We start from the raw sequence: 55,041 nt of genomic DNA, 5'->3' as shown, positions 1-55,041 counted from the left end.
GGCGTCACCTACGCCATCGGCACGGCCATGACCCCGCGCGACTTCGGCCCGCCCACGATCACGCCGCGCGAAGGCTTGACCGCGCTGGCGCGCACCCATGCCGCGGCCGGACACAAGGTTGGTTTCGTGTTCGGCAGCGAACGCCACGGCATGGCCAACGAAGACGTGTACCGCTGCCACGCCGTCATCAGCATCCCCACCGACCCGAACTACGGCTCGCTGAACCTCTCGCAGGCCGTGCAGGTGCTGGCCTACGAGTGGCGCATGGCCCTCGGTGGCTTCCCCGTCACAGCGCGCACGCCCGATGCCGACCTGGCCAGTGGCGAGGCCGTGCAAGGCATGCTGACGCACCTGGAGCAGGCCCTGGTGCAACTGGGCTTCCTTGACCCGGCCGCGCCCAAGAAGCTCATGCCGCGCCTCAACCAGCTCTTCAACCGGGCCGAGTTGCGCCAGGAAGACATCCACATCCTGCGCGGCATCGCGAAAGCCATCCTGGAGCGCACCCCGCGCTGACCGTCGGGCTGCCACCCGGGCGCGCACGCCAAGCCTGGCGCCATCCCGGGTCTTTGCCCCAGGGCTACACTTCCTAGCCTCATTCGAAAAACGCACAAGCTCATTCATGCTGTTTGCCCGCCTGCGCGAAGACATCGCCTGCATCCTGGAGCGTGACCCCGCCGCCCGCACGGCCTGGGAGGTCCTGACCTGCTACCCCGGTCTCCACGCCCTGGCCATGCACCGCTGCGCGCACTGGTGCTGGACGCACGGCCTGAAGTGGCTGGGCCGCTGGGTGTCGCACTGGGCGCGCTTTTTCACGGGCATCGAAATCCACCCCGGCGCCCAAGTGGGCCACCGCGTCTTCATCGACCACGGCATGGGCGTGGTGGTGGGCGAAACCGCCGAGATCGGCGACGACTGCACCATCTACCAGGGCGTGACCCTGGGCGGCACCTCGCTGTCCAAAGGCGCCAAGCGCCACCCCACGCTCGGCAGGGGCGTGATCGTGGGCGCCAACGCGCAGGTGCTGGGCGGCTTCACCGTGGGCGATGGCGCGCGCGTGGGCTCCAACGCCGTCGTCACCAAACCCGTGCCGGCCAATGCCACGGCCGTGGGCAACCCGGCACGCATCATCGTGGCCAAGGCCCAGGTGCTGGACCCCAAGCAGGCCGAGCGCGAGGCCCTGGCTGCGCGCATGGGCTTCTCCGCATACGGTGTGACCGAGGGCGACGACCCGCTGTCGCAAGCGCTCAAAGGCCTGATCGACCACGCCTCGGGCCACGAACACCAGATCGCGCTGCTGTGGCAAGCGGTTGAAAAGCTCGCGGCCTGCGCGCAAAGCGAGCTGGGCCGCGACTGCATGCCCACCGACGCCCAGATCACCGAAGCCTTCAACGCCGACGAGCTCAACCGGCTGGTGAAGTGAGCCGCTGACCAAGCCCTTGGGTCCTCAGGCCAGCAGGTAGCCGCCGTCCACGTTCAGGCAGGTGCCCGTGGTGTAGCTGGCCGCGTCCGACGCCAGGTACAGCGCCGCGCCCGCCATCTCCGACGGATCGGCCACGCGGTTCATGGGCACGTGGGCCAGCACCGACTTCAGGATCATCTCGTTGCTGGTCAGCGCCGAGGCGAATTTCGTGTCGGTGGCACCCGGCAAGATGGCATTGACGCGCACCTTCTGCGTGGCGCACTCCTTGGCGAAGGCGTGCGTCATCGAGATCACGGCCGCCTTGGTGATGGAGTAGATGCCCTGGGCCATGCCCGGGATCACGCCATTGACCGAAGCGATGTTGACGATCGAGCCGCCGCCTTGCTTGGCCATCATCTTGGCGCCGCGGGCGCACATGAAAAAGTAGCCGCGGATGTTGACGTCCACCGTCTTCTGGAAGGCGCTCAGGTCGGTGTCGGTGATGTGGCCGAAGTAGGGGTTGGTGGCGGCGTTGTTGACCAGGATGTCGAGGCGGCCGAACTGCTGCGCGATGGCGGCAAACGTCGCGTCGATCTGATCGATCTCGCCGATGTGGCAAGCCAGCACCGAGGCCTTGCCACCGGCTGCGCGGATGGAGGCGGCCACGGCCTCGCAGGGCTCGGCCTTGCGGCTGGAGACGATGACGTGGGCGCCATGGGCGGCCAGCAGGCGGGCAATGGCCTCGCCGATGCCACGGCTGGAGCCGGTGACCAGGGCGACCTTGCCGGTCAGGTCGAAGGTGGCGGCGAGCGGGTTGGGGTTCGTCATGGCGATCAAAGGTGCAGAGGGTTCAAGGTGAGCGTCCAGGTCACAAGCTGGATTGCGCGATGATGCCCAGGCAGCGCTGCTCCAGGTAGCAGGCAAACGGGCCGAACTGCGCGAAGGCCGGGTTGCGTGCGTTGCCTTCCTTGAAGCGCTTGTAGATCTGCTGCGCGATGCCGGCCAGGCGGAACAGGCCATACACCGTGTAGAAGTCGAAATTGGCCACGCTGAAGCCGGTCTTCTCGGCGTAGTAGCGCACCACCTCGTCGCGGGTCAGCATGCCCGGCGCGTTGGTGGGCTGCCGGCGCGAGCCCTTCATGAACGGGTCGTCGTCGGCCTGGACCCAATAAGCCAGGGCGCTGCCCAGGTCCATCAAGGGGTCGCCCAGCGTGGCCATTTCCCAATCCAGCACGCCGATGATCTTCAGCGGGTCGTTCACGTCCAGCACGACATTGTCGAAGCGGAAGTCGTTGTGGATGAGGCGGATGGCCACTTCCTGCTGCGGCTGCTTTTCGGCCAGCCAGGCCATGACGGCCTCGAAATCCCCCACATCCTCGGTGCGGGCGGCGCGGTAGCGTTTGGTCCAGCCCTCCACCTGTCGGGCCACATAGCCTTCGCCCTTGCCCAGGGTGTCCAGCCCCGCCTTCGCCGGGTCGAGCTTGTGCAACTCGATGAGGGCGTCGAGCACGTTCAGGCACAGCTGGCGCGTCTTGGCCGCGTCCAGGCCCAGTTCCGGCGAGAGGTTCTGGCGCGGGATGTTGCCCACCAGACGCTCCATCACGTAGAAAGGCGCGCCGATGACGTCGGCGTCTTCGCAGATGGCGTGGATGACCGGCACCTGCGGGTACACCGGCTTGAGCTTTTGCATGATGACCGCCTCGCGCACCACGTCATGGGCCGATTTGGCGATGTGGCCGAACGGTGGGCGGCGCAGGATCAGGTCCACGTTGGCGTAACGCAGCAGGTAGGTCAGGTTGGACGCACCGCCGGGGAACTGTTGCAGCTCGGGCGTGCCTTCCACGTTCAAGCCCTTCGATTGCAGGTAGGCCGTGACCTGGGCCACGTCCACCTCTTCACCGGCTCGGACCTGGCCAGCCTGGTCCACCAGGGCATTGTTGCTGCTGTCGCTCATTCGCTGCGTCTCCTCGGCGACCGCCGCCACCGGGCACGCGGGTGCGCCGACACGACACGGTCAATGTGTGAATCGGAGCAGTGTAGGAAGCTGGCAGTGATGAATCAAATGAATTGTTTGAATCCGCACCCATTCGTTGCGCGGATGACCTGACGACAGCCGCCGGGCGCGTCGGGCGTCGTCAACCCTGGGGCGGGCGTTGCGCCGACTTCGGCCGGAAGGCCGCGCACACCTCGGGCACCGCCTCGATGTAGGGCCCGCCGATGAGGTCGATGCAGTAGGGCACCGCGGCAAAAATGCCCGGCACCACCGATTTGCCTTCGGCGTCGCGCAGGCCTTCCAGCGTCTCGGCGATGGACTTGGGCTGGCCCGGCAGGTTGAGGATGAGCGCCTTGCCCCGGATCACGGCCGTCTGCCGCGACAAAATGGCCGTGGGCACGAAGCGCAGGCTGATCTGGCGCATCTGCTCGCCAAAACCCGGCATTTCCTTGTCGGCGACGTCCAGCGTGGCTTCGGGCGTGACGTCGCGCGGCGAAGGGCCGGTGCCGCCGGTGGTCAGCACCAGATCACAGGCCTCGGCATCGACCAGCTCGCGCAGGGTCTGGGCGATCAGGGCGCGTTCGTCGGCGATCAGGCGCGGCACCCAGGTGATGGGGTTGCGCACCGCGCGGCCCAGCCAGTCCTGCAGCGCCGGCAGGCCCTTGTCCTCATAGACGCCCGTGCTGGCGCGGTCGCTGATGGACACCACGCCGATGCGGACGGGCTCCAACCCGGGGTTTGCGCCCATGGGTGTGCTCACGCGCCGTCCTCACGCTGCCCGTCGTCGGAGCCCGGGACATCGTCATCGCCAGGCTGAACCTCGTGGGCTTCCATGGCCTGCTTGATGTACTGGAACAGCTCGCGGTAGGCCCGGCCGCTGCGCTTTTCAGGCACCTCGGCCGCGTCCTTGCGGGCGCTGCGCACCAAGGCACGCAGCTGCTGCAGGTCGGCGCCCGGGAACGCCTCGGCCCAGCGGGTCAGCACATCCTTGTCGTCAGAGAGCAACTCCACGCGCCAGCGCTCGGCCTGGTGCAGCGCCAGCGCATTGCGGGCATGGCCCATCTGGAACTGTGCCGCGGCCTCGCGCAGGGGCTCGGCGTCCACCTCGCGCATCACCTTGCCGATGAATTGCAGCTGGCGGCGCTTGCCTTCGAAAGACTTGGTCTTCTTGTAGGCGTCCAGGGCGTCGCGCAGGCGCTCGGGCATGCCGATGTCGTCGAGGCGGTTGTCGGGCATCTCCAGCAGCTGTTTGCCCAGGGCTTGCAGCTCGTGGCTCTCGCGCTTGAGCGCACTTTTGCTGGGGCGGCTGTAGCCGCCTGCGGAGCCGCCGAAGTCTTCGTCGGCGTCGTCGGTGTCAAATTGGTTCGGATTCATGTCATCGCTATGATACGGGTGGCCCGCGCTTGCGGGTCGATGTCCGCCATCCTGACGCTCTTCCAGAAGCTCTTCCAGACGCACACATGCCCAAGACCAAAGCAGCCAACAAAGCAGCCCAAGCCGCGAACGCCACCCCTGCAGCGCCCTCGACCGGCTTTGCCTACAGCCGCGAACAGTTCCAGCAGATCATCGAGGACACGCTGGGCATGGCCCGAAAGCTGGGCGCGTCCGATGCCTCGGCCGAAGTGTCCGAGGGCGCGGGCTTGTCGGTGTCGGTGCGCAAGGGCAAGCTCGAAAACGTCGAGCGCAACCGCGACAAAACGGTGGGCATCACCGTGTACCTGGGCCAGCGCCGCGGCAACGCGACCACCTCGGACTTCTCCCGCGAGGCGCTGCAGCGCACCGTGCAGGCCGCCTACGACATCGCCCGCCACACGGCCGAGGACCCTGCCGCCGGCCTGCCCGATGCAGACGACCTCGCCCTGGGCAAGGCCGCCCGCCGCGACCTCGACCTCTTCCACCCCTGGGCCATCGATGCCGCAGGTGCGGCCGAGATCGCCCGCCGCTGCGAAGACGCGGCCATGGGCGTCGATGCGCGCATCACCAACTCCGAAGGCGCGGGCGTGTCGGCGCAGCAATCGCACTTCTGGGCGGCCAACAGCCGCGGCTTCCAGGGCGGCTATGCCAGTTCGCGCCACTCGCTGTCGGTCTCGCCGATCGCCGGCCGCGGTCGCGACATGCAGCGCGACTTCTGGTACACCTCCGAGCGCGATGCCCGCGACATGGCCAAGGCAGAAGTCGTGGGTCGCTACGCGGCCGAGCGGGCGCTGGCCCGCCTGAAGGCACGCCGCATCCCCACCTGCGAAGCGCCGGTGCTGTTCGAAAACACCCTGGCCGCCGGCCTGCTGGGCGCCTACGTGCAAGCCACCAGTGGCGGTGCGCTGTACAGGCGTGCCACCTTCCTGCTCGACAGCCTGGGCCAGCCCATCTTCCCCAAGCACATCGACATCGCCGAAGACCCGCACATCCTCAAGGGCAAGGGCAGCGCCCCCTTCGACGACGAAGGCGTGCTGACGCGCAAGCGCAAGATCGTCAAGAACGGCGTGGTGCAGACCTATTTCCTGTCGAGCTACTCGGCACGCAAGCTGGGCCTGAAGACGACCGGTCACGCGGGCGGCTCGCAAAACCTGGTGCTGACGCACAAGAAAACCGACAAGAAAGACAACCTCAAGGCCATGCTCAAGAAGCTGGGCACGGGCTTGTTCGTGACCGAACTCATGGGCCAGGGCGTCAACTACGTCACGGGCGACTACTCCCGCGGCGCGGCGGGTTACTGGGTCGAGAACGGCGTCATCCAGTACCCGGTGCAGGAAATCACCATCGCTGGTCACCTCGGCGAGATGTTCCAGCAGATCGTGGCTGTCGGCGCCGACGCCTACACCTACGGCAGCAAGACCATCGGCTCGGTGCTCATCGAGAAGATGAAGATCGCCGGCCAGGGCAGCTGATCTGCCAAGCCCGCACGGCATCGGTGCCTCACCCGCACCACACCTGCGGGTAAGCCCTGCTCAGATGGGGCTCTGACGGACGCACGGCGCTCCTAGAATTTTCGGGAGTCACAACCCGAGGAGACCCACCGCCATGCAACGTCGTGCCTTCATCAACCATGCCGGTCTTGCCGGCGTGCTGGCCGCAGGAGCCGCCCCCGCCATCGTCCATGCGCAGACGCAACTGCGCTGGCGCCTGGCCTCCAGTTTTCCCAAGTCGCTGGACACCATCTTCGGCGCGGCCGATGTCTTTGCCAAGAAGATCGGCGAGATGTCGGGCGGCAAGTTCCAGATCTCGGTGCATGCCGGCGGCGAACTGATGCCGCCCTTCGGCGTGGTGGACGGCGTGCAGAGCGGCACCGTCGAGATGGCCCACACGGCGCCCTACTACTTCGTCGGCAAGGACGAAACCTTCGCCATCGGTTGCACCATCCCCTTCGGCCTGAACTCCCGCCAGATGACGGCCTGGATGTACGAAGGCAATGGCCTCAAGCTGATGCGCGAGTTCTACGCCAGGTACAACATCATCAACTTCCCCGGCGGCAACACGGGCGCACAGATGGGCGGCTGGTACCGCAAGCCCATCAAGTCCCTGGCCGACATGAAGGGCCTGAAGATGCGCGTGGCGGGCTTTGCCGGCCGCGTCATGGAGCGCATGGGCGTGGTGCCGCAAAACCTGCCCGGTGGCGAGATTTACCAGGCGCTGGAGAAAGGCATCATCGACGCGGCCGAGTGGGTCGGCCCCTACGACGACCAGAAGCTGGGCTTTTACAAGGTCGCGCCCCACTACCATTTCCCCGGCTGGTGGGAAGGTGGCCCGCAGCTGGACTTCTTCATCAACCAGAAGGCTTACGACAGCCTGCCGGCCGAGTACAAGTCCATGGTGGAAGCTGCCGCGTCGCACGCCCACGCCGAGATGCAGGCACGCTACGACGCGCGCAACCCGTTGGCGCTCAAGCAGCTGGTGGCTGCCAAGACCGAGCTGGTGCAGTTCCCCAAGCCCGTGCTGGACGCCGCCTTCAAGCACGCCATGGACATCTACAGCGAGCTCAACGAGAAGAACCCGGCGTGGCGCAAGGTGTACGCAGACTACGCCAAGTTCCGTGCCGACCAGAACCTGTGGTTCCGCTTCACCGAGGCCACGTTCGACCGCTACATGCAGTCGGCCAAGCTCTGAGCGACGGCCGAGCCGCCTGATCCGCCCCGGGCGGGTGCGCATTCCGTGTTGGAAGTGCCACCCGCACGGGCCTCAGGGAATGCCCGCTCTCAAGTCGCAGCGTGGTCGGCCGAAGCAAGGTCATGGCGCGGGATGCCCCCGAGCCGCAACCGGCCGCTCACATGCCCCAACCTCATGCCACTTCGCGCACCCTGAGCCAGCACCAGGACTGGAGCCAGCCCGCCCTGACGCGCACCTGGCGCACCCTCAGCCTGATGGCCTGGTCAGGCGGGGCGCTCTGCGCTTTCTGGCACTGGCCTTTGCCCGCGGTCGGTCTGTGTTTGCTGGGCCTGTGGGCCCATGCCAAGCGCCAGGCTTGCCAGGGCTGAGGTTCAGCGTGCCTTCAGCGCGTCCTTGACGGCCTGGGCCGGGTCGCTGTCGCCCTGTGCCTCGGGTGCTGACGGCACCTCGACAGGCACCTCGGCAGGCACATCCTCCGGCGCACCGGTGTCATCGATCTTCATCTCGATGTGCACCTCGTCGGTGTTCACCACCGCCTCCTTGTCGAGCCAGTAGGTCACCGACTCCGGCCAGAAGATCACCATCGCCACCAGGCTCAGCTGCATCAGCACCCAGGGAATGGCCCCCAGGTAGATGTCCTTGGACTGGATGGGCTTGGCGATGGCCCCGCTCTTGTGGATCTGATCGGCCACGCCACGCAGGTAGAACAGCGCGAAGCCAAAGGGCGGGTGCATGAAGCTGGTCTGCATGTTCACGCACAGCAGCACGCCGAACCACACCAGGTCGATGCCCAGCTTCTGCGCCACCGGTGCCAGCAGCGGCACCACGATGAAAGCGATCTCGAAGAAATCGAGGAAGAAGGCCAGGAAAAAGACGAACAGGTTGACGACGATGAGGAAGCCCAAGGCGCCGCCCGGCAAATTGGTGAGCAGGTGCTCGATCCAGAGGTTGCCATCGACACCCTGGAAGACCAGCGAAAACACACTGGAGCCCAGCAGGATGAAGATCACCATGGCCGTGACGCGCATGGTCGAATCCATGGCCTGCCACACCAGCGACCAGCTCAGGCGCTTGTGCAAGGCGGCCAGCACCATGCCGCCGATGGCGCCCAGCGCGCCCGCTTCGGTCGGCGTGGCCAGCCCCATGAACAGCGTGCCCAGCACCAGGAAAATCAGCACGATGGAGGGCAGCATGCCCCACAGCACGCGCTTGAGCAGCGGCCAGCCGCGCACCGTGCGGGCCTCCTCCGGCAGCGGCGGCACCCATTGCGGGCGCAACAGCGCCACACCCAGCGTGAACAGCAGGAAGATGGCGGTCTGCAACAGAGAAGGGCCGATGGCGCCCAGGTACATGTCGCCCACCGAGCGCCCGAGCTGGTCGGCCAGCACCACCAGCACCAGCGAAGGCGGGATGAGCTGGGTGATCGTGCCCGAGGCAGCGATCACGCCGGTGGCGTAGCGCATGTCGTAGCCATAGCGCACCATGATGGGCAGCGAGATCACGCCCATGGCGATGACGCTGGCCGCCACCGTGCCCGTGATGGCGCCCAGGATGGCCCCCACAATGATGACGGCGAAACCCAGGCCGCCCGGCTTGCCACCGAACAGCTGGCCCGTGCCTTCCAGCAGGTCTTCGGCCAGGCCACAGCGCTCCAGGATGGCGCCCATGAAGGTGAAGAAGGGGATGGACAGCAACAGCTCGTTGGAGACGATGCCGAACAGGCGCAGGGGCAAATTGCCCATGAAGGCTTCGTTGAACAGCCCCTGCGACATGGCGTAGTAGCCAAAGCCCAGGCCCAGCCCACCCAGCGTGAAGGCCACCGGGAAGCCCAGCAACATGGCCAGCACCAGCGAGCCGAACATGATCGGCGCGAGGTTGGAGATCTCGGTCACTGCAGCGGCCTTTCGTAATGGATGTCCAGCTCGGTGCGGCCGCGCAGGAAGTCGATGCGACGCAAGAGCTCGGCCAGGCCTTGCAGGCCCAGCAGGGCGAACCCGATCGGCATGGCCGCCTTGATCGGCCAACGGATGAGGCCACCCGCGCTTGGCGAGTGCTCTTGCTGCAGGAAAGACTCGACCACGAAGGGCCAGGACAGCCAGGCGACGATGCCGCACAGCGGCAGCAGCACCACCAGGAGGCCGATCACGTCGATCCAGGCCTTGGTGCGCGGCGAGCGACCGCCATAAATCACGTCCACCCGCACGTGCTCATTGAGTTTGAGCAGCATGGGCGCACCGGCGAACACCGCGATGCCGAACAGGTACCACTGCACTTCCAGCCAGGCGTTGGAGCCGATGCCGAGGGTGTAGCGCAGCAGGGCATTGCCAGCGCTGATCATGCAGGCGGCGAACAAGGCGCAAGCAGCCAGCACGCCGAACCAGCGCGAGAGGGTGTCCACCCAGCGGATGAAGGTCTGCATGAGCTGCAGCGCCTCAGTCGGCGTCGCCCAGCGCGATCGCCTGGCGGTACAGGTTGGCCGAGCGCGCACCGCTGCGGCAGAACATCAGCAGCGGACGAGGCAGGGTCTGGAGCAACTCGGCGCAGCGCGAGATCTCCTCGGGCGTCTGCCCCCCGCCCTGCACCGGCAGGTGGGCGTACTGCAAGCCCGCAGCCTTGGCGGCGGCTTCCACCGCAGCACTGGTGGGCTGGTCGGGGCCGCCTTCCATGTCGGGGCGGTTGTTCAGCACGGCCTTGAAGCCTGCTTCGGCCGCCGCGGCCATGGCCTCCGGGGTCAACTGGGGGGCGACGTACACGTCTTCGGCAATGGCCTGGATCTGCACGGATTGGCTCATGGTGCGGTGCTTCGGTTCAAAAACGCCATCGTACGACGGCGAACTCAAGGTGCCAGTGCGGTTTTCACTGCCGCAGACACCAGGCCCATGTCGGCCTGGCCTGCCAGTCGCTGTTTGACCACACCCATGACCTTGCCCATGTCGCCGGGGCCCGAAGCGCCCAGCTCGACCACGATGGCCTTCACGGCCGCGTTCACCTCATCGGCGCTCAGGCGCTGCGGCAGGTAGGCCTCCAGCACGACGATTTCGGATTTTTCCTTGTCGGCCAGGTCCTGGCGCTGACCAGCTTCGTACTGCTGGGCGGCATCCTTGCGCTGCTTGATCAGCTTGTCCACGATGCCCACGATCATGGCGTCGTCCAGCGTGACGCGCTCATCGACTTCCTTTTGCTTCATCGCGGCCATCAGCATGCGGATGGTGCCCAGGCGCTCGGCGTCCTTGGCGCGCATGGCGGTCTTCATGTCGTCGGAGATGCGTTGTTGCAGGCTCATGGTGGGGTCCTTGTGCGGTGAAGGTGAAAAAGGCTCGCCAGAATGACAAAAACCCGCATGGGCGTCCCCGCGCGGGTCTGAGTGAGCAGGTCGTGCAGCAAAGGCTGCATCGACACCGTCAAGAAGCGTTCAGATCAAAAGATCAGTACAGCTTCTTGGGCAGCTGCATGCTGCGCACACGCTTGTAGTGGCGCTTGACGGCGGCAGCCTTTTTGCGCTTGCGCTCAGCGGTGGGCTTTTCGTAGAACTCGCGGGCGCGCAGGTCGGTCAGCAAGCCCAGCTTTTCGATGGTGCGCTTGAAACGGCGCAGAGCGACGTCGAAGGGTTCGTTTTCCTTGACACGGATGGTCGTCATCAGAGATTCGCTTTCAATGTGAATGCATTCATCGGGCTGGCGGCATGGCCTCTCGGCGCGCTGTGATTTACCGAACTCAAGCTGAATTCGACCATCCGGTGGGCCCACCGGACGAATTCGAGCCCTTCTACAGGCACCAACTCGATAGTGAATCCAACGCGCATCTCAAGAGGACTTCTTTGCAAACATGCAGCGAGCCCACCAATTAAGCCCGCGATTATATCCCGAAATTCACCGGGAAGCCACATTGCCGTGCGATGCCTTGTGCACGGGCCATTTTCGCTTGTTCGGCCTCCGCCGGCAAGGTCGGCAGGCAGACCCCAGCGGCAGCCGGGGATGTCGGCAAGTTGGCCAAGGCCTCGCGCAGGGGCAGCAGCACGAAGGCACGTTCGGCCATGCGCGGGTGCGGCAGGGTCAGCGTCGGGGTGGTCAGCAGCGCGTCACCGTGGCACAGCAGGTCGAGGTCCAGGGTGCGGGGGGCATTGCGGTAGGGGCGCTCGCGGCCTTGCGCCAGTTCCAGCGATTGCAGGGCGCGCAGCAATTCGTGCGGCCCCAGCGATGTGGCGACCACGGCGACCGCGTTGAGGTAGTTCGGGCCGCTGGCATCGACCGGTGCCGTGTTGTACACCGAGGACACGCTCACCACCCGGGTGCCGGGCAGCGTGTGCACCGCGCTCAGCGCAGCGACCATGCTGGCCAGCACGTCGCCCAGGTTGCCACCCAGTCCGATGCAGGCATGCCAGCGGGGCAGCGACCGCAGCGCATGGGCCTCGGTGGCCCATGGCGCCAGGGCTTGGGCGGCTTGGGTCAATCGGCCGTCCCGCCGGAGCCACCGCCAGCGGCAGCCCCCGAGCCTTCGCGGGCAGCGCCCTCGCCTGCCGGTTTGCGGCGGCGACGGCGGCGTTTGCGGGCGGGGGCGTCACCGCCGATGCCAGCTTCTCCGGCGGCGCCACCCGCGTCGTCTGCCGCGAAGTCGGCATCGCCGTCGTCGCTCGATGCGGTCGGGTTCGCGGCGTTGCCGCGGCTGCCTGCGGACGCCGAACGCCCACCGCCCCTGCGGCCGCCGCCCGCCGCGCCTTGCTGGCGGACTTCGTCGAGCATCTGGCGGCGCTCGGTGGCATCGGCCAGGGAGAAGCTCTCCCACCAGATCGCCAGGGAAGGCTCCACCTCGCCCACCTGGCCGCGCAGGCGCAGGAAGTCGAAGCCGGCACGGAAACGCGGTTGCTCGACCAGCGTGGCCGGGCCGTTGCCGGTGCGCCGCTCGAAGCGGGGCTGCATGGTCCAGATTTCGCGCATGTCGGTGGCCAGCTTGCCGCGCCCGGAGATGTCGCCGATGCGCGCGTCGAACACCGCGTCGGTGGCCGATTGCAGTGCCGGGAAGTTCGGCTCGCCCTGAGCCACGTTGCGCTCCCAGTGGGCCAGCACGTCGTGCCACAGCAGGCAGGCCAGCAGGAAGCTGGGCGCCACGGGCTTGCCTTCGGAGACGCGGCGGTCGGTGTCGGCCAGGGCCAGTTGCACGAACTGCTCGCGGCCCGGGTGGCGGCGCGCCTCGTCGAACACGGCGTCCAGGATGGGGAAGACGCCGCGGTCCAGGCCCTGCTTGCGCAACTGCTCGATGGACGCACGCGCGTGGCCCGTCTGCAGCAGCTTGATCATTTCGTCGAACAGGCGCGACTGCGGCACATTGCTCAGCAGCTCGGACATCTCCTGCACGGGCTCGCGCGTTTTCGGCTCGATCTCGAAACCCAGCTTGGCCGCGAAACGCACGACACGCACGATGCGCACCGGGTCCTCGCGGTAGCGCGTTTCGGGGTGGCCGATCATGCGCAGCAAGCGCTTTTTCGCATCGCCAATGCCGCCGTGGTAGTCCACGACGACCTCCGTGCGGGGGTCGTAGTACATCGCGTTGATGGTGAAGTCGCGGCGCGCGGCGTCCTGGTCCTGCGGGCCCCAGACGTTGTCGCGCAGCACGCGGCCGCTGGCGTCCACCACGTGGGACTTGTCGGCCAGCTCCTTGCGCGAGGTTTTCTCGTTGCCCGCGACCTGCTCGGCCGCATCGGCGTCGAGGTAGGCGCGGAAGGTCGAGACCTCGATCACCTCGTGCTCGCGGCCACGGCCATACACCACGTGGACGATGCGGAAGCGCCGACCGATGATGAAGGCGCGGCGGAACAGGCCCTTGACCTGCTCAGGGGTGGCGTTGGTGGCCACGTCGAAATCCTTGGGGCGGTGCCCGAGGATGAGGTCGCGCACAGCGCCGCCGACGATGTAGGCCTCGTAGCCGGCGTCCTGCAGCGTCTCGACGACCTTGCGGGCGCGCTCATCGACCAGCTTGGGGTCGATGCCGTGCTCGGAGGCCGGCACGTCCACGCGCTTGCCCACGGGGATGCGCGGCGGCTTGCCAGATTTGGGCGCGGCGGGCGCGTGGCCGGGCGCATGCGCGGCGTGGGGGGCGTGGGGGGCGTGGGCCGTGCGCTTGGCAGCGGCCGGCTTGCCGAGGATCTTGTGAATCAGGCTTTTGATCATGCAAACAGTCGAAGGATGCGCCAGCCCCGTTCCTGGGCCACGGCTTCCAGCTCGGCGCTGGGGTTGGTGGCCACCGGGTGGGTGGCTTTCTCCAGCAAAGGCAGGTCGTTGGGGGAGTCGCTGTAAAAGCTCACGCGCTCGAACTGGCCCAGGTGGCGACCCTGGTCAGCCAGCCATTGTTCCACACGTGTGATCTTGCCGTCGCGGAAAGATGGCACCCCGTCGATGCGGCCCGTCACGCGGCCTTGCGCGTCGCGCACCAGGCGCACGGCGATGAGGTCGTCCACGTTGAAGGCCTGCGCGATGGGGCGGGTCACGAATTCGTTGGTGGCCGTGACGATGGCGAGCAGGTCGCCCTGGGCGCGGTGCTGCTCGACCAGCTCGATGGCCTGGGGCTGCATGGCCGGCAGGATCACCGCCTCCATGAAGGCCTGTTGCAGCGCCTTCTGGGCCTGCTCGTCCATTTGTCGCCACACGCTGGTGGAGAAGGCGATGTAGTCGTCCAGCACCAGCGTGCCTTCGCGGTACTGCTGGTAAAAGTTGTCGTTGCGGCGGCGGTAGTCCTCACCATCGACCAGGCCCTGGCGGATGATGAACTCGCCGAACTCATGGTCGGAGTCCAGCGGCAGCAGGGTGTGATCGAGGTCGAAGAGCGCGAGGTTCTGGGGTGCGGTCATGGCGGGAGGTTTCAAGCCGGCTCTGCAGCCAGCATTTCCTTGATCAAGGGCACGGTGACGACCCGGTGGGCCGACAGGGCGTAGCGGTCCAGGCGGTCGAGCATGCCCATCAGGGAGCCCAAATCGCGCTGGTGGCGGGTCAGCAGGTGCGCCAGCACATCTTCGCTCAAGGCCATGCCGCGGCGCTCGGCCTCCTGTTGCAGGGCGTGGCGCAAGCCGGCTTCGTCCAGCGGCTGCAGCGCGAAACTCAGGCCCCAGCCCAGCCGGGTGCGCAGGTCGTCGCGCACGGGCAGGTCCACCGAGGGCACCTGAGCGGCGGCGAAAATGAACAGCGGCGGCGCCTCGGCAGAGGCCGCAGCGGCCGACTCGATGAAGAGCTTGAAGGCCAGGTGCTGGGCCTCGGCGTCAAGGCGCTCGCAGTCGTCGATGAGCGCGAGGGTGGGCGACTCGGGCTGGGCGCCATCCCACATCTGGCAGGTTTGGGCATTGAGCCAGACCACGCCAAAGCCCAGGGCCAGCGCGCGCTCGATCATGGCCCTGAGCAAATGGGTTTTGCCCACGCCGGACGGCCCCCACAGGTAGAGCGGCGACAAGGGCCCGTCGTGGGCCGGCCACGCCCGCAGCCAGGACAGCGCCTCGGCGTTCGCGCCGGGCAGGAAGGCATCGAGGTCGGGCACAGCTTCGTGGCCGAGGTCCAGCAGGAGCTGGCGCATGGCCGGGGTGCGCGACGTCATGGGCACACCCTCACACCGAGGTGAAAAACGTGCTGTCGCGGTAGTGCTTCAGCAGATGGCGACCCAGCACGGTCACGCAGGCGGCGCAAGGCAACGCGATCAGGATGCCCCAGAAGCCCAGCCACTGCCCGAACAGCATCAGGGCCAGGATGACGCCCAGCGGATGCAGGCCGATGCGCTCGCCCACCAGGCGCGGCGTGAGCACAAAGCTCTCGATGACCTGTCCGATGCCATAGACCAGGGCCACGGACACCAAGGGGTAGGACACACCCGCCGCGCCGAACTGCAGCAGCCCGGCGAGCAAGGCCAACAACAGGCCGATGCCAAAACCGAGGTAAGGGATGCACACGGCCAGCCCGGTGAACACGCCGATCGGCAAGGCCAGGCGGAAGCCCGCCAGGCTCAAACCCACGCTGTAATAGACCGCCAGGATCAGCATCACCAGCAACTGCCCGCGCAGGTACTGACCCATCAAGGCGTCCATCTCGTCGCGCAGGGCATGCACATGGACGCGCCAGCGCGGCGGCAGCAGCGCATCGGCCTGGCCCATCAGCCGCGCCCAATCCAGCAGCCAGTAAAACGCCAGCATGGGCACCAGCAGGGCCAGGCCGGCCAACGCCATCAGGCCGCTGCCCCCCGCCAGGACGGATTTCCACAGCGCACCACCCCAGTCTGCGGCATGGCTTTGCAAAAGGTCGGCCAGTTCGGCCTTGATTTCATCGACGCTGGTCGGCGGCTCCAGGCCGTACTGCTGCAAGGTGGGCACCACGCCCTTCCACAGCGACACCAGCAGGTCGGGCAACTGCGCACGCACCATGGGCACCAGCTGCGAGACGATGGGCACGAGCAGCACCAGCAACACCGACACCAGCAGGAGCAACACGGTCAGGCACAGGCCGACGGCCAGTGGGAGCGGCACGCGGGCACGCACCAGGCGCGCCACGGCCGGCTCCAGCACGTAGGCCAGTACCAGGCTGATCACGAAGGGCAAGAGCACAGCCGCATGCCACCAGACCGCAGCGGTGGCCAGGGCGGCCAGGAGCCAGGGCAGGAGGGAACGCGGAGCGCGGGGGGGTGTCGCTGTCATGTCAGCCGCATTTTACGGGCCTTGGGCCGCCCGCCGTCGGCACGTCGGCCCAGCCAGGGTCCGGACAGGATGCGTCAGTTGGCGCCGTACACCGCCCGGCGCGCCGTGTCCAGCTGCCCCTCCAGCCAGACCTGGTCCCGCTGGGACTCGGGCCGCGACTGGTACTCCAGCACGATGGCGGCCTCGCGGCGCTTGTACTCGGCCTGCTGGGCGGCCTCGCGGGATTGCTGCGCGGCATCGGGCTGCGGGGCGGCACTGGCCAGCACGGCCTGGACTTCCTCCAGGCGCACCTTGCGCTTGTCCTCGTTGGGCTCCAGGTCGGTCCACAGGGCCGAGGCCAGCATCAAGGCCTCGCCCATGGTCACCTCGCCCTGGCGCAAGCGCTCCGGCAGTTGGTCCACCAGGGAGGCGGCCAGTTGCTGGCGGCGCGCCATGTCGCTGGACTCGCGCAGGCTCTGCCACTGCTCAAAGCCCTTCTGGAAGCGCAGGTAGGCCACCACGCGCTTGAGCTCGGCCTCGGGCTTGGCCGTCTGGGCCATGGCGCTTTTGAGCGCCGCCCAGTCTTGCGGCGAGAAATCAGACGGGCGGCCATCGGGCAAGACCGTCGGTGCGACCAGGGCGGCCACCGAAGCACCGGGCCCGAACTGCACGCCCGAGGCAGCGCCCTCACCCGCCCCCACCCGCAAGCCCTGCCCGGAGGCTGCGCCCTGCTCGCGCGCATCGGCATCAGGGCGAGGCGACCACCACAGCCCGGCCAGCAGCAAGGCGATCAGGCCCAGGCCAGCCGCCCACCAGGCGCGGCGCCCGGAGGATGAGGAACGATCGGTGGTGATCATGCGGGCGAAATCATGTTGAACATTCATCAGGATGCGGCGATTGTCATCGCGAGCCAGCCCGGCCACCGTGGGGCAAACCCCGCTTCCCCCGCCCACATCCCCCACCCGAGGAACAGCCTGCGCCACGCTGCCACCGCGAGCCACTACACTGCGCGCACTTCCCAGCCATGTCTGTGACCGCATGAACCTGTCTGAATTCGACCCCCGCGCCGTGCTCGCCCTGGGCACGCTGGCCGCCTACCTCATCGGCTCCTTGTCGTTTGCCGTGATCGTCAGCCGCTTGTTCGGCCTGGCCGATCCGCGCAGCTATGGTTCGGGCAACCCCGGCGCCACCAATGTGCTGCGCTCCGGCAACAAGGGTGCGGCCGTGCTGACGCTGCTGTTCGATGCGCTCAAGGGCTATGTGCCCGTGGCCATCGCGCAAAGCTGGGGGCTGGACGCCCTCACGGTGACGGCCATCGGCCTGGGAGCGTTCATCGGTCACCTCTGGCCGGTGTTCTTCAAGTTCGAAGGCGGCAAGGGGGTGGCCACGGCCGCTGGCGTGCTGTTCGGTTTTGCGCCAGCCCTGGGTGGCCTGGTGCTGCTGGTGTGGCTGGGCATGGCGGTGGTGTTCCGCTATTCCTCGCTGGCCGCGCTGTCGGCTGCGCTGTCGGCACCGCTGATCCAGTGCCTCGGGTGGGGCTGGGGCCCTGCCACGGTGGGTTGTGGGGTGATGAGCGCCCTGCTCATCTGGCGCCACGCGGCCAACATCCGCAAGCTCCTGGCCGGCCAGGAAAGCAAGCTCGGGCAGAAGGCCTGAGGCCCCCATGACGAACTGGGCCTCCCTGCGCAGTCTGGCCATCGTTGTGCTGCTGGTGTGGGGCGGCAGTCAGGCCTTGTCATGGTGGCAGGACCGCCGCTTCGCCGAGGCCGTGCGCCTGGGCAGCCAGCAACACGAACTCGTCGTCTTCAGCACGGACACCTGCCCTTACTGCGCCCGTGCCCGCACCTGGCTGAACGCACAGGACGTGCGCTGGCGCGAATGCCATGTCGAGCACGATGCCGCTTGCCAGGAGGCCTACCAGGCCCAGGGTGCGCCGGGCGTGCCGCTGGTGCGGGTGGGGTCGGCAGAGTCAGGCGCTGGCGTGCTGTGGAACCTGGGCTTCAGCCCGGCCTGGGTGGCGTCGGCCATGGCCAAGCTCGATGCCCAGCAGCCTGCTACTCAAGGACCGGCTCAACGACCTGCTCACAGGCCCAGCGCAGACACCTCGCCGCGTCCCTGACGCAGCACTTGTGCACCGCCACCGCTGAGGTCGATCACGGTGGTGGGCTCCAGCGAGCAGGGGCCTGCATCGACCACCGCCTGGACGCGCTTTTGCAGCACCTCGCGGATGGTGTGGGCGTCGTTCAGCGCCTCGTCGTGGTCCGGCAAGATCAGTGTGGTGGCCAGCAGCGGCTGCCCCATCACCTCCAGCAGCGCCTGGGTGACGCGGTGGTCCGGCACACGCAGGCCGATGGTGCGGCGCGAGGGGTGCGAGACGCGGCGCGGCACTTCCTTGGTCGCTTCCAGGATGAAGGTGTACGGCCCCGGCGTGCCCAGCTTGAGCAGGCGGTACTGCTGGTTGTCAACCCGGGCGTAGCTGGCCAGCTCGGAGAGGTCGCGGCACAGCAGCGTGAGGTGGTGGCGCTCATCGACACCGCGGATGCGGCGCAGGGCATCGACCGCGGCCTTGTCGTCCAGGTGGCAGACCAGGGCGTAGCTGGAATCGGTCGGCACGGCCACCACACCGCCCTTGTGGAGGAGGTCGGCGGCTTGTTTGAGCAGCCTCACCTGGGGCTGCTCGGGGTGCACTTCGAAATACTGGGCCATGGGTGGGAAGCAGGAAGGCTTGAGGGCGGACTCAAGCCCTCAGCACCCGCTCGGTCAGGGCCTCCCACACGGGCGTCAGGCGCGCGGGCAGCTCGGGCAAGGTGCCCAGGTCGGTGTGGCTCTCGGTGGGATCGTGGAAATCGGAGCCGCGCGAGGCCAGCAAGTCGAACTCGCGGGCCATGTCGGCGTATTCCTGGTACTCGGGCACGGTGTGGCTGCCCGTGACCACCTCGACACCCCGCCCACCGTGGTTCTTGAACTCGGAGAACAGCGCGTACTCCTCGTTCGGCGTGAAGTCGTAGCGGCCCGGGTGGGCGATGACGGCGATGCCGCCGGCTTCGGTGATCCAGTGCACAGCGTCTTTCAGGCTGGCCCAGCGGTGCGGCACGAAGCCCGGCTTGCCTTCGGCCAGGTAGCGGCGGAACACCTCGTGCGGGTCGGCGCAGCGGCCGGTTTCGACGATGTAGCGCGCGAAGTGCGTGCGCGAGATCAGGTCGGGGTTGCCGACGTACTTCAAAGCGCCTTCGAAGGCATTCGGGATGCCCGCCTTGGCCAGTTCGTCGGCCATGTCGCGCGCACGGCGCTCGCGGCCACCGCGGGTGTCGGCCAGGCCTTGCTGCAACTGGGCGTCGTCGGCATCGAAGCCCAGGCCGACGATGTGCACAGTTTTGTGCAGGAAGGTCACCGAGATCTCGGTGCCGGTGAGGTAGTCCATGCCCAGGGCCGCAGCGGCCGCACGGGCGCGGTGCTGTCCGCCGATTTCGTCGTGGTCGGTCAGCGACCAGAGCGTCACGCCATTGCGGTGCGCACGCGCGGCCACATCCTCGGGCGACAGGGTGCCGTCAGAGATGTTGGAGTGGCAGTGGAGGTCTGCGTTGGGTGCGACGTTGGACATGGGCATGGGCATGGGCAGATGCTAACAAGTCCCGTGCCATGCGGGACAACGACCTGGCTTAACCCCAGCGGGCAGCATGGCGGGCTTGCTGCACGGCGTGGGCCTGCAGGCTGGCCAGGGCCAGTTCGCGCACGAGTTGTTCGTTGACGGGCTGGCGGTAACGCGACTTGATGTGGCGCATGCCCTTGCCCGAGCCTTCGAGCTCCGGGAACTCGCCAACCAGCATGATGCCGTTGAAGACCTGCAAGTGGGCGTTGGCCTTGAAGAGCACGATGGCCATCAGGTTGTCGTTCTCGTTCATGAAGCACAGATTGCCCCATTTGACCTCCGGACGGAGGTGGGGCACCGCGGCCAGGATGGCACGGTGCATGGCCTGGGCGGTTTCGCGCTGCTCGGGACGCAGGCTGTCGTAGAACGCGTTGACCAACGCGGGAGATTGAAGCGGACGGCGCATGGGGTGGCCCAAAGGTGGAGGTACAACAACGACACCATCGCCACCACACCCCCTCCCTGAAACCTGCGCTTCTGTGTGATGGCTCTGCCTGGGCGGCCTGGGCTGCACGCACGCCAACGGTGGCCGTGTGGTCTCTTCCCGTTTGAATGGTGTGCAGCACCGGCTTTTGCCCGATGTCAGCCGGTATTGTAACGGTCCGTGACGGCCTGCGCAGATACCCCGGGGCGGTATCCGTGCAGGATGCCCCGCCCAGCTCAGGTCTTGGGCAAGGTCACGCCGGTCTGGCCCTGGTATTTGCCCCCACGGTCGGCGTAGCTGGTCTCGCAGACGTCGTCGGCATCGCTCTCGAAGAACAGCACCTGCGCGCAGCCTTCGCCCGCGTAGATCTTGGCCGGCAGCGGCGTGGTGTTGGAGAACTCCAGCGTGACGTAGCCTTCCCACTCGGGCTCGAAGGGCGTGACGTTGACGATGATGCCGCAGCGCGCGTAGGTGCTCTTGCCCAGGCAGATGGTCAGCACATTGCGAGGGATGCGGAAGTACTCGACGGTGCGGGCCAGTGCGAAGCTGTTGGGCGGGATGATGCAGACATCGCTTTCGATGTCCACGAAGCTTTTCTCGTCGAAGTTCTTCGGGTCCACCACCGTCGAGTAGATGTTGGTGAAGACCTTGAACTCGGGGGCGCAGCGGATGTCGTAGCCGTAGCTGCTGGTGCCGTAGCTGACGATTTTCTGGCCGTCTGCGGCGTGGCGGACCTGGCCGGGCTCGAAGGGTTCGATCATGCCGTGCTCTTCGGCCATGCGGCGGATCCAGCGGTCGGACTTGATGCTCATGCGTGCTCCTGTGACAAGGACGTGATTGTGCTTGATCGCGCAGGACCATGGCGACCCGCGCGACGCCGATAATCTCCCCGACACACAGCGCAGCAAGGAAGCAGCACATGGCGATCGCGGCATACATCAAGGAGATCGGCCGGGGCAAGGACGGCGCACGCGCCCTGAGCACCGAGCAGGCCCACGACCTGATGTCGCAGGTGCTGGACGGCCAGGTCAGCGACCTGGAGCTTGGCGCCTTCTGCCTGGCCATGCGCATCAAGGGCGAAACCGCCGAAGAGCTGGCTGGCTTCGTGCAGGCCACCCACGAACGTTGCCTGGACCTGCGCCCGGCCCTGGCGCAAGCGCAGGCTGCGGCGACCGCACCGCTGCTGGGCCCGGTGCTGCTGCCCTCTTACAACGGCTCGCGCAAGCTGCCCAACCTCACACCCCTGCTGGCCTGGGCCCTCGCACAGCGCGGCGTGGCCGTGCTGGTGCATGGCCCGCGCCAGGACCCGACCCGCATCACCAGCGCCCAGGTCTTTGCGGCCGGCGGCTGGCCCGTGGCCGAGGGAGCTGCCGACGTGGCCAGCGCCTGGGCCGCCCGCCAGCCCGTTTTCATGCCCACCGAGGTGCTCTGCCCTGCCCTGGCGCGGCTGCTGGCCGTGCGCTGGGTCATCGGCCTGCGCAACCCCGGCCACACCGTGGCCAAGCTGCTCAACCCGCTGGGCCTGGGCATGCAGGTCGTCAACCACACGCACCCGGAGTACGCGGCGTCGCTGTCGAACTACCTGGCCCTGGTCCAGGCCAACGCCTTGCTGATGCGCGGCACCGAAGGCGAGCCCGTGGCCGACGCCCGCCGCCAGCCGCGCTTTGACGTCTTCCTGCAAGGCCAGCGGGAAGAAGCCCTGTGCCGCGCGCCCGTGGAAGGCGTGCTGGTGAGCTTGCCCGAACTGCCCGAGGGCCGCGAGGCCGACGTCACCGCAGCGTGGATCCAGTCGGTGGTCGAGGGCCAAGCGCCCTTGCCCGCGGCCATCGCGGCCCAGGCGGATTGCCTCGGATCGGCGCTGGCCGCACTGAACACACCGAGTGCACTGGGCGCGCACGCGCCCCAGGCTGAGCCCGACGCCTCCCGGCCCTGACCTTCGTTCAGCGACCGCCCACGGTCGGGCCCGCCGGCTGCGACGCCTGTGCGGCCTGTGAAGCAGGCTGTGCCTTCGAAGCCCGCGACAGCACCACGATGCCCGCCAGCACCGCCGCCGTGCCCAGCATCAGGCGCCAGGTCACGGGCTCGTCCAGCCACCAGGCGGCCATCCAGATCGTGGACAGCGGCCCGACCATGCCCACCTGCGAGGCCAGCGAAGCGCCCAGCAACTGCACGCCGCGCATGACCAGCCACACCGGCAGCACCGTGCAGGCCGTGGCGTTCAGCGCCGACAAGGCCCAGGCCTGCCAGGGCAGCTGCGCCACGCCGCCCAGGCGCCCCTCGGTGAAGGCGTGCACCAGCACCCACTGCAGCACGCACATCACGCAAGCCGCGCAAGAGGCCCAGCCCACCAGCCGCAGCGAGCCCAAGGACTGCACCAGCTGACCGCTGCCCATCAGGTAAATCGCATACGACAGCGCGCTCAGGAACACCAACACGCTGCCGGTCACCACCGCGGCCACCGGGTCCTGTCCTTGCGCCGCGCCCGACACCACCGTGGCCACATCCCAGTCGTGCAGGAACACGACCAGCACGCCGCCATACGACAGCGCCATCGCCCCCAACTGCGCCAGCCGCAGGCGCTGGCCCAGCAGCAGCACCGACAGCAGCAGCACGATGCTGGGGTTGAGGTAGAGGATGGCCCGCTCCAGGCTGGCGCTGATGTACTGCAGGCCCAGGAAGTCCAGCGTGCTGGCCAGGTAGTAGCCACAAAAACCCAGACCGAGGACCTGCCACGCCAGCTTGCCGCTCATGGGGGCGCGCGCGCCCGCCTCGGTGGGCCGCTCGCGGCTCGACCACCAGGCCATCAGCAGGAACAAAGGGAAGGCCATGGCCATGCGCAGGCCCACCACGGCGAAGGCGTCGGCACCCTGGCGGTACAGCAGCTTGGCCACGATGGCCTTGCCCGAAAAGGCCACGGCGCCAGCGAGGGCGCACATCAGGCCTTGCCAGCGGCGTTGTTCGGGGGAAGAAGAGGCGGCAGACGTCGACATGGCACAGACCTTACCCGAAGAGGCGCCTCAACCTCAGCCGCAAATTGCCGCACACTCTGATGTGGTTGTGGCCAACGGTCACGCCGCCATCCTCGCCTCCAGCCACATCACCGCCCAGCTGCCCATGCGCCTCTCTCACACGCTCGCTGCCACCCTGGCCCTGTTCGTCGCCCCGTCCGTCACGGTGTGGGCACCCCTCGCCCATGCCGCCGACGCGGTCGGCACCCCTGCGCAGGCCCCTGCCGCCAAGGCCGCCGCGCCGCAGGCCTCCGGTCCCAACGCGGCCGCCACCAACGCCGCCATGCAGATCCTCGCCGAGCGCCAGAAGAAGGCCCGCGAAGAGGCGGCCAAGCGCCAGGAAGCGGTGGTCGAGATCGACGAGCGCGACCCGGCCATGCGCGCGGCTTTCAAGCAGGCGCAAGACACCCTGGACGACTTCCTCAAAATCGCCGCCAGTGGCGACCCGAAACTCACCACCGTGTCGATGCGGGTGGCCATCCGCGAAGGCAAGCGCAAGGAGTTCATCTGGATCACGCCCTTCGAGGCCGCTGGCAAGGGGGCCTTCAAGGGCCGCGTTGACAACGCCCCGACGCTGCTCAAGGGCGTCAAGGAAGGCCAGGAATGGCGCTTCCAGCGCAGAGACGTGGTGGACTGGATGTACGTCGATGCGTCCAAGCGCACCATGCACGGCAACCGCACGACCTGCGTGCAGCTGTCCAAGGCGCCGCCCGCCGAGGTCGAACAGATCAAGCGCTCCTACGGTCTGGACTGCCAGGCGCGCTGAACCCGGCAAGGTCACCGAAGCCGCTGAAAGCCTGCCAGCGCGCCAGCACCGGCGCGGCATGCGCCTGTCGCACCACGCCGAATCCCTTGATGGCCTCGGCCGATTCGGCCAGTTCGCAGGCTTCGTTCAGCGTGTCGGCGCGCAAGCCGGCCAGCAGGCGTGTCAGCAAGGCCTCGTAGGCCGCCAGCGTGGCCAACTCCTCGCGGCGGGTGTGGCTCAAGCGCAGCGGGTCCAGCCAAGTGTTGCGCAGGCGCCGGGCCCAGGCCAGGCCGTGCAGCAGCGGCGCCCACGCGGGGCCGAAGGCGCGCTTGGCCGGCCGGGCGCCGGGTTGACCCTTCCCTGCGCCTTCGCCCAGCGCAGGAGGCGCCAGGTGCCAGACCATGCGCCAATCCCCCTCGAACTGCGTCGCCACCTGTTGGCGGAAGGCGTCAGAGCTCAGCAGGCGCGCCACCTCGTACTCGTCCTTGATGGCCATGAGGCGGAACAGCTGCAGTGCCACCGCGCGGGTCAGGCGCTGGCCGCCCAGCATGGCCTCGGCCTCGCCCACCCGCGTCACCCAGGCCTCGTAGCGCGCCGCGTAGGCCGCGCTTTGGTAGTCGGTGAGGTGGGCCATGCGGCGTTGCACGATGGCGTCGAGGCTGTCTGGTGCGCCGCCGTCCGGCACACCCTGGCCGCCCGCCCGCGGGAACCACTGCACCGGCTGCGCCGGCAGCAAGAGCCTGGCCATGCGGGCCGGGTCGTGGGCGGCATGGCGCCCCCAGGCGAAGGCCTGCAGGTTGCGCTCCACCTGCACGGCGTTGAGCTCGATGGCGCGCGTCAGCGCTTGCAGGCTCAGCGGCACCCAGCCCTTTTGCCAGGCAAAGCCCAGCATCATCGGGTTGGCGTAAATCGCATCGCCCAGCAGTTTCTCCGCCAGGGCCACGGTGTCCAGGCGGGCGATGGCGTCGGCGCCGTGCCCCACGGCATCGGCGAGCACGTGGTCGCACTGCGCGCCGGGGTAGTGCCAGTCGGGCTGGGTCATGGCCGCGGCGGTGGGCGTGTGGTGGGTGTTGAGGGCGATGTGCGTGCGCCCGGCCCGCATCACCGCCAGCGTCGCCGGCAAGGCCGTGACGATGGGGTCGCAGCCCATCACCAGGTCGGCCTCGGCCGTGCCCACCTTGGTGGTGAAGATGGCCTCGGGCCGGTCGGCGATCTGCACATGGCTCCAGGTGGCGCCGCCCTTTTGAGCGAGGCCAGCCGCTTCCTGCGTGACCACGCCCCGGCCTTCCAGGTGGGCCGCCATGCCCAGCAGCTGCCCGATGGTGATGACGCCCGTGCCGCCAATGCCAGCCACCACGATGCCCCAGGCGCGGCTGGCATCGGGCAAGCGGGGCTCGGGCAACGGCGGCAGGTGGGCCAGTTCGGGCAAGCCGGTGGCGGCTTTGGGCTGGCGCAGGCGCCCGCCTTCGATGCTCACCAGGCTGGGGCACATGCCCTTGACGCAGGACAGGTCCTGGTTGCAGCTGCTCTGGTTGATGCGGCGCTTGCGGCCCAGAGGGGTATTCACCGGCTCGACGCTCAGGCAATTGGACTGCACGGTGCAGTCGCCGCAGCCCTCGCACACCAGCTCGTTGATGACGACGCGCGCCGGGGCCGCGGCCAGCGTGCCGCGCTTGCGGCGGCGGCGCTTCTCGGTGGCGCAGGTCTGGTCGTAGATCAGCACGGTGCAGCCAGGCGTCTGGCGCAGTTCGCGTTGCACGTCGTCGAGGTCGTCGCGGTGGCGCAGCTCGACGCCGGCGGCCAGGTCATGCACCTGGGCATAGCGGCCGCGGTCGTCGGTCACCACCACGATGCGGCGCACGCCTTCCGCGTCCAACTCGCGCGTCATCGCCGCCACGCTGAGGTTGCCGTCGATGGGCTGGCCGCCCGTCATGGCCACCGCGTCGTTGTAAAGGACCTTGTAGGTGATGTTGACCTTGGCCGCGATGGCCTGGCGGATGGCCAGGAGGCCGGAGTGGAAGTAGGTGCCATCGCCCAGGTTGACGAAAACGTGCGGCTCGTCGGTGAAGGGCGCCTGGCCGACCCAAGCCACGCCCTCGCCGCCCATCTGCGTGACCATGCCGGTGTTGCGGTCCATCCACTGCGCCATGTAGTGGCAGCCGATGCCGGCCATGGCCCGCGAGCCTTCCGGCACGCGGGTGGAGGTGTTGTGCGGGCAGCCGCTGCAGAACCAGGGCGCGCGCTCAGGGCTGGCGCCGGCTGCGTTGCCCTGGGCCAGCGCAGCCTCCTTGGCGTCGATCACGCGCAGGCGTTCGGCGATGCGTTCGCGCAGGTGCGAGGGCGCGTCGCGCAGCAGGCCCAGGCGCTCCAGGCGCTGGGCCAGGGCCTTGGCGATCAGCGCCGGGTTCAGGTCGGCCTGGGCGCGCAGGAGCCAGCGGCTGGCCGGGTGCGGGTGCGACCACTCGCCACCCGTCAGGTCGCCCTCGCCTTCGCTGAACTTGCCCAGCACATTGGGACGCACATCCTCGCGCCAGTTGTAGAGCTCCTCCTTGAGCTGGTACTCGATCATCTGGCGCTTTTCTTCCACCACCAGGATCTCTTGCAGGCCTTGGGCGAACTCGCGCGTCAGGCTGGCCTCCAGCGGCCAGACCACCGCCACCTTGTGCAGGCGCAGCTTGAGCGCACGGCAAGCGTCGTCATCCAGCCCCAGGTCGTGCAGGGCCTGGCGCAGGTCATTCCAGGCCTTGCCGCTGGCCATCACGCCCAGCCGCGCGCCTTCGCTGTCCAGCACCGTGTGGTTGAGGCGGTTGGCGCGCACATAGGCCAGGGCCGCGTACCACTTGTGGTCCATCAGGCGGGCTTCCTGGGCCAGCGGCGCGTCCGGCCAGCGGATGTGCACGCCGCCTTCGGGCATGTCGAAATCACCGGGCAGGACGATGCGCACGCGGTCCGGATCCACCGACACCGTCGTGGCCGACTCCACCACCTCCTGGATGGTCTTGAGCGCCGTCCACACGCCGGCAAAGCGGCTCATGGCGAAGGCGTGCAGGCCGAGGTCGAGGATTTCCTGCACGTTGCTGGGGAAGAACACCGGAAAGCCACAGGCCTTGAAGATGTGGTCGCTCTGGTGGGCGATGGACGAGCTCTTGGCCGTGTGGTCGTCGCCGGCCACGGCCACCACGCCCCCATGCCGAGAGGTGCCCGCCATGTTGGCGTGCTTGAAGACATCGCCGCAGCGGTCCACGCCCGGCCCCTTGCCGTACCACAGGCCGAAAACACCGTCGAAGCGCTGCGGCCCCGGTGTCAGCGCCAGTTGCTGCGTGCCCCACACGGCAGTGGCGCCGAGCTCTTCGTTGACGCCCGGCTGGAAAACAATGTGGTGCTTGCCCAGGTGCTCGCGGGCCTTCCACAAGGCCTGGTCGTAGCCGCCCAGGGGCGAGCCACGGTAGCCGCTGATGAAGCCGGCGGTGTTCAAGCCGTCCAGCGCATCGCGGGTGTGCTGCAGGATGGGCAGACGCACCAGCGCCTGGATCCCGCTCATGAAGGCCTGGCCGCGCTCCAGCGTGTATTTGTCTTCCAGTGACAGCGAAGACAAGGCGCGGAGCACCTCGGCGGGGAGTGGCGCGTTCATGACGACCTCCTGAGTCGGTCGCACGACGGCATCCCGCAAAACAGGACGGGCCATCGTGCAGCCGGAACCCTGTGACGGACCCAGTGTAGGCCGCCCAGATCAAACCTGCTTGCGAGGTTTCACGGGGTGAACATGCCCTTGTTCATGGCCTTGTTCACGCCTTGTTCACGCCTTGTTCACGTTTCGCGCGCGAACACCTGGCGCCCGGCCACCCAGGCCCCCACCAGGTTGCGCTCGTCGCCCAGGGTCATCCAGGCGAAGGCGCGCGGGTGCAGGGTGGCCACAGAGCCATCCCCAGCCTCGCAGGCGATGGCATCGCGGTGCCGGGCCACTTCGCCCACGGCCCAGTCCCACACAGCGATGTCGGCCATGCAGCCGGGCTCGATGCGGCCGATTTCGCTGCCCAGGCCCAGCGCCTCGGCCGCGCCCAAGGTGGCCGCGTGCAAGGCCTTCCAGGCGCTCAGGCGGGTGCCCTGCAGCGCCTGGATTTTGTAGGCGTCGCCCATGTTGCGCAGCAGGCACAGGCTGGTGCCGCCGCCCACGTCGCTGGCGAGGCTGACGCGCAGGCCCTCGCGCTGCGCCTGCGCCCAGTCGAACAGGCCGCTGCCCAGGAAGAGGTTGGAGCTGGGGCAGTGGGCGATCTGGGCACCGTGCGCGCGCAGCACCGCGCGGTCTTCGGCGTCCAGCCAGATGCCATGGGCCAGCACGGCGCGAGGCCCCAGCAGGCCAGCGCGCTCGTACACACCGAGGTAGCTGCGCGCCTCGGGGAACAGCGACATCACCCAATCGACCTCGGCGCGGTTCTCGGCCACGTGGGTCTGCATGAAGACACCCGGCGCTCCTGGCTGCCCCGCATGCCTATGGCACAGCCGCCCGGCCATGGCCAGTTGCGCCGGCGTGCTGGTGGCCGCGAAGCGCACCGTCACGGCGTACGCCAGCCGCCCCCGGCCATGCCAGCGGGCGATGAGGTCGGCGCAATCGCGTTCGGCCACGGTCACATCGGCCGCATCGTCCAGCAGGCCCTCGGGCGCGAAGCGGTCCATCAGCACCTTGCCCGTGACCAGGCGCATGTGCTGGGCGTCGGCCGCCTCGAACAGGGCCTCGGCGCTGACCTTGTGCACCGTGGGGAACACCACCGCGCTGGTCGTGCCGTGCGCCCACAAGGCCTTCAGGAAGCGCTCGGCACCGTCGCACGAAACGGCAGGGTCGGCGTAACGGCGCTCGGCCGGGAAGGTGCAGGTGTTGAGCCAGTCCAGCAACTCGGCACCGTGGCTGGCGATGACGTCGAGCTGCGGGCAGTGCACATGGGTGTCGATGAAACCCGGCAGCAGCAGGCGGCCGCGGTGGTCCTGCTCGGGCACGCTGGCCCACCCCTCGGGCAGGGCCTGTGCGGCGGGCAGCACGGCGACGATGCGCCCGGCCTCGACGCACACGCGGTGGTCGGGCCGCCAGCGCACGCCGGGGGCTTCGGCAGGCGGGGCAAAACCCGGGTCGGCGGTGAAGTCCAGCACATCGGCGCGCAGCACCAGGCGCTCGGGGGCGGCGTGGCCGCTCTGGCTTTGGCTGGGGCTTTGGCTGGCGTTGGGGGCCTGGCTGGCTGGATGGGCGGTTGTGGCAAGGGGCATGGGGGTGACGCGGTCGGGTGGGCCGCTCTGGGGTTGACAGGCACCGGGCGGGGTGAGCGCCTCCGTATGATGAGGCCGTGCCGATGCCCACTTCGCCGCCCGCCCCTTGCCGCCTTGACGCCCTTGACGCCTTTTCACCACCCCTTGACAGCCCTCATCCCGCACGACACCGACGAAGACCGGCCCGCCCCGCGCTTCCACCTGGAACTGCATGGCGCCGGACCGGTCGGCCGGGCCATCGTGAGGCTGCTGGTCGATGTCGATTGCACCGTGCGCTGGATCGATGCGCGCTGCGACAACACCGAGCTCTCGTTCAACGCACCGGAGTCTGCCCCCCCAGGCCTGCCCGTGCGCATACAGCACCTGCTCACCGACGACGCGGTGGCCGAAGTGGCCAAGGCGCCGCCAGGTGCCTGTCACCTGGTGCTGACCCACCGCCACGCGGTGGACTTGCCCATCGTGCAGGCCATCCTGGCGCGCGGTGATTTCGCCTTCCTGGGCATGCTGGGCTCCCAGACCAAGCGCGCGCGTTTCATCGAACAAATCGGTGGGCAGCTCAGAGGACTGGGCACCCACGACGCCGCCGTTCAGGCCACGCTGGAGCGCCTGGTCTGCCCCATCGGCCTGCCCGGCATCGTGGGCAAGGCGCCCGCGGTCATCGCCATCGCGGCTGTGGCCCAACTGCTGCAGGGCAGACGCTGAGGCCCTGGCTCAGTTCCAGGCTCAGGCTCAGGCTCAGAAGGTTTCCCAGTGGTCGTCGTCGGCGACAGCGGTCTGCAGGGCAGGCTTGGCCTTGGCGGCCGCGTGTGACGATTGCTGGTGTGGTTGCTGGTGCGGTTGCACGGGTTTCGGCGCGGCCTTGTCCTGCGCAGGCTGGCTGAGCGCTGGCGCTTGACGCTGCATCCGGGCGGACACGGGGGCCAAGGCAGGCGCAGGGGCTGAGTGTGCCTGTGGGCTGCGGGCAAGTGCATGCCCCGCCACCGCCGCACCATGCTGCGACAGCTGGAACACCGCCACCGCCGCCACCAGTTGCTGCGCCTGGGTCTTCAGGCTCTCGGCCGCGGCGGCGCTTTCCTCGACCAGGGCTGCGTTTTGCTGCGTGGCGCGGTCCATCTGATTGACGGCCTCGCCGACCTGCTGCACGCCCGAGCTTTGCTCCACGCTGGCCGCGGAGATCTCGCCCACGATGTCGCTGACCCGCTGGATGGACGCGACGATCTCGGCCATGGTCTTGCCCGCCTCGTCCACCAGGGCGCCGCCTTGCTCGACCTGATCGACGCTGCGGCCGATCAGCGCCTTGATCTCCCGCGCGGCGTCGGCACTGCGCTGAGCCAGGGTGCGCACCTCACCGGCCACCACCGCGAAGCCGCGGCCCTGTTCACCGGCACGGGCCGCTTCCACGGCGGCGTTCAGCGCCAGGATGTTGGTCTGGAAGGCAATGCCGTCGATCACGCCGATGATGTCGCCGATCTTGCGGCTGCTGTCGCTGATGCCCTGCATGGTCGTGACCACCCGCCCGAACACCTCACCGCCTTGCGCCGCCACAGACGAAGCCCCTTGGGCCATCTGGTTGGCCTGGCGGGCGCTGTCGGCGTTGGTGCGCACGGTCGCGCCGAGCTGCTCCATGGTGGCCGCGGTTTCTTCGAGCGCGCTGGCCTGCTCCTCGGTGCGCTGGCTCAGGTCGGTGTTGCCCTGGGAGATCTGCGAGCTGGCCGTGGCCACGCTCTCGGCGTTCTCGCGCACATGGGACACCACCCGGATCAGGCTGGACTGCATGCGCGCCACATTGGCCAGCACGCTGCTGGTGTCGCCCGCCGCCACAGGCAGGGGGTGGGCGAGGTCACCGTCGGCCACATGGGCCACGGCGTCGCACAACCCGGCCGGCTCCGCCCCCAGCGACTTCGACAGGTTGCGGGTTGTCAGCCAGGCCACCGCCGCTCCGACCATGGCCATCAGCACCGCCAGGCCGCTCATCAGCCCGATGGCGAAGACCGTCTCTTCCTTGCTGACGCGCACGAGGTCGTCGGCGATGGTCTGCTGCATGTTGCGCGAGGCGTCCACCGCCTCGAAAACGCCGTCCTGCAACTGGCGCACGTCGCTGAAGAGGAACTTGCCCGCTCCTGCCGTGTCACCGGCCAGGGCCATCTCGACGGCGCGGTCCAGCGCGGCGTTGTAAGCAGCGTGGGTGTCGGTGATGACCTTGAAATAGGCGCGCCCCTGGGGCAACACGATCTGCTTGTCCAAGGTGGCCAGCAACGCGCTGTTGCGCGCCCGCAGCTTGGCGATGCGGTCCTTCTCAGACGCCACGAAGCTCGGCTCCGGGTTGAGCATGACGTTGCGGGACAGGCGCCCAATGGTCTGCATGTTGTCGCGCACCTCGCAGAACTCCGCCACTTTCACCATGCGGTCGTGCGCCAATTCGTCAACGTTGCGGTCAAGGTCGTGCAGCGCCACCGCTGCGAAGGCCACGATGCCCGCCGCCAGGGCCACCACGGCGCCAAAGCCGAGCGCGAGGCGGGTGGAGATCTTCAAGGGCGCGGTGGCAGCGGGCATGGCGGTCTCACTCTCTGGCGATGCAAAGGGGCGCCCGCCGTGCACACGGGCACGCCGCGCGTCACTCCTCCGGCGGAAGCGAAGGTCCAACCCAGGGGCTTTCGACGGTCCACGCCACAACTTGAGCCAAGTCATGGACAAAACCCGCGTCGCAGTGACGACATCGGCGCTTCGGTCGCGGACCGCCGACCGCGTCGCCCCAAGTGCGGCGCTCGCCCCAAAAAGGGGCGGCCTTGTCGTGACAAGCGCGGACGCCGCCGCAAAAAGCGGCCGGCAGGCTGAGGGCGCAGGACGTGTCGGGGCGTCCGGGGTGGCGCCGATCAGGCCGCGCGGCGCGCCCGCCCGACGCCGCTGCACAGCGCGCGCAGCGAGGCCGTGACGATGTTGGCGTCCACGCCGGCCCCGAACGTGGCGCGGCCGCCGCAACCCACCTCGACGATGGCGCAGGCCCGGGCGCTGCCGCTGCTGTCGTCCTGACCCTGCGGGGACGCCATCGAGCGCTCCTCGTAGTGGTGCACCTCCACCGCGATGCCCGCGGAGGCGAAGGCCTGCACCGCCGCGTGGATGGGGCCGTTGCCGTGGCCGGTCAGCACGCGCTCCTGCCCATCGATGGCCACCGTCAGCGCGAGCGTCTGCCCGCCGTCCTGCTCGGCCAGGTGGTGGCCGCGGTAGGCGATGTCGGGGCCGCCGGCCTCGGCCGGGTTCACGTAGGTGGCGCTGAAGATGCGCCAGATGTCGGCCGAACTGAGCTCACCGCCCTGCGTGTCGGTGACCTGCTGCACCACCGCGGAAAACTCGATCTGCATGCGCCGCGGCATCACCACGCCGAAGTCCGTCTCCAGCAGGTAGGCCACCCCGCCCTTGCCCGACTGGCTGTTGACCCGGATCACGGAGTCGTAGCTGCGGCCGAGGTCGGCCGGGTCGATGGGCAAGTACGGCACGTTCCACAGCTGCTCGCTCGCCTCGGAGCATCGTGAGTTCCGTGCGGCGAAGCCCTTCTTGATGGCGTCCTGGTGGGAGCCCGAGAAGGCGGTGAAAACCAAATCGCCCGCGTAAGGGTGACGGGGGTGAACGGGCAGTTGCGTGCAATGCTCGGCCGTGCGCACCACGGCGTTGATGTCTGAGAAGTCCAGGCCCGGGTGCACGCCCTGGGTGTACATGTTCATGGCCAGGGTCACGATGTCCACGTTGCCCGTGCGCTCGCCATTGCCGAAGAGGCAGCCTTCCACGCGGTCGGCGCCGGCCATCAGGCCCTGCTCGGCGGCGGCGACTGCCGTGCCACGGTCGTTGTGCGGGTGCAGGCTCAGGATCACGCTGTCGCGGCGGGCCAGGTGGCGGTGCATCCACTCGATCTGGTCGGCATAGACGTTGGGCGTGGTCAGCTCCACCGTGGTCGGCAGGTTCAAGATGACCTTGCGCTCAGGCGTGGCACCCCAGGCGGCGGTCACGGCGTCGCACACCTCCAAGGCGAAGTCGAGCTCGGTGCCGGTGAAGGTCTCGGGGCTGTACTCCAAGGTGACCTCGGTTTCCGGCATCGTGGCCGCGATCTCGCGCACCAGCTTCACCCCGGCCACGGCCATCTCGCGCACCTCTTCGCGGCTCATGTTGAACACGATGTCGCGGAAGGGCTTGGAGGTCGCGTTGTACACGTGGACGATGGCCGTCTTCGCGCCGCGCACCGACGCCATCGTGCGGCGGATCAGGTGCTCGCGCGCCTGGGTCAGCACCTCGATGGTCACGTCCTCAGGGATGAGGTTTTCCTCGATGAGCTTGCGCACGAAGTTGAAGTCGGTGTCCGAGGCCGAGGGGAAGGCCACCTCGATTTCCTTGAAGCCGATGGCGCACAGCGTCTGGAACATGCGCAGCTTCTTCTCGCCGTTCATGGGCTCGAAGAGCGACTGGTTGCCGTCGCGCAGGTCGGTGCTCATCCACACGGGGGGCTGGCTGATGACCTGGTCGGGCCAGGTGCGGTCTTTCAAGCCAACGGGCGGGAAGGCGGTGTATTTCTGAGCGGGGTTGGCGAGCATGGGGTGGCCTCTGCGGTGAACGGGGGCTTCGTGAGCCGATGGAGAGAGTGTGCCCTCGCAAGCCCGGCAGATGCTGCCAAACTCATGCCTGATTGGGCCCCATTTTGGCAGAACATTGCGCCCAGGTGCAAAATCAAGCCATGACACACGAAATCGACCGCCACGACAGGCAGATCCTCGCCGTGCTGCAGGCAGACGGCCGCATCAGCAACCAGGACCTGGCCGACCGCATCGGCCTGTCGCCCTCGCCCTGCCTGAGGCGCGTGCGCACGCTGGAGGAGGCCGGCGTCATCGCCGGCTACCGCGCCCTGCTGGACGCGCGCAAGCTGGGCCTGTCGCTGATGGCGCTGATCGGCATCTCCATGGACAAGCACACGCCCGACCGCTTCGCCGCGCTAGAGGCCGTCATCCGCGACATCCCCGAGGTGCTGGAGTGCCTGCTCATCACCGGGCAGTCGGCCGACTACCAGCTCAAGGTGGTGGTGCGCGACATGGACGCCTACCAGCACCTGCTGCTCAACCAGATCACGCAGATCAAAGGCGTGACCGGCGTGCACACCAGCTTCGTGCTGCGCCGGGTGGTGGACCGCACCGCCCTGCCCGTCTGAGGCATCAGGCGGCGGCGCCGCTCACTTCAACGGCTTGAGCCGGTCCGCGATGGCGCGGAACAGTGCGATGGCCTCCTCGTTGTGCGACCCCTCGGAGAAGTCATCGCTCAGGCGCACCACGACCACGTTCTGCCGCGGCGACACATAGACCATCTGCCCATGGATGCCCAGGGCCGTGAAGTCACCGCGCCCGCCTTCCAGTGGCCACCAGTGGTAGGCGAAGCCGAACAGCTCCTGCGTCTTGGCCTTGCGCGGCACGGCGGTCGAGCGCCAGGCGCCTGGGTCGTCGAAACTGGTGGCGCGCTGCACCCAGGCCTCGTTGAGCAAAGGCCGGCCCTGCCAGCGCCCGCCCTGCGCCATCCACTGTCCGAAAATGGCGTAGCTGCGCGCCGTGGCGAACAGGCAGCACAGGCCGAAGTCCTGCCCCTGGTCATCGGCCAGCACACGGGCGTCGTCGGGCATGCCCAGCGGTTGCCAGATCTGGCGCGAAATCAGCGCGTGCAGCGGCTGCTTGGTCGCGCCTTCCAGCGCCATCGTCAGCGCCTGCGAGGCGATGCTGGCGTAGGCGTAGCGGCTGCCCGGCGCCCAGGCGCGGTCGAGCTCGGGCGCCAGGGTCTTGTCGCGCAGGGTCGCGCCGAGGACGCCGAAGCTCACGCGGTGAGCGATCACCTGCTTGAACATCGTGACCCGGTCAACCTCCTCGTCGTAGCGCACGCCCGTGCTCATCAACAGCGCCTGGCGGTACGTGACGCCCCGAAAGCCGTTGATGGCCAGTGCGGGCGCGTGGCGGTCCATCGGCTCGTCGAGCGACGCAATCTGCCCCTGTTGCACGGCGATGCCCACCAGGTTGGACAGCAGCTGCTTCATCATCGACCAGGACTGGTGCAGGGTCTGCGGCCCGTTGGGCCAGCGGTGGCGCTCATAGACCACCTGACCGTCACGCAGCACCAGCAAGGCCTTGACCGAGGCGCGCGACTGGAAATCGCCGATGGCCCAGCGTTGGCCATCGCGCTCGTAACGCACCGTGCCGAGGTCCACCGGCTGGCTGGGCAGCGCGGCGCGGCCCGTGGCAGGGCCCTTCACGTCCGACCCGGGCAGCACCCACTCGGGATGGAAGAGCTGGGGCGGCAAGGCCTGGGCGGCCAAGGCGCTCAGGCCGAGCAAAGCGGCCGTAGCGGCGCGCAGCAAGCGGTGGGACACGGCATCTCCTCGGGACGTTGTTGTGAAGTTTTTTCACGAATTGTCACACCACCGTGTCATCCCGGACGCGAGGCGCCGCGTTGAACCCTCAGCCCGGGCTCATCCAGCCGGGCCTTGGAAGGACCGCACCATGCGTCAGATTGCCCCCCTGCCCCGAGTTTCTGCCCCCCTGCCCCCGGCTCGCCCCGTCGTCGATGCTGGCCTGCGCAGCTCGGCCGCCCCAGCCCACAAGGCCCCCGCCGTCAACCAGCCCTGGTTCGGCCGTGACGACTGCCATTGCGACGACGGCCCCGAGCGCATGAGCAAGCGCGCCGTGCACGGTCGCTGGTGAGTCCAGCCATGGCGGGCCGCATTGGCCGCCATGGCATGACAAGTCCGCGGTGAACATCCCCTGCAAGGCCCAGCCCTGCAGGGGATTTTTCATGGCGCAGCGCTCGGACCGGGCGCCACTTTCACCGCTGTGGCAGCGATGTGGACACGCCAAAGAAAAATCCCCTGAGAGGCGAACCTGTCAGGGGACTTCTTATACGGTGGGGTGGCTGATGGGACTCGAACCCACGACAACCAGAATCACAATCTGGGACTCTACCAACTGAGCTACAGCCACCGCAGCAAAGACAGAAATTATAGCGTGCTTTTCAAGCCTGTCACGATGCTGACGCAGATTTTTGCGCGTTCATCACCTTCTTGCCTTCGTTCAGGTACTCGACCTTGTGCTTGTGCTTGAGGGCCTGGTAGTAGGCATCGGCTTCGGCACGGCCCCAGTACGAACCGAACTGGTTCTGGGTTTCCTTGAGCTCCTGGGGCGAGATCTCCAGCGGCAGCACCTTGTTGACCTTGAGCACGGCCACACCATCGGCACCCAGGTCCACCAGCGTGAATGCAGGCAGTTGCTTCTCGGGCACGCGCAGTGCGGCGTCCAGCACCAATGGCGGCTGGGAGAACATGGTCTTGCGCGACATCTTCACCGCGGCGGGCAACTCGGCCTTGTCGGGTGCGGCCTTCCAGGCGGCCAGCTTCTTGTCGGCGTCGGCACGCGCGGCCTTGGCCGCGGCATCGGCCACCCAGCGGGTGCGCAGTTCGTCCTTGACCTCGTCGAAGGCACGCAGCGCAGCCGGACTGTGCTTGACGATGCGCGCCGACACCAGCTTGTTGGTGCTCACCTCAACCGCCTCGGTGTTGCGGCCCTTGGCGCGGTTGTTGGCATCGAACAGGGCGTCCAGCACGCGGCGGTTGCTCAGCGGCCCCTGGTCCTTGGCGCCCGGCACATGCAGCACGCCGTTCATGGTCAGCAAAGGCAGCTTGAGCTCGTCGGCCACGGGCTTGAGGCTGTCGGACTGCTCGTACACCGAGTTGGTGAAGCGTTCAGCAGCCTCGGCAAACTGGCGTTGGGCCAGTTGCTTGCGGGCCTCGTCTTCGATCTGTGCGCGCACGGCTTCGAAGGGCTGGGCCGTGCCACCGCGCACATCGTTGAGCTGGATGATGTGCAAGCCATACTCGGTTTCCACCAGGCCGCTGACCTCGCCTTTCTTGAGCTTGAAGGCAGCCTCGTCGAAAGCCTTGACCATGGCGCCGCGGCCGAAGAACTCCAGGTCACCACCGTTGGCGGCCGAGCCCGGATCGTCCGAGTTCTTGCGTGCCAGCTCGGCGAACTGGGCAGGGTTTTGCTTGATCTGGGCCAGCAGACCTTCGGCCTTGGCGCGGGCGGCCTTCTTCTGGTCGGCGGTGGCACTGGCGTCCACCTTGATCAGGATGTGGCTGGCGCGGCGCTCTTCGGGCGTGCTGTAGCGGGCTTCGTTTTCCTTGTACGAGCGGCGCAGGTCGTCTTCGCTGACGGTCACGCGCTGCTTGAGGGTGTCGATGTCCAGCACCACGTACTGCACGTCGGCGCGCTCGGCGGCTGTCAGCCAGGCGGCGTTGGCGGGGTCTTTGTAGAAGGCCTGCAACTGCTCGGGCGTCGGGTTGAGCTGGGCTGCGTACAGCTTGGGCTCGAACTTGGTCCATTGCACTTCGCGCACCTGGAAGAGGGCGTCCACCGCCTGGCGGTTGGACAGCAGCGAGGTCTGGCCCGTGGCCTGCACGCCGCCCAGCACCTGGCCCAGCACCAGTTCCTGGCGCACCATGGCCACGAACTGGTTGGGCGTCATGCCGCGGGCTTCGAGCAGGCCCTTGTTGAAAGAGCCGTCCGGGTTGAACAGGCCGGCAAAGCGCGGGTCGGTGGTGAACTGGCGCAGCAGGCGGTTGTCGCTGACGCTCAGGCTCTGGTCGGCAGCGGCTTCGGCCAGCACGTACTGGCGAACCAGGGCGTCGAGCGACTGGCGGCGGGCTTCGGGCGTGTCGAACTGGCTGACATCGACGTTGGGTTGCTGCGAGCGCACACGTTCGATGAAGTTGCGGTGGGCGTTGTCCCACTCCGCCTGGGTGATGCTTTGCTTGCCGACCTTGGCCACCACGCCTTCGTCACCGGAAAAGCTCGAATACCCCTGGAGGCCGAAGACCACGAAGGAAGGCAGGATCAGGATCAGCAGCAGGAGCTGCAGGAGGCGCGTGTGCTTGCGGACGAAATCAAACATGTCGGAGGGTGGTCAATGAAGCCAGTCAGGAACATCTGGACGGGTAAAGCGGTCACCGACTGCGAAGGCCCAGACAGGACAAAGGCGAACCGGAGTTCGCCTTGGTTCAGGGTGCGGGCCTCACCGTCAGATCACCATCGGGCTTGGTGGGTGCTGAGGGACTCGAACCCCCGACATCCTGCGTGTAAGGCAAGCGCTCTACCAACTGAGCTAAGCACCCGATGATCGGGGGTTATCTTAATGCATTACAGGAGGCCGTCCTTGAGGGCCTTGCCGGCGCGGAACTTGGCCACTTTGGCTTTTTTGATCTTGATTTCCTCGCCCGTGCGCGGGTTGCGCCCCGTGCGTGCGAGACGCGTGCTCACGGCGAAGGTGCCGAAGCCCACGAGGGTCACGGCATCGCCCTTGCGCAGGGCGCTTTGCACCCCCTGGATGAATGCCTCCAGCGCGCGCCCGGCAGACGCTTTGGACAGGTCGGCCTGCTGGGCGATGTGCTCGATCATCTCGGTCTTGTTCACGGAAGATCCCCTCGGATGTGCCTGACGTGCTCAGCTGACCTTCGCGCGGATGGCCGGCAGCGCTTTCTGGAGGTAGTACACCATGGACCAGACCGTCAGCGCCGCGGCGATGTAGATCAGCACGGTGCCCGCCGTCCGCGTGTGGATGAGCCCGAACAGCTCGCCGTCGTAGAGCAACAGCACGATGGCGCCCATTTGCGCGGCTGTTTTGAGCTTGCCCAGCATGTGCACGGCCACGCTGCGCGAGGCACCGATTTGGGCCATCCATTCACGCAAGGCGGAAATCGCGATTTCGCGGCCAATGATGACCAGGGCCACCAGGGCGCTGACGCGGTGCAACTGCAGCAGGATGAGCAGCGAGGCACACACCAGGATCTTGTCGGCCACCGGGTCGAGGAAGGCGCCGAAGGCCGAGGTCTGGTTCAGGCGACGCGCCAGCCAGCCATCGGCCCAGTCGGTGATGGCCATGGCGATGAACAGGCAGCTCGCGGCGAGGTTCACCTGCGCCATGGGCCAGGGCAGGTAAAACATGCCCACGATGACCGGGATCGAGACGATCCGCGCCCAGGTGAGCATGGTGGGCAGGTTCAAAAACATGTCGCCATTGTGCCCCGCATTCGGGTCAGGGCTGGTCCAGCGTCATGGGCTTGAACTTGCGGTCGCCGTTGAAGAGGAAGGTTTCGTTGAAACGCCAGGGCTTGGGCAGGCGGGAGACGTCGCCATACGGGGCCGCGCGGTGGATGGCGGCGATGGCCAGCTTGACGGTGTCGCGGGCCTGGCTGGGGTAGCGCATGACGCTGACGTTGCGCACGCTGCCGTCGCCGTTGAGGTCCACCGTCATCACGGGGATGGCCAGCAGCATGGCGGGCGGCTTGTCCATGTAGGTGCCGTCGGGGTTGGCGGCCACCATGCGGCGGGCGGCCTGTTGGCGGGCTTCGCCCCAGCTGCGTGGCGATTGCGGCGCTGGCAGGCGCACCTCGGTGCGGCGGCTGCCTGGCGCAGGCGGGGTCTGGGGGGTGTCGGCACGGGCATCGGGACTGGTGGGGGTGCCAGCGGGCAGCGGCCCGGTACGGCCGCCGGGTGGGGGCGTCTGGCAGGCCGACAGCACCAGGGCAGCGCCCAGCAGGGTGGCCAGCAGCGTCGCGCCAGCCTGAGCTGGCCGGTTGGAGGCGTTGGAGGGGGTGTTTTCAACGCAGGGCACGGTAGATCTCCTCGGCCAGTTCACGCGAGATGCCATCGACGCCGGCCAGGTCGTCCACGCTGGCAGCGGCCACGCCGCGCACGCCACCGAAGCGCTGCAGCAGGCGGGCGCGGCGCTTGGGGCCCACGCCGGGGATGTCTTCCAGGCTGCTGCTGCCGGTGCGCACGCTGGCGCGCTTGGCCCGCATGCCGGTGATGGCGAAACGGTGAGCTTCGTCGCGGATCTGCGCCACCAGCATCAGCGCGGCCGAGCTGGGCGAGAGCTGCAATTTGGGCCGGCCGTCGGCGAACACCAGCTCTTCCAGCCCGACTTTACGGCCTTCGCCCTTCTCCACGCCCACGATGATGGACAGCGGCAGCCTCAGTTGCATGAAGACTTCGCGCGCCATGCTCACCTGGCCCTTGCCGCCGTCGATGAGGACGATGTCGGGCACGCGGGCGACCTTGCGCTTTTTGCCGTCCTTGGCCGCGACTTCGGGCGTGCCTTCGCCAGCATCATCGGCATCACCCGCCATGCTGGCATCGCGGTAGCGGCGCTCCAGGGCCTGTTTCATGGCCGCGTAGTCGTCGCCCGGGGTGATGCCGGTGATGTTGTAGCGGCGGTACTGCGCGGCCTGCATCTTGTGGCCTTCATAGACCACGCACGATGCCTGGGTGGCCTCGCCCGCGGTGTGGCTGATGTCGAAACACTCGATGCGCAGGCCGGCGAGCGGGTCGTGGCGCTGGAGCGGGGCCTCGGCCGGGGTGGGCGCATCCGCGACACCCGAGGGGGCGGCGCCTGCCATGCCCGCATCGGCTGCGGTGCCCTCGCCTGCCTCGGCGGCATCTTCCAGGCCTGCTTCGCGCGCATCGAGGTCCAGGTCCAGGTTGAGCGCCTCGACCAGCGCCCGCGTGCGCGCTTGCTGCGAGCCTTCCTCGCTGAGCAGCCGCGCCAGCGAGAGCTCAGCGCCCTTGATGGCCATGTCGAGCCAACCGCGCCGTTGCTCGCGCGGCTGCAGCACCACCGTGACCTTGCGGCCTGACTGCGCGCCCAAGGCCTCCACCAGCTCCGGGTCCACCGGGTGGCTGAGGATGAGCAGGCTGGGCACCACCCCGCCGATGTAGTGCTGCGCCAGGAAGGCTTCCAGCACGGCGACTTCGGTGGATTGTGACCAGGCCTCGGCGGTGCGCTCATCGGTCGCCACGTGCGCACCAGTTTGTGCCTCATGCCCCGCGGGCAAGGCGTCCGCGTCGTTGGCAGCCGCCAGGGCGATGTGGTCTTGCACGTGCACGGGGAAATGCGCCCGGTCGCCGAGGTGACGCCCGCCCCGCACCATGGCCAGGTTGACGCAGGCGCGCCCACCCTGGACCTTCACGGCCAGCACATCGACGTCCTTGTCCATGACCGTGTCCACCGACTGCTGGTGCAACACGCGCGACAAGGCGCTGATCTGGTTGCGCACCTCGGCGGCCTTCTCGTAGGCCATCTCTTCGGCGAAGGCCATCATGCGCGTCTGCAGGTCGGCCAGCACGGCTTCGGGCTCGCCCAGCAGGAAGCGCTCGGCCTGGCCCACCGCGCTGCGGTAATCCTCCTGGCTGACCATGCCGACGCAGGGCCCGCTGCAGCGCTTGATCTGGTAGAGCAGGCAGGGCCGCGAACGGTTGTTGTAGATGGCGTCTTCGCAGGTGCGCAGCTGGAAGACCTTCTGCATGAGCTGGATGGTGCCCTTCACCGCCCAGGCGTTGGGGTACGGCCCGTAGTAGCGGTGCTTGCGGTCCACCGCGCCGCGGTAGTAGGACATGCGCGGGAAGTCCTGCGAGGAGATCTTCAGGTAGGGGTAGCTCTTGTCGTCGCGGAACAGGATGTTGAATCGCGGGTTGAGCGTCTTGATGAGGTTGTTTTCCAGCAGCAGCGCTTCTGCCTCGCTGCGCACCACCGTGGTCTCCATGCGGTCGATGCGCGAGACCATGTGCCCGATGCGGGTGCCACCGTGGTTCTTCTGGAAATAGCTGGAGACACGCTTTTTGAGGTCGCGCGCCTTGCCCACGTACAGCACGCCGTTCTGGGCATCGAAGTAGCGGTACACGCCGGGCAAGGCCGGCAGGCGGCTGACCTCGGCCAGCAGGCGTTGCCAGGTCTGCTCGCGCGCGGAGGCGGACGTGGCGCCCGCGGCGTCGCTGTCGTTCGGAAGATCGCTCATGGCGCGATTGTCCGACAGGCGCGCGAAGTGCCGCGGCGGGGCTTGCCATAATCCGGCGCATGCTGTGGGATGTGTTCTGTCGGGTCATCGACAACTTTGGCGACATCGGCGTGTGCTGGCGCCTGTGTGCAGACTTGGGCGCGCGCGGACACACCGCCCGGCTCTGGGTGGACGACGCCTCGGCGCTGGCCTGGATGGCGCCGCAGGGCGCGCCCGGCGTACAGGGCGTCGAAGTGCGGCCCTGGGCCGAGGCCGAATGCCCGGCAAACGCCGAGGCACTGACACCAGGCGACGTCGTCATCGAAGCCTTTGGCTGCAACCCGCCCGACGCCTTCCTGGCCCGCATGCAGCGCCCTCACCCGCCGGCCTGGGTCAACCTCGAATACCTCAGCGCCGAAGATTACGTGGCGCGCAGCCACGGCCTGGCCTCACCCGTGTTCAGCGGCCCTGCGGCCGGGCTGCGCAAGCGGTTTTTCTACCCCGGCTTCACCTCCGCCACGGGCGGCCTGCTGCGCGAGCCCGGCCTGATGGCCCGCCAGGCCGATTTCATGGCGCACCAGCGCCTGCCCTGGCTGCAGGACCTGGGCGTGCCCGCCTCGGAGGCCGACCGGCTGGTGTCGGTGTTTTGCTACGCCGGCGCGCCGCTGGGCGACTGGCTGGACGCGCTGCAGGCCCAGGCCCTTCAAGCCGCCTGCGATGCCCCAGCAGACACAGGCCCGGCCGCATTCCCCCCCTCCCCCGCAGGCATCACCCGTGTGCTGCTGACGCCCGGCCATGCGACCTCGCTGGCGCAAGCCTGGGCCGCGCAAGGCCGCCACACGGCGCCACAAGCCCTGGCCCTGCACCCCTTGCCGGCGCTGGCACAAACCGAGTTCGACCTCCTGCTGTGGGCCTGCCACCTCAACATCGTGCGGGGCGAGGATTCCGCCGTGCGCGCCCTGTGGGCGGGCCACCCGCACGTCTGGCACATCTACCCGCAGGACGACGGTGTGCACGCCGACAAGCTGGACGCCTTCATGGCGCGCTGGATGCACGGCTGGCCGCCCGCACTGCGCGACGAGGTGCAGCGCAGCTGGCGGCACTTCAACCAGATCCAGCCTGCCCGCCATGCCACGGGCGCCGGACTGCACTTGCCGGATTGGCGCGTCGCCGATGGCGCCTGGGCCCAGGCCAGCCAGGATGCGCGGGCGGCGCTGCTGGCGCAAACCGATCTGGTCACGCAATTGACGCATTTCGTCGCCGGCTCAGGGTAAAATCCAAGGCTTTGCTTCGCGCAGCTTGTTCGTTGTTGACCACGGCTGCCCGAGACGCCCCCTTTTTTGCATCTGACCGATTCAGACACACTCCATCGGGAATCCACCATGAAAACCGCACAAGAAATCCGCGCTGGCAACGTGATCATGCAGGGCAAGGACCCGATGGTCGTCCTGAAGACCGAATACAGCCGCGGTGGCCGCGGCGCCGCCACGGTCCGCATCAAGATGAAGAGCCTGCTGAGTGGCTTCGGTCAAGAAACCGTCTTCAAGGCCGACGACAAGATGGACCAGATCATCCTCGACAAGAAGGAGTGCACCTACTCCTACTTCGCCGACCCGATGTACGCCTTCATGGACGCCGAGTACAACCAGTTCGAGATCGAAGCCGAGAACATGGGCGACGCGATCAACTACCTGCAAGACGGCATGGAAGCCGAAGTCGTGTTCTACGACGGCAAGGCCATCTCGGTCGAACTGCCCACCACCATCGTGCGCGAAATCGAGACCGAACCCGCCGTCAAGGGCGACACCTCCGGCAAGGTCATGAAGCCTGCCCGCGTGGTCGGCACCGGTTTCGAGATCCCCGTGCCTTCCTTCGTGGAAAGCGGCGACAAGATCGAAATCGACACCCGCACGCACGAGTACAAGAAGCGCGTCTGATCGCGCACGGTTGACCTGCGGATCCGTCCCGCACGAAGACAGCCACAAAGGACACCCTCGGGTGTCCTTTTTTCTGCCCAGCCGCCACGATGTCCCGCCCCACCCGCATCCTGCTGCCCACCCGCGATGGCGTCAGTGCCAGCACGGTGGCCACGCCCCCAGGGCCTTGGGCCACGGTGCTGGACTTCCTGTGCGAGCGCATCCCGGCCGTGGCGCGCGAGGACTGGGCGCAGCGCATGGCGCGCGGCGAGGTGCTGGACGCGCAAGGCCAGGCCGTGCCACCGGGGGCGCCTCACCGCGCGCAGACGCGGTTGCATTACTGGCGCAGCCTGCCGTTCGAGCACCGCATCCCCTTCGAGGAAACCATCGTCTTCCAAGACGCGTTCCTCGTGGTGGCCGACAAGCCCCACTTCCTGCCAGTGACGCCCAAAGGCCGCTACCTGCACGAGACGCTGCTGGTGCGGCTGAAGAAGCGCACGGGCATCGACACTCTGGTGCCCATGCACCGCATCGACCGCGAAACCGCGGGGCTGGTCGTCTTCACGGTGCAGCCGCACACGCGCAACGCCTACCAGGGCCTGCTGCGCGATCTGCGGGTGCACAAAACCTACGAGGCCATTGCGCCGTGGCGAGAAGGGCTGGCATGGCCACAACGCCGCATCAGCCGGCTGGCGGAAAGCCTGCACTTCATGGCCATGCACGAGGTGGGCGGTGCGCCCAATGCGGACACCTTGATCGAGGTGATGGCGGTGTCTGACATGCGCGCTGGGCCGCGTCTGGCCCACTACCGCCTCACACCCCGCACCGGCCAGAAGCACCAGCTGCGGGCGCACATGAACGCGCTCGGCCTGCCCATCCTGGGCGATCAGATCTACCCGGAACTGCAGCCGGCCTTGCCGCCCGGGCAAGCGCCCGACTTCAGCCGACCGCTGCAGCTGCTGGCCAAATCACTGCGCTTCACGGACCCCATCACCGGCGAGGCCCGCGCCTTCGAGAGCCTGCGCAGACTGCAGCTGCCCGAGGGGCCCCCAACTTGCCCTCAACCCTGCGCCCGGGACCTGCCGCCCACACCCAGATAGATAACACCCAGGCCCGCCACCAGGGCGACGGCCAGTGCGCCCCAGGCGGCCACCGGCACGCTGTCGCGCAAGAGGTTGGCGCTCGTGGCCACGGGCAGCTTCACGCTGATCAGGCCCACGGGCTGCCCCGCCTTGTAGCCAAAACCGCCGCCACCATTGAACTGTTGGTTCACCCGCAGGAACTCAGGCGCCTTCTCGGGCGTGTCGTGGCAACGCAGGCAAGACGACTGCGCCACGACGGCGCGGGCGTACAGCAAGTGGCCGCCCTCAACTTTCCAGTACTCCTGGCCGGCCTTGGGCTGGGCCAGGGGCAAGGCCGCAGCGGAAGGCGTGGGCTGCACACTGGCGCCACCCGTGCGCTGGAAAGCCGATTGCAGGGCGTCCAGCGCTTCGATCTCGAACGCATTGGGCGCGTTGTTGCGGTTGAGCACCGTGCGCGCCGTCAGGCGGTACTGCGCACGGCTGCCAGAGGCCAGCAGCGTGTCGGCCACCTCGCGCTGGATCAAGGCGGGGTTCTTCCAGTGGTAGGCCTCGACGCGCTCCATGGCACCGCGCTCGTCATGGCGGCGCTCGCTGCGCGAACCCTGCAAGAACCCGGCATCCTCGTCCGTGCCGGCATACACCGAGCGCGTCAGGAAGCTGCCCGGCAAGCCCGCCGATGCGCCCTGCGTGCGGGCGTGCACGCCGCCGTACTGCGAGGCCCAACGCCCCACCGTTTCGGCCATGTCGGCCACGATGCGGCCTTCGTTCACCGAGCGCGACAGCAGCAGCGCATCGCCGGTCAGCCACGCGGCCGTGCCGAGCGCGCCCACCAACAGCGCGACAAGCGCTCCCATGAGGACGGCGCGTCCCCCATTTTTCTCTTGATCAGCCATGATGGATCGGCCCGAAGGCCTTGCAGTTGGAATCGGTTGCGTCTGGGTCAGACGCCGTCGGCATTGCGAACGGCCATGACCTCGCCCATGCGGATGCCTCGACCAGCACACCACGCTGCAGGCCAGATCATGGGCCCGGCAGGCCACAGCATGACGACCGTAGAACCAAGCAAAAACCGGCCCATTTCCTCGCCTTGGCGCAAGGTGATGTCCTGGCCGTCGTAGCGCCACTCGCGCACCTCGCCGGGGCGCGGCGGGTTGACCTGGCCGTGCCACACGGTGGCCATGCTGCCCACGATGGTGGCACCCACCAGGGTCAGGATCATCGGGCCATGCGGTGTTTCGAACAGGCAGACCACACGTTCGTTGCGCGCGAACAGGCCGGGCACGCCGCGGGCCGTGGCCGGGTTCACCGAGAACAACTCGCCCGGCACATGCACCATGCGCAGCAAACGCCCATCGCAAGGCATGTGGATGCGGTGGTAGTCCTTCGGGCTGAGGTAGAGCGTGGCGAAGTGGCCGTTCTCGAACTGCGCGGCCAGGTCGCGGTCACCACCGACCAGCGCGGTGGTGGAATAGCTGTGCCCCTTGGCCTGAAAGACCTGATCGCGCTCGATGCGGCCAAACTGGCTGATGGCCCCATCGACGGGCGACACCCAATCGGCCTGCGCCAGCGGACGCGCACCGGCCTTCAGAGGCCGCGTGAAAAATTCGTTGAAGCTGGCATAGGCAGCGGGGTCGGCTTGCGCCGCCTCGGCCATGTTGACGCCGTAGCGTCCGATGAACCAGCGGATGAACGCGGTGGTCAATGCACCGCCTCGGGCGGACGCACCCCACCCGGCCAGCTCGGTCAAAGCCCGCTTGGGCAAGACGTGTTGCAAGCCCACGAACAGGCGCTCGGACAGCGGCACGACCGCGGCGACATCAGGAGTAATGCGATCTGACACAGGGCCTTCCAGCAATGCCATGGCACCACGCCACGGCTTCGTGCACGATGCACATCGGCAACACGCCGCGCCACCACCACACGACCCGCGATTGTAGGGTGCGCCCCTGGGCCGGCATCGGGTGAGAATGGCGCTCAGATGCGGGATGGCAGACGCACATCCACCCCACCGTCACACACCCGACCTTCACACACCCCAACGCCGCACCCACCCCGGAGCCCTGCATGCGCCTCGCCCCACGTTCACCGACCCCATCCGTGACAATGCGGCCCTGGGTGCTGCTCGCGTCCATGCTGGTGCACACACTGTGGCCCGCCGCCACCGCCCATGCCGCCGAGAAGTTCACCTTCCTGACCGACTGGTACGCCCAGGCCGAGCACGGCGGCTACTACCAGGCGCAGGCCACCGGCCTGTACGCCAAGGCTGGGCTGGACGTCACCCTCAAAATGGGCGGCCCGCAGGTCAACCTGATGCAGTTGCTGGTGGCCGGCCAGGCCGATTGCATCATGGGCTTCGACAACCAGACACTCAAGGCCTGGGAGCAAGGCATCCAGGCGGTCAGCGTGGCCGCGGCTTTCCAGAAGGACCCCGCCGTCCTCATCGCCCACCCGCAGGTGAAGCGCATCGAAGACCTCAAGAGCCACACCATCCTCGTGGGCCAGGTCGGCCAGGTCACCTACTGGCCCTGGCTGAAATCGCGCTACGGCTTCACCGATGCGCAACTGCGCCCCTACACCTTCAACCTCCAGCCCTTCCTGGCCGACAAGTCGCTGGCACAGCAGGGCTACCTGGCCTCTGAGCCCTACAGCATCGAGAAATCGGCTGGCTTCAAGCCCACGGTCTTCCTGCTGGCCGACCTGGGCTGGCCACCGTACGCCAACGCCGTGGTCTGCATGGCCGACACGCTGCAGCGCAAGCCCCAGCAAGTCAGCGCTTTCATCCAAGCCTCCATGCAGGGTTGGAAAAGCTACCTGCAGGGCGACCCATCCCCCGCCAATGCCTTGATCAAGAAGGACAACCCCAACATGCGGGATGACGTCATTGCCCAGGCCATTGCCAAGCTCAAATCCGAAGGCGTGGTGATGGGCGGCGATGCGGCCAGGCTGGGCATCGGCACCATCACCGATGCGCGCATGCAGAAAACCTACGACGTGATGGTCCAGCACAAGCTGCTCGATCCTGCCAAGGTCAACCTGAAGAAGACCTACACCACCCGCTTCGTGCAAGACCTGAAGGTGATGCCCTGATCGAACTCGACGCCGCCGGGCAGGTCTATCCCAACGGCCTGCGCGCCCTCCTGCCCATCGACCTGCGCATCCGCGAGGGCGAGTTCGTCTCGCTGCTGGGGCCCTCCGGCTGCGGCAAAAGCACCTTGCTGCGCATGCTGGCCGGGCTGCTCCAACCCAGCTCGGGCGAGGTGCGCGTGCAAGGCCAGCCACCGGCGTCTGCCGCGGCCCGCCAGCACCTGTCCTTCGTGTTCCAGGAGCCCACCCTGATGCCCTGGGCCACGGTGGCCGCCAACGTGCGCCTGCCGCTGGACCTCGCCGGCGTGCCGCGCCCCGAGGCCGAGGCCCGCGTGGCACAGGCCCTCGCGCAAGTCGGGCTGGACGGCTTCGGTGCGCAACGTCCGCGCGAGCTGTCCGGCGGCATGCAGATGCGGGTGTCGATCGCGCGGGGCTTGGTCACCCGCCCTCGCCTGCTGTTGATGGACGAGCCCTTCGGCGCGCTCGACGAAATCACCCGTCACCGCCTCGATGCCGACCTGCTGGCGCTTTGGCGAGCACAAGGCCTCACCGTGGTCTTCGTCACGCACAGCCTGAGCGAGGCGGCCTACCTGTCGTCGCGCGTGGTCGTCATGGCGCCGCGCCCCGGTCGCATCGTCGATGACATCGCCCTGAGCACGCCCTGGCCGCGCGAAGCCCACCACCGCACCAGCCCTGGCTTCAACGACGTGGTGCGGCGCCTGGAAGACGCCTTGGCCGGCACCGGCGATGGCACCGCGCCCCTGGCATCGCCACAGCCGTCTTGAGCAGCACTGAGCCCGCCCCATGCCCCACGACGCCATCACCGCCCATGCATCCCGCTCAGCCCATGCCAGCACCCTGGGCGCCAGGCTGATCCGCCTGCCCTGGCTGCTGCCCCTGTGCGTGGCCGCGCTGCTGCTGGGCGGCTGGCAAACCTGGGTCACGGTGGCCGACATCCCGCCCTACCTGCTGCCCTCGCCCTGGCGCATCGCCCAGACCCTGACCAGCGACTGGGGCCTGCTGAGCGCCGCCTGGTGGGTGACCGTGAAGATCACGCTGTGGGCCTTTGTCTGTGCGGCGCTGCTGGGCATGGCCGTGGCCTTCGCCTTCGTGCAAAGCCGCTGGATCGAGGCGGCCTTCTTCCCCTACGCCGTTTTGCTGCAGGTCACGCCCATCGTGGCCATCGCCCCGCTCATCATCATCTGGGTGAAAGACCCGACCTGGTCGCTGGTGCTGTGCGCCACGCTGGTGGCCCTGTTCCCCATCATCGCCAACACCACGCAAGGGCTGCGCAGTGTCTCGCCCGGCCTGGCGGCGTATTTCGCGTTGCAAGGCGCCAGCCGCTGGCAGATGCTGTGGCGGCTGCGGCTGCCCTCGGCCCTGCCCTATGTGCTCACGGGCTGGCGCATTTCCGGCGGGCTGGCGCTCATTGGCGCGGTGGTGGCGGAGTTCGTCGCCGGCACAGGCGGCACGGCCACCGGCCTGGCCTACCAGATCCTGCAATCGGGCTACCAGCTCGACATCCCACGCATGTTCGCCGCGCTCACCCTGGTCACGCTGACAGGGGTGGCGCAGTTCGCCCTGCTCTCGGCCCTGTCACGCCGGGTGCTGGCCGGCTGGCACGACAGCGAGGTGCTGGGCTGATGCTGGGCTGAACGCCAGGCTCAACCCACCCAGAGCTTGCGCCAGCCCTCGTGGCCCAGCTTGTTCAGCGTCTCGATGTTGGTCTCGTAGATGGATTCGGCCTCGGGGAAGGCCGCCACCGCCTTGTCCAGGCTGTCCTCGCGGATGATGTGCAGCGTGGGGTAAGGCGAGCGGTTGGTGAAGTTGCCGATGTCGTCGGCCGTGGCATCCGCGAACTGGTAATCGGGGTGGAAGCTGGCCACCTGCAAGACGCCATCGAGCTCCAGGGCCTCCAGCGCCGCGTCGGCCAGGTCCAGGAAGTCGTTGAAATCCAGGAAGTCCTGCAGGGCTTCGGGGTGGATCAGCAAGGTGGTGTCCACCGCCTCGGGGTCGGCCTCGGCGAGGAACTGCAGCTCCGCCACGAGGTCGTCCAGCAGGGCCTCCGGCGTGGTCGCCTCGGACACCGTCCAGCGGATCTGCTCCTTGACGTGCACGGCCTTGGCGAACGGACAGAGGTTGAGGCCGATCACGGCGCGCTCCATCCAGCGGCGGGTATCGGCGATGATGGCGTCTGGGTCGAGATTCATGCCCGCATTGTCGCTGGGAACACACCCGCTGCCACACCTGTCCATGCCCGAGACACCCACGCCCATGCCGGAAACACACCCGCTTTTCCCCTCGGCCTCCGCCCTGCCAGCCCACCCCACGATGCGCGAGTTGTCGCGCCACGCGCCCCACATCGGCCGGCTTGACGCCATCCACCTGCGTCCCGCCAGGCTGCAAGCCGTTCAGTCGGTGGACTCGGCCATCGCGCTGGTGGACCAAGGCCTGCAAGGCGACCGCACGGCCGCACGCGCGCCCAGCCGGCCGGGCGGCAGCAAAAGGCAGGTCACGCTGATGCAGGCCGAGCACCTCGGTGTGATCGCCGCGCTCACGCACCGTGACAGCGTGGACGCCGCCGCCTTGCGCCGCAACCTGCTGGTCTCTGGCCTCAACCTCGTGGCCTGCAAAGCCTTGTTCAAAGACACGCCCTTGCTGCTGTGCATTGGCACCGAGGTGCAACTGGAACTCACCGGCCCCTGCGACCCGTGTTCGCGCATGGAGGCCGTGCTGGGCCCCGGCGGCTACCACGCCATGCGCGGCCACGGCGGCATGACGGCCCGCGTGCTGCGCGGGGGCGTGCTGCGTGTGGGCGATGCCGTGCGCTGCCTGCCCGGCTGAACACCGCTGATCGGGGCGACATGGCATGGCCCTTGCATCAAGTTGGTGCATGGGCCACCCGCTGGCCCCCACCCCATTCCTGCGCTCATTGCAGCACCCCAAGGGCCCATGACCTGGCACGGCCAACTGCACCTGAATTACACCTGCGACGGCGAACGCACCATCGCGCTGGACCGCCACCACGGCCCCTTGCGCGTGCTGCAACGCCTCTACCCGGAGGGCCCTGGCGTCTGCCACCATGTGCTGGTGCACCCCCCTGGCGGCATCGCCGGCGGTGACGTGCTCGACATGCACGTGCAGATGGCGCAAGGTTGCCACGCCCTGATCACCACCCCCGGCGCCACCCGCTTCTATAAAAGCCAGGGGGACGAGGCCGTGCAAAGCCTGCATGCGCGCCTGTCACCCGGTGCGCGCCTGGAGTGGCTGCCCCTCGAAACGCTGGCCTACCGCGGCTGCCGCGCGGTGAACCGCATGCGCTTTGACCTCGCCCCCGGCGCCGAAATGATGGGCTGGGACGTGCTCGCCTTGGGCCTGCCCGCCGCGGGCGAGCACTTCGACGACCCCGCCTTCGCGCACGGCCGCTTCACCCAGGAGATCCACCTGCCAGGCACCTGGCTGGAACGCGGCACCGTGGCCGCCCACGACGCCACCCTGCTCGACAGCCCGCTGGGCTGGGACGGGCGCCGCGTCATGGCCACCCTGTGGTGGGCCAGCGGCGCCCCCGCCTCGCTGGCACAGCGCGAGGCATTGCTCCAGGACGCCCGCGAACTGCAGGCCGACAGCCCCCTGGCATCGCACAGCGGCAGCACCAGCCCGAACGCCCAGGTCGTGGTCCTGCGGGTGCTGGCCGAGCGCGTCGAGCCTGCCATGGCCTTGCTGAGCGCCGTCTGGGCGCGCTGGCGCCACACCGCCTGGGGGATGGCACCCTGCCCGCCACGGGTGTGGCGAACCTGACACCCCCTCTGTGGGGTATTCACCTTGCGCCATGGGGAAGCCCACTATCATCCTGCCCAAACAAAGAGGATCGCTGCAGTTGAGCTGCGCGCTGTGGTGATCCTGCCAACGCAGGAGTACCGCCATGAAGGTTTTGCTGATCGACGATCACCCCTTGATCCTGTCTGCCTTGCAGTCGGTGATCCTGAGCATGGGGGACCACGTCAGCGTGTCCACCGCCGACAGCGGCCGCACAGCCCGGGAAACCCTGCGCCAGGACCTCAGTTACGACCTGGTGCTGCTGGACTTGCAACTGGGCGATGTGGACGGCTTTGACCTCCTCGCCGACCTGCGCAGCCGCTACCCCGCCTTGCCCGTGGTCGTGGTGTCCGCCTCCGACCGCACCAGCGACGTCATCCGTGCCATCGACATGGGCGCCATGGGCTTCGTGCCCAAGCGCGCCAGCAACGACACCCTGCTCGACGCCCTGCAGCAGGTCATCTCTGGCGGTGTGTACGTGCCCCCCATGAGCATGGGTGCCGACTTCCAGCACACCCTGGCCCACTCGCCCGCCCTGCGCCAGGTCCAGCAGCAGGCCCAGGTCTCTGACTTCCAGAGCGTGCCCAGCCTGCGCGACCTGGGCCTGACCCACCGCCAGGCCCAGGTGCTGCACCTGCTGCTCAAAGGCCAGCCCAACAAAATGATCGCCCGGGAACTCGGCCTGTCCGTCGAAACCATCAAGGACCACGTGGCCTCCGTGCTGCGCCTGCTGGGCGTGAGCTCGCGCACCCAGGCGGTCATCGCTGTCAGCCAGATGCTGCAGCGTCAGGCAGGCGCCCTGACGGCCGGCCCACGCTGAGCCGGAGCCGCACATGTCCCTCGCCACCGCTGCCGAACGCGCCCTGCCAACACCCTCCGACGCCATCCTGCTGGAAGACAGCACCCGCCTCGTTTACCGCCAGCACAGCGCGGCCCTGATCGGCCAGTTCCTGGGTGTGCTGGCCGTCACCATGGCCTTCTGGCAGCACGCACCGCACCCGATCCTGCTGGGCTGGACGGGCAGCTTCACCTTGCTGTGGGCCCTGCGCTTCGTCAACCTGCTGAGCTACGAGCGGGCCGTCCTGCAGAACCGGGTGGACCCAGGCCCTTGGTACCGACGCTGGAAGATCGGCGCCATCCTCAGCGCGGCGCTGTGGGGTGTGGTGCCGGTGCTGCTGTACCGCCACGGCGGCCACTTCGAGCGCCTGGTGGTGATGCTGGCGGTCTATTCCTACGCCATCGGCTCGGTGCCCTACATGGCGGCCCACACCCGGCTGTTCATCGGCTGCATGGCCATGTACTTCGTGCCCATGATCACCATCACCGCCATCTACGACGCCCAGGGCCTGCAGATTGCCGGTGTCTGGGGCCTGATGTGCCTGTGCGTGTTGACGCTGGGACACGCCTTCCGCAACATGTTCGGTGAGATGGTGGGCCTGCGCATGCACACCCAGGAGCTCGCCCACAAGCTGCGCGGCGAGATGAAAGCCGCCGAGGCTGCCCAGCGCGATGCCGAAGCCGCGAACCGCGCCAAGACCCAGTTCTTTGCCGCGGCCAGCCACGACCTGCGCCAGCCGCTGCACGCCCTGGGCCTCTTCGCCGAGGCCTTGCGCAACCGCAGCAAGGACGTCGAGGTCGCCCACCTGGTCAACAGCATCAACAGCTCGGTCGATGCCCTGGAGGGCCTGTTCAGCGAGTTGCTGGACATCACCAAGATCGACACCGGCGGCGTGGACATCGAACCCGAGCACTTCGCCATGCGCGATCTGTTCACCCGCATCCAGCTGCACTTCGAGCCCATCGCCTTCGAAAAGGGCCTGATGCTGAGCTTCCATGGCGAGCAGCACCACTGCTACGCCGACCCGCTGGTGGTCGAGCGCATCCTGCGCAACCTGGTCTCCAACGCCATCCGCTACACCGAAGACGGCGGCGTGCTCGTGTCCTGCCGCAAGCGCGGTGATCAACTCTGCCTGCAGGTCTGGGACACCGGCATCGGCATCGCCGACAAGGAGCAGGGTCGCATCTTCGAGGAGTTTTACCAGACGCAGAGCAACCGCCCGCTGCAGCCCCATCACCGCAAAGGCCTGGGCCTGGGCCTGGCCATCGTCAAGCGCCTGGCCGACCTGATGTCCGCGCCGCTCACCCTGCGCTCGCGCGTGGGACGCGGCACCGTGTTCACCTTGATGCTGCCCATCGGGCGGGCACCGCGCATGCAACCCGTCAGCAACGCACCCAAGCCCTCGCTGGGCGTCACGCTCGACCGCCGCCACATCGTCGTGGTCGAGGACGAGCTGGCCGTGCTGGAGGGTCTGCAGGTGCTGCTCAAGGGCTGGGGCGCCACGGTCAGCGCCTTTGACTCCGTGGCCGCCGTGAGCGCCTGGGCCGAAGGCTTCGACCCCGACACCACACCGCGCCCCGACTTGCTGATGGTGGACTACCGCTTGCCCAACCAGCGCACTGGCATCGAGGCCATCAAGGTCCTGCGCGACATTTTCGGCCCGGCGCTGCCCGCCATCCTCGTGACCGGCAGCACCATGACGCAGCACGAGGAAGAGGCGCGACAGCACCAGTTCCACGTGCTGCTCAAACCGGTGGTGCCGACCAAGCTGCGGGCGATGATCGCCTTCAAGCTCGGTCTGCGCTGAGCCCGCTCAGCGCCGGCCTCAAGCGCGGCAGAGCTGCTCGCGTGCCGCGGCGTACTCCGCCTTCAGGCGGGCCACCAGCTCGGCCGTGGGCACGACCTGCTTGATGGCACCGATGCCCTGACCGCAGCCCCAGATGTCCTTCCAGACCTTGGCATCGCTGCCGTCCTTGCTGCCAAAGCTCATCTGGCTGGGGTCGCCATTGCCCAGGGTGTCCGGGTCCAGGCCAGCCTTCACGATGGACGGGCGCAGGTAGTTGCCGTGCACACCGGTGAACTTGCTGGAGTACAGGATGTCGGCGCTGCTGCTGTCCACGATCATCTGCTTGTAGGCGTCCACCGCGCGGGCCTCTTCGGTCGCGATGAAGGCCGAGCCGATGTAGGCAAAATCCGCCCCCATGGCACGCGCCGCCAGGATGGATCGGCCATTGGCGATCGAGCCCGACAG

The 55,041-nt window shown here is 68.0% G+C and carries 56 protein-coding genes and 2 tRNA genes (2 of these 58 only partly in view); 22 read left to right on the top strand and 36 right to left on the bottom strand.

Annotated elements, in window-relative coordinates:
- Both EV672_RS11965 and cysE read left to right on the top strand, forming a co-directional pair.
- On the top strand, positions 1-513 hold the 3' portion of the coding sequence (locus EV672_RS11965) for an RNA methyltransferase (RefSeq protein ID WP_133609475.1). The gene continues 237 nt to the left of window position 1, outside the view; the window shows 513 of its 750 coding nt (coding positions 238-750); its start codon lies beyond the left edge, outside the window; its stop codon occupies positions 511-513.
- A gap of 109 nt (positions 514-622) precedes the next feature.
- Positions 623-1,420, top strand: coding sequence for a serine O-acetyltransferase (gene cysE, locus EV672_RS11960; protein ID WP_133609619.1), 798 nt, complete (start codon positions 623-625; stop codon positions 1,418-1,420).
- Positions 1,421-1,444: 24 nt separating this feature from the next.
- Here the strand turns inward: cysE and EV672_RS11955 are convergent, their stop codons facing one another.
- From EV672_RS11955 to yjgA, 4 genes are all read right to left on the bottom strand, one after another.
- Entirely contained in the window at positions 1,445-2,227 is a 783-nt protein-coding gene (locus EV672_RS11955) for an SDR family oxidoreductase (RefSeq protein ID WP_133609473.1), read from the bottom strand.
- A 40-nt stretch (positions 2,228-2,267) separates the two neighbouring features.
- The gene (locus EV672_RS11950) at positions 2,268-3,353 is read right to left on the bottom strand and encodes a phosphotransferase family protein (RefSeq protein WP_133609471.1); all 1,086 of its coding nucleotides are present in this window, start codon (positions 3,351-3,353) and stop codon (positions 2,268-2,270) included.
- A 181-nt stretch (positions 3,354-3,534) separates the two neighbouring features.
- Complete coding sequence (gene mog, locus EV672_RS11945) at positions 3,535-4,140, bottom strand: molybdopterin adenylyltransferase (RefSeq protein ID WP_133609469.1); 606 nt, start codon at positions 4,138-4,140, stop codon at positions 3,535-3,537.
- 8 nt (positions 4,141-4,148) lie between these two features.
- Entirely contained in the window at positions 4,149-4,766 is a 618-nt protein-coding gene (yjgA, locus tag EV672_RS11940; RefSeq protein WP_133609467.1) for a ribosome biogenesis factor YjgA, read from the bottom strand.
- Between the two features lie 86 nt (positions 4,767-4,852).
- Between yjgA and pmbA the strand changes: the two genes are divergently transcribed.
- From pmbA to EV672_RS11925, 3 genes are all read left to right on the top strand, one after another.
- Entirely contained in the window at positions 4,853-6,277 is a 1,425-nt protein-coding gene (gene pmbA / locus EV672_RS11935) for a metalloprotease PmbA (protein ID WP_133609465.1), read from the top strand.
- Between the two features lie 133 nt (positions 6,278-6,410).
- On the top strand, positions 6,411-7,493 hold the full coding sequence (locus tag EV672_RS11930) for a TRAP transporter substrate-binding protein (protein WP_133609463.1): 1,083 nt from the start codon (positions 6,411-6,413) through the stop codon (positions 7,491-7,493).
- Between the two features lie 161 nt (positions 7,494-7,654).
- The gene (locus EV672_RS11925) at positions 7,655-7,861 is read left to right on the top strand and encodes a hypothetical protein (RefSeq protein WP_133609461.1); all 207 of its coding nucleotides are present in this window, start codon (positions 7,655-7,657) and stop codon (positions 7,859-7,861) included.
- A 3-nt stretch (positions 7,862-7,864) separates the two neighbouring features.
- On the opposite strand, the gene EV672_RS11920 is transcribed toward EV672_RS11925, so the two are convergent.
- From EV672_RS11920 to EV672_RS11870, 11 genes are all read right to left on the bottom strand, one after another.
- Positions 7,865-9,355 carry a TRAP transporter large permease gene (locus EV672_RS11920; protein WP_133609617.1) on the bottom strand — a complete coding sequence of 497 codons (1,491 nt, stop codon included), beginning with the start codon at positions 9,353-9,355 and terminating at the stop codon, positions 7,865-7,867.
- A 26-nt stretch (positions 9,356-9,381) separates the two neighbouring features.
- Positions 9,382-9,912: a TRAP transporter small permease subunit gene (locus EV672_RS11915; RefSeq protein WP_133609459.1), complete on the bottom strand. Its 531-nt coding sequence runs from the start codon at positions 9,910-9,912 to the stop codon at positions 9,382-9,384.
- A gap of 13 nt (positions 9,913-9,925) precedes the next feature.
- On the bottom strand, positions 9,926-10,285 hold the full coding sequence (locus EV672_RS11910; protein ID WP_133609457.1) for a protein tyrosine phosphatase family protein: 360 nt from the start codon (positions 10,283-10,285) through the stop codon (positions 9,926-9,928).
- A gap of 44 nt (positions 10,286-10,329) precedes the next feature.
- Positions 10,330-10,776 (bottom strand): GatB/YqeY domain-containing protein, encoded by a 447-nt coding sequence (locus tag EV672_RS11905; RefSeq protein WP_133609455.1) that lies wholly within the window; start codon positions 10,774-10,776, stop codon positions 10,330-10,332.
- A 142-nt stretch (positions 10,777-10,918) separates the two neighbouring features.
- Positions 10,919-11,131 (bottom strand): 30S ribosomal protein S21, encoded by a 213-nt coding sequence (gene rpsU / locus EV672_RS11900; RefSeq protein WP_007833691.1) that lies wholly within the window; start codon positions 11,129-11,131, stop codon positions 10,919-10,921.
- Positions 11,132-11,348: 217 nt separating this feature from the next.
- Entirely contained in the window at positions 11,349-11,921 is a 573-nt protein-coding gene (folK, locus tag EV672_RS11895) for a 2-amino-4-hydroxy-6-hydroxymethyldihydropteridine diphosphokinase (protein ID WP_424923153.1), read from the bottom strand.
- A gap of 17 nt (positions 11,922-11,938) precedes the next feature.
- A complete protein-coding gene (gene pcnB, locus EV672_RS11890; protein WP_133609453.1) occupies positions 11,939-13,657 on the bottom strand; it encodes a polynucleotide adenylyltransferase PcnB in 1,719 nt (572 codons plus the stop codon).
- Positions 13,654-14,334, bottom strand: a complete 681-nt coding sequence (locus EV672_RS11885; protein WP_133609451.1) for a histidinol-phosphatase — start codon at positions 14,332-14,334, stop codon at positions 13,654-13,656. The genes pcnB and EV672_RS11885 overlap by 4 nt, the downstream gene beginning before the upstream one ends.
- Before the next feature lie 11 nt (positions 14,335-14,345).
- Positions 14,346-15,068, bottom strand: coding sequence for a DnaA regulatory inactivator Hda (gene hda / locus EV672_RS11880; protein WP_243738653.1), 723 nt, complete (start codon positions 15,066-15,068; stop codon positions 14,346-14,348).
- 10 nt (positions 15,069-15,078) lie between these two features.
- On the bottom strand, positions 15,079-16,155 hold the full coding sequence (locus EV672_RS11875) for an AI-2E family transporter (RefSeq protein WP_133609449.1): 1,077 nt from the start codon (positions 16,153-16,155) through the stop codon (positions 15,079-15,081).
- A 74-nt stretch (positions 16,156-16,229) separates the two neighbouring features.
- A complete protein-coding gene (locus EV672_RS11870; RefSeq protein ID WP_133609447.1) occupies positions 16,230-16,991 on the bottom strand; it encodes a hypothetical protein in 762 nt (253 codons plus the stop codon).
- Between the two features lie 181 nt (positions 16,992-17,172).
- Here EV672_RS11870 and plsY point away from each other — a divergent pair, with 181 nt between their 5' ends.
- Entirely contained in the window at positions 17,173-17,790 is a 618-nt protein-coding gene (gene plsY / locus EV672_RS11865; RefSeq protein WP_133609445.1) for a glycerol-3-phosphate 1-O-acyltransferase PlsY, read from the top strand.
- Between the two features lie 7 nt (positions 17,791-17,797).
- A complete protein-coding gene (locus tag EV672_RS11860) occupies positions 17,798-18,253 on the top strand; it encodes a glutaredoxin family protein (protein ID WP_133609443.1) in 456 nt (151 codons plus the stop codon).
- Here EV672_RS11860 and EV672_RS11855 read toward each other — a convergent pair.
- From EV672_RS11855 to dcd, 4 genes are all read right to left on the bottom strand, one after another.
- Positions 18,217-18,840 (bottom strand): L-threonylcarbamoyladenylate synthase, encoded by a 624-nt coding sequence (locus EV672_RS11855; protein ID WP_133609441.1) that lies wholly within the window; start codon positions 18,838-18,840, stop codon positions 18,217-18,219. The genes EV672_RS11860 and EV672_RS11855 overlap by 37 nt on opposite strands.
- 31 nt (positions 18,841-18,871) lie before the next feature.
- Positions 18,872-19,747: a 3',5'-nucleoside bisphosphate phosphatase gene (locus tag EV672_RS11850; protein ID WP_243738652.1), complete on the bottom strand. Its 876-nt coding sequence runs from the start codon at positions 19,745-19,747 to the stop codon at positions 18,872-18,874.
- A gap of 46 nt (positions 19,748-19,793) precedes the next feature.
- Complete coding sequence (locus tag EV672_RS11845) at positions 19,794-20,189, bottom strand: DUF1801 domain-containing protein (protein ID WP_133609439.1); 396 nt, start codon at positions 20,187-20,189, stop codon at positions 19,794-19,796.
- A gap of 254 nt (positions 20,190-20,443) precedes the next feature.
- Positions 20,444-21,019 carry a dCTP deaminase gene (gene dcd / locus EV672_RS11840; RefSeq protein ID WP_133609437.1) on the bottom strand — a complete coding sequence of 192 codons (576 nt, stop codon included), beginning with the start codon at positions 21,017-21,019 and terminating at the stop codon, positions 20,444-20,446.
- 107 nt (positions 21,020-21,126) lie between these two features.
- On the opposite strand from dcd, the gene ybiB reads away from it, so the two are divergent.
- Entirely contained in the window at positions 21,127-22,140 is a 1,014-nt protein-coding gene (gene ybiB / locus EV672_RS11835; protein ID WP_133609435.1) for a DNA-binding protein YbiB, read from the top strand.
- 7 nt (positions 22,141-22,147) lie between these two features.
- On the opposite strand, the gene EV672_RS11830 is transcribed toward ybiB, so the two are convergent.
- A complete protein-coding gene (locus EV672_RS11830) occupies positions 22,148-23,197 on the bottom strand; it encodes a DMT family transporter (RefSeq protein ID WP_133609433.1) in 1,050 nt (349 codons plus the stop codon).
- Between EV672_RS11830 and EV672_RS11825 the strand changes: the two genes are divergently transcribed.
- Positions 23,196-23,981, top strand: coding sequence for a DUF2314 domain-containing protein (locus EV672_RS11825; protein ID WP_166643555.1), 786 nt, complete (start codon positions 23,196-23,198; stop codon positions 23,979-23,981). The two genes, EV672_RS11830 and EV672_RS11825, sit on opposite strands and share 2 nt — an antisense overlap.
- Here EV672_RS11825 and EV672_RS11820 read toward each other — a convergent pair.
- Together EV672_RS11820 and guaD are read right to left on the bottom strand one after the other, a co-directional pair.
- Positions 23,944-27,591: an indolepyruvate ferredoxin oxidoreductase family protein gene (locus EV672_RS11820; protein ID WP_133609429.1), complete on the bottom strand. Its 3,648-nt coding sequence runs from the start codon at positions 27,589-27,591 to the stop codon at positions 23,944-23,946. The genes EV672_RS11825 and EV672_RS11820 overlap by 38 nt on opposite strands.
- Positions 27,592-27,767: 176 nt before the next feature.
- A complete protein-coding gene (gene guaD / locus EV672_RS11815; protein ID WP_133609427.1) occupies positions 27,768-29,216 on the bottom strand; it encodes a guanine deaminase in 1,449 nt (482 codons plus the stop codon).
- Between the two features lie 144 nt (positions 29,217-29,360).
- Between guaD and EV672_RS11810 the strand changes: the two genes are divergently transcribed.
- A complete protein-coding gene (locus EV672_RS11810) occupies positions 29,361-29,918 on the top strand; it encodes an XdhC family protein (protein ID WP_243738651.1) in 558 nt (185 codons plus the stop codon).
- Between the two features lie 33 nt (positions 29,919-29,951).
- Here the strand turns inward: EV672_RS11810 and EV672_RS19260 are convergent, their stop codons facing one another.
- Positions 29,952-31,769 (bottom strand): methyl-accepting chemotaxis protein, encoded by a 1,818-nt coding sequence (locus EV672_RS19260; protein WP_133609423.1) that lies wholly within the window; start codon positions 31,767-31,769, stop codon positions 29,952-29,954.
- Positions 31,770-32,089: 320 nt separating this feature from the next.
- Complete coding sequence (leuA, locus tag EV672_RS11800) at positions 32,090-33,796, bottom strand: 2-isopropylmalate synthase (RefSeq protein WP_133609421.1); 1,707 nt, start codon at positions 33,794-33,796, stop codon at positions 32,090-32,092.
- A gap of 140 nt (positions 33,797-33,936) precedes the next feature.
- Here leuA and EV672_RS11795 point away from each other — a divergent pair, with 140 nt between their 5' ends.
- On the top strand, positions 33,937-34,404 hold the full coding sequence (locus tag EV672_RS11795) for an Lrp/AsnC family transcriptional regulator (protein ID WP_133609419.1): 468 nt from the start codon (positions 33,937-33,939) through the stop codon (positions 34,402-34,404).
- A 21-nt stretch (positions 34,405-34,425) separates the two neighbouring features.
- Here the strand turns inward: EV672_RS11795 and EV672_RS11790 are convergent, their stop codons facing one another.
- Positions 34,426-35,604 (bottom strand): serine hydrolase domain-containing protein, encoded by a 1,179-nt coding sequence (locus EV672_RS11790; RefSeq protein WP_133609417.1) that lies wholly within the window; start codon positions 35,602-35,604, stop codon positions 34,426-34,428.
- A 130-nt stretch (positions 35,605-35,734) separates the two neighbouring features.
- Here EV672_RS11790 and EV672_RS11785 point away from each other — a divergent pair, with 130 nt between their 5' ends.
- Entirely contained in the window at positions 35,735-35,935 is a 201-nt protein-coding gene (locus EV672_RS11785; protein WP_133609415.1) for a hypothetical protein, read from the top strand.
- A gap of 200 nt (positions 35,936-36,135) precedes the next feature.
- Here the strand turns inward: EV672_RS11785 and EV672_RS11780 are convergent.
- The 7 genes from EV672_RS11780 to uvrC all read right to left on the bottom strand — a co-directional run bounded on the left by EV672_RS11780 (position 36,136) and on the right by uvrC (position 42,075).
- Positions 36,136-36,211, bottom strand: a tRNA-His gene (locus EV672_RS11780).
- Positions 36,212-36,251: 40 nt separating this feature from the next.
- The gene (locus tag EV672_RS11775) at positions 36,252-38,177 is read right to left on the bottom strand and encodes a SurA N-terminal domain-containing protein (protein ID WP_133609413.1); all 1,926 of its coding nucleotides are present in this window, start codon (positions 38,175-38,177) and stop codon (positions 36,252-36,254) included.
- 144 nt (positions 38,178-38,321) lie between these two features.
- Positions 38,322-38,397 (bottom strand) — tRNA-Val (locus EV672_RS11770).
- A 25-nt stretch (positions 38,398-38,422) separates the two neighbouring features.
- The gene (locus tag EV672_RS11765) at positions 38,423-38,695 is read right to left on the bottom strand and encodes an HU family DNA-binding protein (protein ID WP_133609412.1); all 273 of its coding nucleotides are present in this window, start codon (positions 38,693-38,695) and stop codon (positions 38,423-38,425) included.
- Between the two features lie 30 nt (positions 38,696-38,725).
- Positions 38,726-39,292 carry a CDP-diacylglycerol--glycerol-3-phosphate 3-phosphatidyltransferase gene (gene pgsA, locus EV672_RS11760; protein WP_133609410.1) on the bottom strand — a complete coding sequence of 189 codons (567 nt, stop codon included), beginning with the start codon at positions 39,290-39,292 and terminating at the stop codon, positions 38,726-38,728.
- Positions 39,293-39,317: 25 nt separating this feature from the next.
- On the bottom strand, positions 39,318-39,896 hold the full coding sequence (locus EV672_RS11755; RefSeq protein WP_243738650.1) for a hypothetical protein: 579 nt from the start codon (positions 39,894-39,896) through the stop codon (positions 39,318-39,320).
- A complete protein-coding gene (uvrC, locus tag EV672_RS11750; RefSeq protein WP_133609408.1) occupies positions 39,883-42,075 on the bottom strand; it encodes an excinuclease ABC subunit UvrC in 2,193 nt (730 codons plus the stop codon). The genes EV672_RS11755 and uvrC overlap by 14 nt, the downstream gene beginning before the upstream one ends.
- A gap of 59 nt (positions 42,076-42,134) precedes the next feature.
- On the opposite strand from uvrC, the gene earP reads away from it, so the two are divergent.
- The 3 genes from earP (at position 42,135) to EV672_RS11735 (ending at position 45,070) form a co-directional block, all read left to right on the top strand.
- Complete coding sequence (gene earP / locus EV672_RS11745; protein ID WP_133609406.1) at positions 42,135-43,328, top strand: elongation factor P maturation arginine rhamnosyltransferase EarP; 1,194 nt, start codon at positions 42,135-42,137, stop codon at positions 43,326-43,328.
- A gap of 108 nt (positions 43,329-43,436) precedes the next feature.
- Complete coding sequence (gene efp, locus EV672_RS11740; protein WP_133609404.1) at positions 43,437-43,991, top strand: elongation factor P; 555 nt, start codon at positions 43,437-43,439, stop codon at positions 43,989-43,991.
- A gap of 89 nt (positions 43,992-44,080) precedes the next feature.
- Positions 44,081-45,070, top strand: coding sequence for a pseudouridine synthase (locus EV672_RS11735; RefSeq protein WP_133609402.1), 990 nt, complete (start codon positions 44,081-44,083; stop codon positions 45,068-45,070).
- Here EV672_RS11735 and EV672_RS11730 read toward each other — a convergent pair.
- Entirely contained in the window at positions 45,031-45,906 is an 876-nt protein-coding gene (locus tag EV672_RS11730; protein ID WP_166643553.1) for a Tll0287-like domain-containing protein, read from the bottom strand. The genes EV672_RS11735 and EV672_RS11730 overlap by 40 nt on opposite strands.
- A gap of 86 nt (positions 45,907-45,992) precedes the next feature.
- Complete coding sequence (asd, locus tag EV672_RS11725) at positions 45,993-46,850, bottom strand: archaetidylserine decarboxylase (RefSeq protein ID WP_133609607.1); 858 nt, start codon at positions 46,848-46,850, stop codon at positions 45,993-45,995.
- Positions 46,851-47,155: 305 nt separating this feature from the next.
- Here asd and EV672_RS11720 point away from each other — a divergent pair, with 305 nt between their 5' ends.
- The 3 genes from EV672_RS11720 to EV672_RS11710 are packed head-to-tail and all read left to right on the top strand — an operon-like array spanning position 47,156 to position 49,780.
- Positions 47,156-48,139 (top strand): ABC transporter substrate-binding protein, encoded by a 984-nt coding sequence (locus EV672_RS11720; RefSeq protein ID WP_133609605.1) that lies wholly within the window; start codon positions 47,156-47,158, stop codon positions 48,137-48,139.
- Positions 48,136-48,921, top strand: coding sequence for an ABC transporter ATP-binding protein (locus EV672_RS11715; RefSeq protein ID WP_133609398.1), 786 nt, complete (start codon positions 48,136-48,138; stop codon positions 48,919-48,921). The genes EV672_RS11720 and EV672_RS11715 overlap by 4 nt, the downstream gene beginning before the upstream one ends.
- A gap of 19 nt (positions 48,922-48,940) precedes the next feature.
- Positions 48,941-49,780, top strand: coding sequence for an ABC transporter permease (locus tag EV672_RS11710; protein WP_133609396.1), 840 nt, complete (start codon positions 48,941-48,943; stop codon positions 49,778-49,780).
- 20 nt (positions 49,781-49,800) lie between these two features.
- Here the strand turns inward: EV672_RS11710 and EV672_RS11705 are convergent, their stop codons facing one another.
- Positions 49,801-50,346, bottom strand: coding sequence for a DUF1415 domain-containing protein (locus tag EV672_RS11705; RefSeq protein WP_133609394.1), 546 nt, complete (start codon positions 50,344-50,346; stop codon positions 49,801-49,803).
- A gap of 43 nt (positions 50,347-50,389) precedes the next feature.
- Here EV672_RS11705 and EV672_RS11700 point away from each other — a divergent pair, with 43 nt between their 5' ends.
- The 4 genes from EV672_RS11700 to EV672_RS11685 all read left to right on the top strand — a co-directional run bounded on the left by EV672_RS11700 (position 50,390) and on the right by EV672_RS11685 (position 54,597).
- Positions 50,390-50,980, top strand: a complete 591-nt coding sequence (locus EV672_RS11700; protein ID WP_341770485.1) for an MOSC domain-containing protein — start codon at positions 50,390-50,392, stop codon at positions 50,978-50,980.
- A 108-nt stretch (positions 50,981-51,088) separates the two neighbouring features.
- Positions 51,089-51,934, top strand: coding sequence for an urease accessory protein UreD (locus EV672_RS11695; protein WP_133609392.1), 846 nt, complete (start codon positions 51,089-51,091; stop codon positions 51,932-51,934).
- Positions 51,935-52,058: 124 nt separating this feature from the next.
- Positions 52,059-52,772, top strand: a complete 714-nt coding sequence (locus EV672_RS11690; protein WP_133609390.1) for a response regulator — start codon at positions 52,059-52,061, stop codon at positions 52,770-52,772.
- A gap of 13 nt (positions 52,773-52,785) precedes the next feature.
- Complete coding sequence (locus tag EV672_RS11685; RefSeq protein WP_133609388.1) at positions 52,786-54,597, top strand: ATP-binding response regulator; 1,812 nt, start codon at positions 52,786-52,788, stop codon at positions 54,595-54,597.
- 18 nt (positions 54,598-54,615) lie between these two features.
- Here the strand turns inward: EV672_RS11685 and EV672_RS11680 are convergent, their stop codons facing one another.
- A protein-coding gene (locus EV672_RS11680) for an NAD(P)H-dependent flavin oxidoreductase (RefSeq protein WP_133609386.1) crosses the window boundary here: on the bottom strand, positions 54,616-55,041 show its 3' end. 537 nt of this gene lie beyond the right edge of the window; the window shows 426 of its 963 coding nt (coding positions 538-963); its start codon lies beyond the right edge, outside the window; the stop codon is at positions 54,616-54,618.

It is taken from the genome of Aquabacterium commune (assembly GCF_004362855.1).
Taxonomy (GTDB): domain Bacteria; phylum Pseudomonadota; class Gammaproteobacteria; order Burkholderiales; family Burkholderiaceae_C; genus Aquabacterium; species Aquabacterium commune.
The sequence above is the reverse complement of the archived record's forward strand: the minus strand, read 5'-3'. Positions and strand labels throughout refer to the sequence as shown.

Bases quoted from the DNA above. Each gene is read 5' to 3' on its own strand.
- EV672_RS11955 (WP_133609473.1), bottom strand. From the start codon at position 2,227: ATGACGAACCCCAACCCGCTCGCCGCCACCTTCGACCTGACCGGCAAG.
- EV672_RS11950 (WP_133609471.1), bottom strand. From the start codon at position 3,353: ATGAGCGACAGCAGCAACAATGCCCTGGTGGACCAGGCTGGCCAGGTC.
- mog (WP_133609469.1), bottom strand. From the start codon at position 4,140: ATGGGCGCAAACCCCGGGTTGGAGCCCGTCCGCATCGGCGTGGTGTCC.
- yjgA (WP_133609467.1), bottom strand. From the start codon at position 4,766: ATGAATCCGAACCAATTTGACACCGACGACGCCGACGAAGACTTCGGC.
- pmbA (WP_133609465.1), top strand. From the start codon at position 4,853: ATGCCCAAGACCAAAGCAGCCAACAAAGCAGCCCAAGCCGCGAACGCC.
- EV672_RS11930 (WP_133609463.1), top strand. From the start codon at position 6,411: ATGCAACGTCGTGCCTTCATCAACCATGCCGGTCTTGCCGGCGTGCTG.
- EV672_RS11925 (WP_133609461.1), top strand. From the start codon at position 7,655: ATGCCCCAACCTCATGCCACTTCGCGCACCCTGAGCCAGCACCAGGAC.
- EV672_RS11920 (WP_133609617.1), bottom strand. From the start codon at position 9,355: ATGTTCGGCTCGCTGGTGCTGGCCATGTTGCTGGGCTTCCCGGTGGCC.
- EV672_RS11915 (WP_133609459.1), bottom strand. From the start codon at position 9,912: ATGCAGACCTTCATCCGCTGGGTGGACACCCTCTCGCGCTGGTTCGGC.
- EV672_RS11910 (WP_133609457.1), bottom strand. From the start codon at position 10,285: ATGAGCCAATCCGTGCAGATCCAGGCCATTGCCGAAGACGTGTACGTC.
- EV672_RS11905 (WP_133609455.1), bottom strand. From the start codon at position 10,776: ATGAGCCTGCAACAACGCATCTCCGACGACATGAAGACCGCCATGCGC.
- rpsU (WP_007833691.1), bottom strand. From the start codon at position 11,131: ATGACGACCATCCGTGTCAAGGAAAACGAACCCTTCGACGTCGCTCTG.
- pcnB (WP_133609453.1), bottom strand. From the start codon at position 13,657: ATGATCAAAAGCCTGATTCACAAGATCCTCGGCAAGCCGGCCGCTGCC.
- EV672_RS11885 (WP_133609451.1), bottom strand. From the start codon at position 14,334: ATGACCGCACCCCAGAACCTCGCGCTCTTCGACCTCGATCACACCCTG.
- hda (WP_243738653.1), bottom strand. From the start codon at position 15,068: ATGACGTCGCGCACCCCGGCCATGCGCCAGCTCCTGCTGGACCTCGGC.
- EV672_RS11875 (WP_133609449.1), bottom strand. From the start codon at position 16,155: ATGACAGCGACACCCCCCCGCGCTCCGCGTTCCCTCCTGCCCTGGCTC.
- EV672_RS11870 (WP_133609447.1), bottom strand. From the start codon at position 16,991: ATGATCACCACCGATCGTTCCTCATCCTCCGGGCGCCGCGCCTGGTGG.
- plsY (WP_133609445.1), top strand. From the start codon at position 17,173: ATGAACCTGTCTGAATTCGACCCCCGCGCCGTGCTCGCCCTGGGCACG.
- EV672_RS11860 (WP_133609443.1), top strand. From the start codon at position 17,798: ATGACGAACTGGGCCTCCCTGCGCAGTCTGGCCATCGTTGTGCTGCTG.
- EV672_RS11855 (WP_133609441.1), bottom strand. From the start codon at position 18,840: ATGGCCCAGTATTTCGAAGTGCACCCCGAGCAGCCCCAGGTGAGGCTG.
- EV672_RS11850 (WP_243738652.1), bottom strand. From the start codon at position 19,747: ATGCCCATGCCCATGTCCAACGTCGCACCCAACGCAGACCTCCACTGC.
- EV672_RS11845 (WP_133609439.1), bottom strand. From the start codon at position 20,189: ATGCGCCGTCCGCTTCAATCTCCCGCGTTGGTCAACGCGTTCTACGAC.
- dcd (WP_133609437.1), bottom strand. From the start codon at position 21,019: ATGAGCATCAAGTCCGACCGCTGGATCCGCCGCATGGCCGAAGAGCAC.
- ybiB (WP_133609435.1), top strand. From the start codon at position 21,127: ATGGCGATCGCGGCATACATCAAGGAGATCGGCCGGGGCAAGGACGGC.
- EV672_RS11825 (WP_166643555.1), top strand. From the start codon at position 23,196: ATGGCACAGACCTTACCCGAAGAGGCGCCTCAACCTCAGCCGCAAATT.
- EV672_RS11830 (WP_133609433.1), bottom strand. From the start codon at position 23,197: ATGTCGACGTCTGCCGCCTCTTCTTCCCCCGAACAACGCCGCTGGCAA.
- EV672_RS11820 (WP_133609429.1), bottom strand. From the start codon at position 27,591: ATGAACGCGCCACTCCCCGCCGAGGTGCTCCGCGCCTTGTCTTCGCTG.
- guaD (WP_133609427.1), bottom strand. From the start codon at position 29,216: ATGCCCCTTGCCACAACCGCCCATCCAGCCAGCCAGGCCCCCAACGCC.
- EV672_RS19260 (WP_133609423.1), bottom strand. From the start codon at position 31,769: ATGCCCGCTGCCACCGCGCCCTTGAAGATCTCCACCCGCCTCGCGCTC.
- leuA (WP_133609421.1), bottom strand. From the start codon at position 33,796: ATGCTCGCCAACCCCGCTCAGAAATACACCGCCTTCCCGCCCGTTGGC.
- EV672_RS11795 (WP_133609419.1), top strand. From the start codon at position 33,937: ATGACACACGAAATCGACCGCCACGACAGGCAGATCCTCGCCGTGCTG.
- EV672_RS11785 (WP_133609415.1), top strand. From the start codon at position 35,735: ATGCGTCAGATTGCCCCCCTGCCCCGAGTTTCTGCCCCCCTGCCCCCG.
- EV672_RS11775 (WP_133609413.1), bottom strand. From the start codon at position 38,177: ATGTTTGATTTCGTCCGCAAGCACACGCGCCTCCTGCAGCTCCTGCTG.
- pgsA (WP_133609410.1), bottom strand. From the start codon at position 39,292: ATGTTTTTGAACCTGCCCACCATGCTCACCTGGGCGCGGATCGTCTCG.
- uvrC (WP_133609408.1), bottom strand. From the start codon at position 42,075: ATGAGCGATCTTCCGAACGACAGCGACGCCGCGGGCGCCACGTCCGCC.
- earP (WP_133609406.1), top strand. From the start codon at position 42,135: ATGCTGTGGGATGTGTTCTGTCGGGTCATCGACAACTTTGGCGACATC.
- efp (WP_133609404.1), top strand. From the start codon at position 43,437: ATGAAAACCGCACAAGAAATCCGCGCTGGCAACGTGATCATGCAGGGC.
- EV672_RS11735 (WP_133609402.1), top strand. From the start codon at position 44,081: ATGTCCCGCCCCACCCGCATCCTGCTGCCCACCCGCGATGGCGTCAGT.
- EV672_RS11730 (WP_166643553.1), bottom strand. From the start codon at position 45,906: ATGGGAGCGCTTGTCGCGCTGTTGGTGGGCGCGCTCGGCACGGCCGCG.
- EV672_RS11720 (WP_133609605.1), top strand. From the start codon at position 47,156: ATGCGGCCCTGGGTGCTGCTCGCGTCCATGCTGGTGCACACACTGTGG.
- EV672_RS11710 (WP_133609396.1), top strand. From the start codon at position 48,941: ATGCCCCACGACGCCATCACCGCCCATGCATCCCGCTCAGCCCATGCC.
- EV672_RS11705 (WP_133609394.1), bottom strand. From the start codon at position 50,346: ATGAATCTCGACCCAGACGCCATCATCGCCGATACCCGCCGCTGGATG.
- EV672_RS11700 (WP_341770485.1), top strand. From the start codon at position 50,390: ATGCCCGAGACACCCACGCCCATGCCGGAAACACACCCGCTTTTCCCC.
- EV672_RS11695 (WP_133609392.1), top strand. From the start codon at position 51,089: ATGACCTGGCACGGCCAACTGCACCTGAATTACACCTGCGACGGCGAA.
- EV672_RS11690 (WP_133609390.1), top strand. From the start codon at position 52,059: ATGAAGGTTTTGCTGATCGACGATCACCCCTTGATCCTGTCTGCCTTG.
- EV672_RS11685 (WP_133609388.1), top strand. From the start codon at position 52,786: ATGTCCCTCGCCACCGCTGCCGAACGCGCCCTGCCAACACCCTCCGAC.